Origin of the sequence: Microlunatus spumicola, assembly GCF_039536445.1 — a bacterium.
Classification (GTDB): domain Bacteria; phylum Actinomycetota; class Actinomycetes; order Propionibacteriales; family Propionibacteriaceae; genus Microlunatus; species Microlunatus spumicola.
On sequence record NZ_BAAAYR010000001.1, the window covers coordinates 1,696,984 to 1,744,008 of the forward strand.

At 71.9% G+C, this 47,025-nt stretch carries 34 protein-coding genes and 1 pseudogene; 25 read left to right on the plus strand and 10 right to left on the minus strand.

Annotation, left to right across the window (positions count from 1 at the left end):
• From ABD665_RS07815 to ABD665_RS07835, 5 genes and pseudogenes are all read left to right on the plus strand, one after another.
• Positions 1–4,342 (plus strand): fibronectin type III domain-containing protein (locus tag ABD665_RS07815; protein ID WP_344741700.1); only part of this gene is annotated, 4,342 nt, incomplete at its 5' end.
• Between the two features lie 419 nt (positions 4,343–4,761).
• Positions 4,762–5,001 (plus strand): annotated as a pseudogene (locus ABD665_RS21660) (DapH/DapD/GlmU-related protein); the annotation flags it as partial.
• A 200-nt stretch (positions 5,002–5,201) separates the two neighbouring features.
• Positions 5,202–6,632, plus strand: a complete 1,431-nt coding sequence (locus ABD665_RS07825) for an O-antigen ligase family protein (protein WP_204911480.1) — start codon at positions 5,202–5,204, stop codon at positions 6,630–6,632.
• Positions 6,633–6,635: 3 nt separating this feature from the next.
• Positions 6,636–7,217 carry a hypothetical protein gene (locus ABD665_RS07830; RefSeq protein WP_204911479.1) on the plus strand — a complete coding sequence of 194 codons (582 nt, stop codon included), beginning with the start codon at positions 6,636–6,638 and terminating at the stop codon, positions 7,215–7,217.
• Positions 7,214–8,557, plus strand: coding sequence for a polysaccharide biosynthesis protein (locus ABD665_RS07835; protein WP_204911478.1), 1,344 nt, complete (start codon positions 7,214–7,216; stop codon positions 8,555–8,557). Before ABD665_RS07830 ends, ABD665_RS07835 begins: the two co-directional genes overlap by 4 nt.
• Positions 8,558–8,718: 161 nt before the next feature.
• Here ABD665_RS07835 and ABD665_RS07840 read toward each other — a convergent pair whose 3' ends face one another.
• Both ABD665_RS07840 and ABD665_RS07845 read right to left on the minus strand, forming a co-directional pair.
• Positions 8,719–10,089 (minus strand): DUF222 domain-containing protein, encoded by a 1,371-nt coding sequence (locus ABD665_RS07840; protein WP_204911477.1) that lies wholly within the window; start codon positions 10,087–10,089, stop codon positions 8,719–8,721.
• A 229-nt stretch (positions 10,090–10,318) separates the two neighbouring features.
• Positions 10,319–11,755, minus strand: a complete 1,437-nt coding sequence (locus tag ABD665_RS07845; protein WP_344741714.1) for a sugar transferase — start codon at positions 11,753–11,755, stop codon at positions 10,319–10,321.
• 334 nt (positions 11,756–12,089) lie between these two features.
• Here ABD665_RS07845 and ABD665_RS07850 point away from each other — a divergent pair, with 334 nt between their 5' ends.
• From ABD665_RS07850 to ABD665_RS07885, 8 genes are all read left to right on the plus strand, one after another.
• Positions 12,090–12,953, plus strand: coding sequence for a GDSL-type esterase/lipase family protein (locus ABD665_RS07850; RefSeq protein ID WP_204911475.1), 864 nt, complete (start codon positions 12,090–12,092; stop codon positions 12,951–12,953).
• A gap of 178 nt (positions 12,954–13,131) precedes the next feature.
• Positions 13,132–13,446 (plus strand): hypothetical protein, encoded by a 315-nt coding sequence (locus ABD665_RS07855; RefSeq protein WP_204911474.1) that lies wholly within the window; start codon positions 13,132–13,134, stop codon positions 13,444–13,446.
• Positions 13,447–13,548: 102 nt separating this feature from the next.
• Positions 13,549–14,823 carry an ROK family transcriptional regulator gene (locus ABD665_RS07860; protein WP_344741717.1) on the plus strand — a complete coding sequence of 425 codons (1,275 nt, stop codon included), beginning with the start codon at positions 13,549–13,551 and terminating at the stop codon, positions 14,821–14,823.
• Positions 14,820–16,370, plus strand: coding sequence for an ATP-binding cassette domain-containing protein (locus ABD665_RS07865; RefSeq protein ID WP_204911473.1), 1,551 nt, complete (start codon positions 14,820–14,822; stop codon positions 16,368–16,370). The genes ABD665_RS07860 and ABD665_RS07865 overlap by 4 nt, the downstream gene beginning before the upstream one ends.
• Positions 16,367–17,431: an ABC transporter permease subunit gene (locus ABD665_RS07870; protein ID WP_204911472.1), complete on the plus strand. Its 1,065-nt coding sequence runs from the start codon at positions 16,367–16,369 to the stop codon at positions 17,429–17,431. The genes ABD665_RS07865 and ABD665_RS07870 overlap by 4 nt, the downstream gene beginning before the upstream one ends.
• Before the next feature lie 76 nt (positions 17,432–17,507).
• A complete protein-coding gene (locus tag ABD665_RS07875; RefSeq protein WP_204911471.1) occupies positions 17,508–18,581 on the plus strand; it encodes a substrate-binding domain-containing protein in 1,074 nt (357 codons plus the stop codon).
• Between the two features lie 44 nt (positions 18,582–18,625).
• Positions 18,626–19,633 (plus strand): TIM barrel protein, encoded by a 1,008-nt coding sequence (locus ABD665_RS07880; RefSeq protein WP_204911470.1) that lies wholly within the window; start codon positions 18,626–18,628, stop codon positions 19,631–19,633.
• Positions 19,634–19,749: 116 nt separating this feature from the next.
• Complete coding sequence (locus ABD665_RS07885) at positions 19,750–20,415, plus strand: acVLRF1 family peptidyl-tRNA hydrolase (RefSeq protein WP_204911469.1); 666 nt, start codon at positions 19,750–19,752, stop codon at positions 20,413–20,415.
• Between the two features lie 42 nt (positions 20,416–20,457).
• Here the strand turns inward: ABD665_RS07885 and ABD665_RS07890 are convergent, their stop codons facing one another.
• Positions 20,458–21,177 carry a DUF998 domain-containing protein gene (locus tag ABD665_RS07890; protein ID WP_204911468.1) on the minus strand — a complete coding sequence of 240 codons (720 nt, stop codon included), beginning with the start codon at positions 21,175–21,177 and terminating at the stop codon, positions 20,458–20,460.
• 57 nt (positions 21,178–21,234) lie between these two features.
• Between ABD665_RS07890 and ABD665_RS07895 the strand changes: the two genes are divergently transcribed.
• The 4 genes from ABD665_RS07895 to ABD665_RS07910 all read left to right on the plus strand — a co-directional run bounded on the left by ABD665_RS07895 (position 21,235) and on the right by ABD665_RS07910 (position 26,042).
• Complete coding sequence (locus ABD665_RS07895; RefSeq protein ID WP_204911467.1) at positions 21,235–21,870, plus strand: WHG domain-containing protein; 636 nt, start codon at positions 21,235–21,237, stop codon at positions 21,868–21,870.
• A gap of 126 nt (positions 21,871–21,996) precedes the next feature.
• A complete protein-coding gene (gene lon, locus ABD665_RS07900; RefSeq protein WP_344741722.1) occupies positions 21,997–24,342 on the plus strand; it encodes an endopeptidase La in 2,346 nt (781 codons plus the stop codon).
• Positions 24,343–24,718: 376 nt separating this feature from the next.
• On the plus strand, positions 24,719–25,120 hold the full coding sequence (locus ABD665_RS07905; RefSeq protein WP_204911466.1) for a MarR family transcriptional regulator: 402 nt from the start codon (positions 24,719–24,721) through the stop codon (positions 25,118–25,120).
• 463 nt (positions 25,121–25,583) lie between these two features.
• The gene (locus tag ABD665_RS07910) at positions 25,584–26,042 is read left to right on the plus strand and encodes a MarR family transcriptional regulator (protein ID WP_204911465.1); all 459 of its coding nucleotides are present in this window, start codon (positions 25,584–25,586) and stop codon (positions 26,040–26,042) included.
• 272 nt (positions 26,043–26,314) lie between these two features.
• Here the strand turns inward: ABD665_RS07910 and ABD665_RS07915 are convergent, their stop codons facing one another.
• The 6 genes from ABD665_RS07915 to rpsA all read right to left on the minus strand — a co-directional run bounded on the left by ABD665_RS07915 (position 26,315) and on the right by rpsA (position 34,798).
• Positions 26,315–27,325 (minus strand): TerC/Alx family metal homeostasis membrane protein, encoded by a 1,011-nt coding sequence (locus ABD665_RS07915; RefSeq protein ID WP_204911464.1) that lies wholly within the window; start codon positions 27,323–27,325, stop codon positions 26,315–26,317.
• 223 nt (positions 27,326–27,548) lie between these two features.
• Complete coding sequence (gene uvrB / locus ABD665_RS07920) at positions 27,549–29,654, minus strand: excinuclease ABC subunit UvrB (RefSeq protein ID WP_204911463.1); 2,106 nt, start codon at positions 29,652–29,654, stop codon at positions 27,549–27,551.
• A gap of 224 nt (positions 29,655–29,878) precedes the next feature.
• A complete protein-coding gene (locus tag ABD665_RS07925) occupies positions 29,879–30,853 on the minus strand; it encodes a hypothetical protein (RefSeq protein ID WP_204911462.1) in 975 nt (324 codons plus the stop codon).
• Positions 30,850–32,133 carry a zinc-ribbon domain-containing protein gene (locus ABD665_RS07930; protein WP_204911461.1) on the minus strand — a complete coding sequence of 428 codons (1,284 nt, stop codon included), beginning with the start codon at positions 32,131–32,133 and terminating at the stop codon, positions 30,850–30,852. The genes ABD665_RS07925 and ABD665_RS07930 overlap by 4 nt, the downstream gene beginning before the upstream one ends.
• A 94-nt stretch (positions 32,134–32,227) precedes the next feature.
• Positions 32,228–32,839 (minus strand): dephospho-CoA kinase, encoded by a 612-nt coding sequence (coaE, locus tag ABD665_RS07935; protein ID WP_204911460.1) that lies wholly within the window; start codon positions 32,837–32,839, stop codon positions 32,228–32,230.
• Positions 32,840–33,307: 468 nt separating this feature from the next.
• Complete coding sequence (gene rpsA, locus ABD665_RS07940) at positions 33,308–34,798, minus strand: 30S ribosomal protein S1 (protein ID WP_204911459.1); 1,491 nt, start codon at positions 34,796–34,798, stop codon at positions 33,308–33,310.
• A 266-nt stretch (positions 34,799–35,064) separates the two neighbouring features.
• Between rpsA and ABD665_RS07945 the strand changes: the two genes are divergently transcribed.
• Both ABD665_RS07945 and ABD665_RS07950 read left to right on the plus strand, forming a co-directional pair.
• Positions 35,065–36,198, plus strand: coding sequence for a glycosyl hydrolase family 8 (locus ABD665_RS07945; RefSeq protein WP_204911458.1), 1,134 nt, complete (start codon positions 35,065–35,067; stop codon positions 36,196–36,198).
• Positions 36,199–36,301: 103 nt separating this feature from the next.
• Entirely contained in the window at positions 36,302–37,942 is a 1,641-nt protein-coding gene (locus tag ABD665_RS07950; protein WP_204911457.1) for an MFS transporter, read from the plus strand.
• Positions 37,943–38,245: 303 nt separating this feature from the next.
• On the opposite strand, the gene polA is transcribed toward ABD665_RS07950, so the two are convergent.
• Positions 38,246–40,993, minus strand: a complete 2,748-nt coding sequence (gene polA / locus ABD665_RS07955) for a DNA polymerase I (RefSeq protein ID WP_204911456.1) — start codon at positions 40,991–40,993, stop codon at positions 38,246–38,248.
• A 62-nt stretch (positions 40,994–41,055) separates the two neighbouring features.
• On the opposite strand from polA, the gene ABD665_RS07960 reads away from it, so the two are divergent.
• The 6 genes from ABD665_RS07960 to ABD665_RS07985 all read left to right on the plus strand — a co-directional run.
• Positions 41,056–41,508, plus strand: a complete 453-nt coding sequence (locus ABD665_RS07960) for a PaaI family thioesterase (RefSeq protein WP_344741730.1) — start codon at positions 41,056–41,058, stop codon at positions 41,506–41,508.
• Positions 41,509–41,517: 9 nt separating this feature from the next.
• The gene (locus ABD665_RS07965) at positions 41,518–41,994 is read left to right on the plus strand and encodes an SRPBCC family protein (RefSeq protein WP_204911455.1); all 477 of its coding nucleotides are present in this window, start codon (positions 41,518–41,520) and stop codon (positions 41,992–41,994) included.
• A gap of 359 nt (positions 41,995–42,353) precedes the next feature.
• Entirely contained in the window at positions 42,354–43,634 is a 1,281-nt protein-coding gene (locus ABD665_RS07970; RefSeq protein ID WP_204911454.1) for an ABC transporter substrate-binding protein, read from the plus strand.
• A 140-nt stretch (positions 43,635–43,774) separates the two neighbouring features.
• Complete coding sequence (locus ABD665_RS07975) at positions 43,775–44,827, plus strand: ABC transporter permease subunit (protein WP_204911453.1); 1,053 nt, start codon at positions 43,775–43,777, stop codon at positions 44,825–44,827.
• Positions 44,828–44,831: 4 nt separating this feature from the next.
• On the plus strand, positions 44,832–46,202 hold the full coding sequence (locus ABD665_RS07980; protein WP_204911452.1) for an ABC transporter permease subunit: 1,371 nt from the start codon (positions 44,832–44,834) through the stop codon (positions 46,200–46,202).
• Positions 46,199–47,025 (plus strand): ABC transporter ATP-binding protein (locus ABD665_RS07985; RefSeq protein ID WP_344741734.1); only part of this gene is annotated, 827 nt, incomplete at its 3' end. The genes ABD665_RS07980 and ABD665_RS07985, both read left to right, overlap by 4 nt.

The following is a 47,025-nucleotide window of genomic DNA, read 5'->3' on the forward strand; positions in this document are numbered from 1 at the left end:
GCCGACCCCGACCGCCACGCCGACCCCCACCCCCACGAACGCGGTGGGCCAGGGCACGTACGAGAACGACGACCCGGCGGTCACGCTCAACGGCACCTGGACGAAGACGGCCTCCAACCAGGACTCGGGCGGCTCGACCAGCGCCCTCAGCACCGCCGGCTACGCCGAGCTCACCTTCAGCACCTCCGGCGTCCGCTGGATCACCCGGCTCAACAGCTACTCGGGCATCGCGGACGTCTACCTCGACGGCGTCAAGAAGGCCAGCGTCGACCTCTACTCCTCGACCACCAAGGTCCAGCAGGTCGCGTACGAGGTCACCGGCCTGCCCGAGGTCCCGCACACCATCCGGATCGTGCGCACCGGCACCAAGAACCCGGGCTCCAGCAGCCCGAACATCGCCCTCGACGCCTTCGTCGCCCCCGACGTCCACGCCCCGGCGGCCCCCCTCGGCCTCACCACCACCGGAACCGGACCCAAGGTGAACCTGGGCTGGACCGCGAGCCCGGAGCCCGACCTCGCCGGCTACAACGTCTACCGCGCCACCGGCACCGGCACCTTCACCAAGATCAGCACCGGCCTGGTCACCACCCCGACCTTCGCCGACGACGGGCTCGTCCCGGGGACCGCGTACGCCTACCAGGTCAGCGCCGTCGACACGGCCGGCCTCGAGTCCGAGCGCAGCGCCGTCGCGGGCCTGACCACGAGCATCAACGCGGTGGGCCAGGGCACGTACGAGAACGACGACGCGGCCGTGACGCTGAGCGGCACCTGGACCAAGACCGCCTCGGCCTCCGACTCGGGCGGCTCGACCAGCAGCCTGAGCGGCGCCGGCTACGCCGAGCTCTCCTTCAGGACCTCGGGCATCCGCTGGGTCACCCGGACCAACACCTACTCCGGGATGGCCGACGTCTACCTCGACGGCGTCAAGAAGACGACCGTCGACCTCTACTCCTCCGCCACCAAGACGCAGCAGGTCGTCTACGAGGTCGCGGGTCTGCCGGAGACGCCGCACACCATCCGGATCGTCCGCACCGGCACCAAGAACGCCAGCTCCACCAGCACCGCGATCATGCTCGACGCGTTCGTCGCGCCGGACATCTACCCGCCGGCCGCGCCCGCCGGGCTCGGCTCCAGCGCCGACGGCACCAAGGTCACGCTGGGCTGGACCCCGGGCACCGAGCCGGACCTCGCGGGCTACAACGTCTACCGCGCCACCGGCACGGGCACCTACACCAAGATCAACACGGGCCTCGTCACCGGCGCCACCTACCTCGACGACACCGCCGCCCCGGGCACCGCGTACGCCTACCAGGTCACCGCCGTCGACACCTCGGGCCTCGAGTCGGTCCGCAGCACCGTCACCGGCCTGACCACGACGATCACCCCGGTCGGCCAGGGCACCTACGAGAACGACGACCCGGCCGTCACCCTGAACGGCGCCTGGACCAAGACCGCCTCCAACCAGGACTCGGGCGGCTCGACCAGCAGCCTCGCGGGCACCGGCTACGCCGAGCTCTCGTTCAACACCTCCGGCATCCGCTGGATCACCCGCTACAACACCTACTCCGGCATCGCCGACGTCTACGTCGACGGCGTCAAGAAGGCCACGGTCGACCTCTACTCCTCGGCCACCAAGACCCAGCAGGTCGCGTACGAGATCACCGGCCTGCCGGAGACGCCGCACACCATCCGGATCGTCCGCACCGGCACCAAGAACGCCAGCTCCACCAGCAACGCGATCATGGTCGACGCCTTCGTCGCGCCGGACATCCACGCACCGTCCGCCCCCGCCGGCCTGCAGTCCAGCCTCTCGGGCGCCGACGTGAACCTCACCTGGAGCGCGAACCCGGAGCCGGACGTCGCGTCCTACCGCGTCTTCCGCCTGGGCGGCACCACCACCACCCGGACGCAGGTCGGCACCACCACGGCCGACGTGCAGAGCTTCACGGACAAGGCCCGCCGACCCGGCGTGACCTACACCTACGACGTCGTCGCGGTGGACACCTCCGGCAACGCCTCCGACGCCTCCGACACCACGACGCTGACCCTGCCGATCGAGGCCCAGCCCGCCGGCGTCTACGAGAACGACGCGGACGCCGTGACGCTGAACGGCCCCTGGTCGGTCGTGTCCTCGAACATGGACTCGGGCGGCGGCTACTCCACCCTGAACGCGGCCGGCTACGCCGAGATCTCGTTCACCACGAGCGGCATCCGCTGGGTCTCCCGCACCAACACCTACTCCGGCATCGCCGACGTCTACCTCGACGGGGTCAAGAAGGCGAGCGTCGACCTCTACTCGGCCACCACGAAGTACCAGCAGGTCGTCTTCGAGGCGAGCGGGCTCACCGAGACCCCGCACACCCTGCGGATCGTCCGGACGAACACCAAGAACGCCGGCTCCACCAGCACGGCGATCATGCTCGACGCCTTCGTCGCGCCGGACATCTACCCGCCGGCCGCCCCGCTGGACCCGGTGGCCGCCCCCGGCCGGGGCAACGCGCTGCTGGGCTGGGACGCGAGCCCGGAGAGCGACGTCGTCGGCTACCGCGTCTACCGCGCCCTCGCCGACGGCCCGATGACCGCCGTCACCTCGGCGCCGGTCACCGGCACCACGTACAGCGACGACGGCCTGCAGCCGGGCGCCACGTACCACTACCAGGTCACCGCGCTCGACGCGATGGGCAACGAGTCGCCGCAGTCGACGGTCGCCGACGTCACCGTCACGATGAAGGCCGTCCCGGCCGGCGTCTACGAGGACGACGACTCCGACGACATCCTCTTCAACGGGGCCTGGAGCCGGACGGCCTCGACCGGTGCGGGCACCGACAGCGGCAGCTCCTTCTCCACCCTGAACGCCGACGGCTACGCGGAGATGTCCTTCTCCACGAGCGGCATCCGCTGGCTGGCCCGGACCAACAGCTCCTCCGGCCTGGCCGACGTCTACATCGACGGGGTCAAGCAGACGACGGTCGACCTCTACTCCTCCACCACCAAGTACGCCCAGAACGTCTTCGAGGTCACCGGCCTCACCGAGACGGGCCACACCATCCGCATCGTCCGGACCGGCAACAAGAACGCCGACTCCGTGGGCCGCAACATCACGCTCGACGCCCTGGTGGCCCCGGACATCTACGCCCCCGGCGTCCCGACGGCCCTCAAGGCGACCGGGACCCGGACCGGCGCCAAGCTGACCTGGACGAAGAGCACGGCGGACGACGTCGCGAGCTACCGCATCTTCCGGCGCGGCACCGGCTCGACCACCGACGTCCTGGTCGGCACGACCACGGCGGACGCGACCTCCTTCGCCGACGTCGGCCTCGCCGACGGGGGCAGCTACACCTGGAGCGTCGTGGCCCGCGACACGTGGGGCAACGACTCCATCGCCTCGCTGCCGACCTCGTTCACCAACGGTGGCGACCCGTACGCGGCCTTCCCGCAGCGCTACGCCACCTGCCCGACCGCCACGGTCACCGTCTCCACCCGGGCCCAGCTGCTCTCGGCGGTCGCGTCGGCGACGGCCGGGACCGTGATCCGGCTCAACCCGGGGACGTACGGCGCCAACATCGACGTCGCCGCCAACGGGACGCCCGACAAGCCGGTCTGGATCTGCGGGCCGCGCACCGCGGTGATCGACAACGCCGACACCACCAAGGGCTACGGGTTCCGCGTCAACGGGGCGTCCAACCTGGTGATCGCGGGGATGACCGTCCGCAACGTGCAGAAGGGCGTGGCCGTCCTCTACAGCAAGGCGGTCACCGTCGCCGACCTCCGGGTCGAGACCATCGGCGACGAGGCCATCCACCTCAAGAACCAGACGACCGACAGCACCGTGATCGGCAACTCCATCTCGACCACGGGCCTCAACGCCGCGGGCTACGGGGAGGGCGTCTACATCGGCACCGCCGAGGGCAACTGGTGCCTCTACAACAGCTGCGCACCGGACACCAGCGACCGCAACCTCGTCGCCTTCAACGACATCAGCGGCACGACCGCCGAGCCGATGGAGGCCAAGGCCGGCACCAGCGACGGCACGATGTGGAAGAACACCCTCGACGGCGCGGCGATCACCTCGACCGACACCGACAGCCTCGTCCAGGTGATGGGCAACGGCTGGGTCGTCGCCGGCAACAAGGGGACCCACGCCCCCGAGGACGCCATCCAGGTCTGGAACACCACGGCGGGCTACGGCCAGAACAACATCGTCTACGGCAACGCCATCGCCGACGCCCTGCCGGGCTACGCGGTCCGGATGCCCTTCAACGACGGCGGGAACGTGGTCGGCTGCGACAACGCCGCCCCGGCAGCCTCGCTCGGGATGAGCAACAAGAGCTGCCAGAACTGACCCCGGACCGGCCGGGGCGTCCCGTCGGGGGAACCGCCCCAGGGCCCGGCCGGACCGGTGCGGACGCCGGCACCGGCGCAGGTCTCCTGCGCTAGTGTCGGCGTCTCGCCACGCCCCCGCCCGTCGTCCCCCGCACCCCCAGGAGCACCGTGCCCAGTCTCGTCAGACGGCTCCCCCGGTGGTGGCGGTGGCGGGCCCTCAGCCGGATCAAGGGCCCGGTCGAGGCCGCCCGCGAGCTCGGCGTCACCATCGGCGAGGGCTGCCGGATCTACTCCCTCCAGATCAGCTCGGAGTGGGAGCTGCTGACGATCGGCAACCGGGTCACGGTGTCGAGCGACGTCACCTTCATCACCCACGACGGGGTCGGCTGGCTGTTCCCGGACGAGCAGGGCCGCCGGCACTACTGGCTGGCGCGGATCGAGATCGGGGACGACGTGTTCGTCGGGGCCGGGTCGACGATCATGCCCGGCGTGCGGATCGGGAACCGCTGCGTCGTCGCCGCCGGCTCGGTCGTGACGAAGTCGGTCCCCGACGGTTCCGTGGTCGGCGGCAACCCGGCCAGGATCATCGGCACGTACGACGCCCTGGCCACGAAGGTCGCCGAGTGGCCGACCACCCGGGAGGTGGCTCCGGGCTTCAAGCCCGAGCTGCAGCGGTGATCCTGGCCACAGCCCTCCCGGCGTCGCGCAGGAGGTCGGGCCCGATACCGCGGATCAGGTTGACAGCGCAACCCCCGGGAGCGAGGCTGAGCGCGCAGCGCGGAGCCGCCGACGTCACCGACCGGGCGCCCAGCGGCCCTCGCCGGCCACGGGGCCGGCTGTCCGGCGAGCGCACCTGTCACCGATCGAAGGCCTGACCCATGTCGAACGTCCGCCCTGCGGCTGAAGCGTCCCGGGCCCTCCTGCTGGTCCCCCTCGCGCTCGTCGCGATCGTCGTCGTCGCGCTCGGCACCATCGCCGCGTCGTCGCCCACCCTCACCCTGGCCATCGTCGGCGTCGCCGTCCTCGTCGTCGCCGCGTGCCTGCCCTCCTGGCTGCTGCCCAGCGTCAGCCTCTGGCTCTTCGCGCTCCTGCCGGTCGGCTACCTGATCGGCGTGCCGAACGTCGTGGGCCGGTTCTACACCCCCGCCGTCGTCGTGCTGCTGATCTGGCTCGTCCGGCTCGCCGTCACGCGCGGGCGCCGGTCGTTCGTCCGGTCCCTGCGCTGGCTCGTCCCGGTCTTCGCCGTGCTGCTCGTGCTGTCGTACATCGGCCTGAGCCCGTCGCGCAGCGTGAACTGGCTCATCGTGGTGGCCATCGCCATCGCGCTGCCCGCCGCCCTCGCGCCCGCGATCGACGACCGGACCTCGACCACCCTGCTTCGCTCCTGGTTCGTGCTCGGCATCGGCCTGTCGCTCGTCGCGGTCATCGAGTCCCTGCTGCAGACGAACCCGCTGTCGCCGTACTACAGCTTCGACCAGCACTGGGCGCTCTACCGGGTGAGCACCACGCTCGGCCACCCGCTGATGAACGGCACGTTCTTCTCCATCACGGCCTGCCTCGCGGCGTTCACCATGACCCGCGCGAACGGACCGCGCGGCACGGCGTTCATCTGCTTCGCCGCCTGCGCGCTCGCCGCCGGCCTGACCGGCTCGCGAAGCGGCGTGTACGCCCTGGTCAGCGGCCTCGCGGTCGGCCTGCTCGTCACCCTGGTCTCGGGGCGCACCAGCATCGCCAACAAGCTGCTCGGCATCGTGCTCGGCGTGGTCGCGCTGGTCGTCCTCCCCGCGCTCCCGACCATCGCCGGCCGCGCGGGCAGCGCCGAGGGCGCCGCCTCCAGCCTCTACCGCGACTACGTCGTCCGTCTCGCCGGCCGGCTCTTCCTCGAGCGGCCGATCGTCGGCTACGGACCGGGCAACTCCGCCATCGCGACCGCCCAGTCCGGGGCCGTGCTCCCCCTCGAGAACTCGGTGCTCGGCACCCTGGTCAGCGGTGGCGTCATCGGCACGGCCGCCCTGCTCGTCATGGTCGTGATCGTCATCGTGCGGGTCGCCCGCAGCGGTCGGGCGGACGGCATCGCCGCCATCGCCGCGTACGTCGTCGCCGGCGCCGCCTTCCCGCTGTGGGAGAGCAACCCGGCGGCCCTCGTCGCGGTCGGCCTCATCGTCATCGCGACCAAGGCGAGCGCCCGCGAGCGGCAGACCGACGAGGTGACCGCCTCCGGGCTGCGCGCGCCCGGGCTGGCGGAGGCCGTACGCGCGCCGCGAGGAGCCCGGCCGTTGACCACGCCCGTCGCCGCGCGGGTGCGCTGACCGATGATCTCGACGCACGCCGACTACGAGCGCTACCTGCGCGACGACCTCACGGCCGCCGGGCTGTCCCGCTGGACGTTCGTGCAGCGGTTCCGTCGGCCGGAGGTCCACTACCTGCGGGTGCTCCGGCGGGTGGAGCTCCTCCTCGCGCAGCCCGGCATCGTCGCGCGGGTCCAGCGGTCCTGGCACCGCTGGCACCTCCTGCGCCTGTCGACCCGGCTCGGGCTGACCATCCCGCCCAACGTCTTCGGACCGGGCCTCGGCATCGCCCACTACGGCAGCATCGTCGTGCACTCGCGGGCCAAGGTCGGTGCCTGGTGCCGGATCAACTCGGCGACGAACATCGGCCTCAGCCCGAGCGGCGTGCCCACCATCGGGGACTACTGCTACATCGCCCCCGGCGCCGTGATCTACGGCGGCATCACCATCGGTGACCGGGTCGTCGTCGGCGCGAACGCCGTCGTCGGGCGCGACGTGCCCGACGGCGTGACCGTGGCCGGTGCCCCCGCCCGGGTCGTCTCCCAGGCGGACTCGGCCGTGATGATGCCCGACTTCGTCCCCGTGCCGCGCCCCACCCAGCCATGAGCGCGGCGACGCCGACGCCGAAGGTGCGGTCCCGCTCGGACGTGCTGACGACGGGCGTCGCGGCGCTGGTCCTCTTCCCCGGCTTCGCGTTCTCCTTCGTCCTGTCCTGGCTCGTCGGGACGTCCCGCAGCGACGAGCTCCTGCTGGCGGCGTCCGTGTCCCTCACGCTCACCAACGTGGTCGGCAACGCGATCGAGGCCAACAGCGTCGCGGAGATGGGCCGCCTCATCGGTCGCGGCACCCCGCCCGGCCGGCAGGTGCTGCGCTCCTACTCGCGCCGGATCTTCCTCTTCGCCCTCGCCACCTGCGTGGCCGTCGGGCTGCCGCTGACCATCGTGTACGCGTTCCGCCGGACCGACCCGTACCAGTTCGCCGCGCTCGCCGGCGTCATGCTGCTGATGGCGCTGGTCGGCGGCGTCTCGAGCGCGTTCTCCGGGCTCAACATCGCCCACGGGCGGGTCGCGCTGCCGATCAGCCTGCAGTCACTGCGCACGGTCGTGCCGATCGTCCTCGTGCTGGCCTGGCCGACCGCCCCGCTGTACGTCTACGCCGCCGGCTTCGTCCTCGGCGAGCTGGTCCGGCTCACCATCCTCTACCGCACCTCCCGGCGCCTCCCCTCCAGCGACGAGGCGTCGACCATCCCGACCCGCGGGCTGGTGTGGCAGTCGGCCTCCGCGCTGACCGCCCAGTCCGGGCCCGTGACGGACCGCATCTTCCTCGCCCGCAGCCCCGTCGGCTCGCTGTCGTCGTACGAGATGGCGGACAAGCTCTTCTTCGCCGCCTCCCAGGTCGTGAACCTCGGCCTCGTCGTCCGCCGCCTCTCCCGCTGGGCCCGGCTCCCCAGCTACGAGCCGGCGGCCGGGCGGGCGATGTTCCGCAAGGACTTCGGCATCCTCCTCGCCGTGAACGTCGCGGTCGGCCTCGTCGGCTCGGGCGTCTGCTTGCTGGCGAGCACGTTCGACTTCCTCCCCTCGCCCTGGCTCCAGGGCCTGCGGTGGGGCGCGATCCTCTTCCTCTCCATGCCGTTCAGCCTCTGCATCTCCTGCGGCGGCCGCATGCTGATCATCGCCCGTCGGCAACGGCTGCTCGTGTGGTTCGCGGCGACGTTCGCCGTGCTGAACGCCCTGGCCGACTGGCTGTTCTTCGTGCTCTTCGGCCCGATCGGCATCCCGATCGCCACCGCCCTCGTACGGCTCATCTCGGCGATCCTCTACCTGATCGTCGTCACCCGGCTCCTCCCCCAGATCATCGGCTCGGACCTCCCGCCCGCGGACAAGGAAGAGACGGAAGCCGCCACGGCCTACGTCGACGCCGAGTCCATCAGCGGCGACCGCGCCTGACGCGCCGCTGACGGCTCGCTTCCTGAGCAGCTGCGCGCCCGGCCGCGACCGGTCAGCCCGACTGCTGGCCCCACGCACGCGCGGTGGGGCGCGGTCGAGCCAAGGTCGCCCACCCGTCCGACCGCAGGTACCGGACGAACCGCACCAACCCGCCCGACCCATCACCGCCGCAGCACCTCGCCCCGCTGCCGGGCGAGGACGCGGACGTTGCGCAGTGGCCGCTGGTCCGGGTCGACCCAGCGCGGTGGCACCCACGCAGGCAGCCCGTCGACCATGAGGCACGTCCAACCCCGACCCGCGAAGTTGTGGTGGTGCCACGCACACAGCAGGGTCAGGTTGTCGAGGTCCGTCGCGCCGCCGTCGACCCACGCGGTGACGTGGTGGCGTTCGCACCACTCCGGTGGTCGGTCGCAGCCGGGGAAGCTGCAGCCGCCGTCACGGGCGACCAGGGCCATCGTCTGCCCGGGTGTGGCGAGGCGGCGGCTGCGGCCGAGCTGGAGGACCACGCCGGTCGGGCTGACCAGGGTCGGGTAGACCTCGGCCTCGTCGGTCAGGTCGACGACTGTTCCGCCGGACAGGACGGTGCCGTCGCTGGTCACGCCCCACCGCCGGCGCGCGACGAGGTCACCCTCGGGGATCGTGACGATCACCGTGCTCGGCGTCCCGCCCGCGTCGGGCAGGGTCCCCGACCGCAGCAGCCGGTCGCAGACCTCTTCCAGCGCGTCGTGGGTGCGCTGTCCGTGGTGTCGGGGATCGTCCTGCTGGACCTCACGCCCGTCGTCCAGCACCACCGTCGTGAGCCGCGGCTTCGCGAGCGGACCTAGGACGGCCCGCAGCTTCGCCCCGACCGGCCCGGTGAGTCGTCCCTCGACCGACCACATCCCGTCGCGCAGCCGCGTGAACGCCAGGTGCCGCCGGTCCTGGTTGAGGTCCTCCTGGGGTCGGGTGCCGTCCGGGTCGATCCGCTCCACGACCTGCTCGGCCAGGGTCCGGAGCTCGCGCGGCGGGAACACCGCCGCGAACTGGGCCAGCAGCCCGTCCGCCGCCTCCAGGTCCGCCGGGTCGAACCCCCGGTGCTCCACCTTCGCCAGCGCCCGCAGGCACACGTCGAGCTGCTCCGGCGACGCCATCCCCGCGCGCTGCACCCCGGCCAACGCCGGACGCAGCGGCTCAAGCGGCTCGCCGGTCATCGCCACCCGCACGCCCAGCGCCTCCGCCGCCCGGACCCGACGGGCCGCCTCACCACGCGAGAGCCGCAGGGCCCACGACAGCTCGGCGGTGACGTTCGGCTGGGTCAGCTTGGCCGGGAGGTTCCGCGCCTCGACGTCGCGGACGACACGGTGGTCGACCAGGGCCAACCCGTTCCGCACGCGCTCCAGGTCCTGCAGGAACCGCACGAACCCCTCGTCGTCCAAGACGTCACACCCGCCCGCCTCCACCGCCTCGACCAGCCCGTCCACAGCGGAGCGGAACGCATCGAGGGCGCGGTCGACCGACGTCGCCTCCCGCTCCTCGACCCCCGCGATCCCCATGAGGCGAACCTACGGACACCCTCTGACAGTTTTCGATCAGGTGTTCGACTCGCTAGGTCGTGCTGCTCCGGGTTCGGCAGGCGCGTCACGACTCGCGCGCCCTTCGACGAGCTCAGGGAACGTGACTGGACTCCTCGAGAAGGTCACAGCACAACGAGAACCGCCCGCCTCCTGAACCCTGCGTACGGGTCCGGGAGACGGGCGGTGCGGTCTCGGTGAGGCTGAGCCCCTAGTAGGCCCCGCTGGACCCGAGGACGGCGGCGACGGTGCGCCAGATGATGACCAGGTCCTGGAAGAGCGACCAGTTCTCGACGTAGTAGAGGTCGAGGCGGACCGACTCCTCCCACGACAGGTCGGAGCGTCCGCTGACCTGCCACAGGCCGGTGATGCCGGGCTTCACGAGGAGCCGGCGGTGCACCATGTCGGAGTAGGTCATGACCTCGTCGCGCAGCGGCGGGCGAGGCCCGACGATGCTCATCTGCCCGGCCAGCACGTTGAAGAGCTGGGGCAGCTCGTCGAGGCTGAAGCGCCGCAGCACCTTGCCCAGCGAGGTGACCCGCGGGTCGTCGCGCATCTTGAACAGCGGCCCGGCGCCCTGGTTGAGGTCCAGGAGGTTCATCCGGACCTTGTCGGCGTCCTGCCGCATCGAGCGGAACTTGAGCATGCCGAACGGCTGCCCGTTCAGGCCGATGCGCTCGGAGCGGTAGAAGACCGGGCCCGGGCTGGTGACCTTGACGAGGATCGCGATGACGATCATCACCGGCGAGAGCAGCGTGACGGCCAGGGCGGCACCGAAGGCGTCGACCGCGTGCTTGCCGAACTTGCCCGCCCCGCGGTACTGCGGCTTGTCCACGTGCAGCAGGGGCAGACCGGCGACCGGTCGCACCTGGAGGCGCGGGCCGGCCACGTCGACGACGCCGGGCGCCACGACCAGGTCGGTGCCGGTGGCCTCGAGCTGCCAGGCCAGGGCCCGCATGCCCTCGTTGCCGAAGAACTCGGTGTTGCTGACCGCGACCATGTCGGCCTGGGTGGCCTCGACGGCGTCGATCACGGTGGACTCGTCGCCGAGCACCGGTACGTGGTGGCCCTCGATGTCCAGGACGCGGCCGGCGTGGCCCCAGCCCGGCTCGCACACGCCGACGACCCGGAAGCCCGCGTTCGGGTCGCGCTCGAAGACCTTGGCCATCGCCACGGCCGCGCGGTGCGACCCGACGACGAGCACGCTCGACAGGTAGCGACGCTGCGCTCGCTGCTTGTGCAGCCAGCTGCGCCACAGCTTGCGCTGGACGAGCAGCAGGATCAGGCCGACCGGGAGGGCGACCAGCAGGTAGCCGCGGGCCAGGTCGAGCTTGAGCAGGTACGCGAGGATCGCGACGGTCCCGAACAGCGCGAACGACGCGTGCGCGATCCGGCGGTACTCCTCCGGGCCGGAACCGACGATGCGGCTCTCCCGGGTGTGGAAGACGCTCAGGGTCAGCGCCCAGAGCACGATGAGGACGACGGAGACCAGCGAGTAGCTGACCAACGAGGCGCGGAGCAGGACGGCGTCACCGGTCACACCGAAGCGGGCCACCTGGGCGGCGACGACGGCGAAGACGATGACGATCAGGTCGCCGACGGCGAGTCGGGCGCGGTAGGCCTCGATCCAGCGCGACGCCGGAGGCACCGTGCTGAAGCCCGTCCGGGCAAGGATGTGATGAGGGGCCAGAGGCCTCGGATCGATCTGGGTCACGTCGGTCAGCGCTTCTCCCCGAAGATGGTGCCCACGAGTCATCCCTAACTCGTGCTGGTCCTCGGACGCACGCACGCGGTGACTCTCGAGCTCCGGGGAAGGCCCGCACCGGCGACAACGAAGTCATCTCCGGCAACGCCCTCACCTTAAAGGAACCTGGGTCACCCCACAAACGTTCTGCCGGTGACGGCCGTCATACGCCTCCGGGCCGCGCCGGTGCCCCCGAGGGACTAGCCTTCGCGTCGTCCTTAGCCTCAGGAAGAACCGGATGGTCCACGTCGTCGCCCTTCTCCACCACGCCCTCGGGCAGCGGTCGGTGGGCTCGACGGCAGGGACCGGGGTGGCGGACCACGAGCGCAGCGACCACGGTGGACGTGGCCGGCGGCGTACGGGACGGGCTCCACGCAGGGTCCTCGCCGCCGTCGTCGGGGTCGCCACGCTCGCACTGGGCACCGCGTGCAGCCCCACGCCGAAGCCGGCCCCCGAGCCGACCTGCGCAATGCCGGACCCCATGCCCGCGCTGGCTCCCGGCAGCCTGACGCTCCCCGCGCAGCCCCGGGTGCTGGTCCTGGGCGACTCGTACACCGAGGGCTACGGCGCCGAGCCGGAGACGAAGGGCTGGGCCTACCTGGTCGGCAAGCCGCTCGGGTGGAAGGTCACGGTCGACGGGATCGGCGGCACCGGCTACCTGAACCCGGGCCCGCACAACGAGGGCAACTACCTCCAGCGGTTGCCCAAGCTGCAGGGTCGTACGTTCGACCTGGTCGTGCTCCAGGGCGGCTCGAACGACCGGGACGCCACCTACCCGGTCCTCCAAGACGCCGTGACGCGGACCATCGACACCGTCCGCGCGGAGTTCCCCGGCACGAAGATCCTCCTGCTCGGTCCCGCGACCCCGTACGGGAAGCCTGACGAGCCGCGCATCACCGCGCAGTGCGTGCTCGCCGGCCACGCGGTCGCCCAGGACCTGCCGTTCGTGGACCCGCTCGGGGAGGCCTGGTTCGTCGACGGCGACGGCGACCGCTACGCCAACCCCGTGAACGGGCACCCGAGCAACGCCGGCTACAAGCGGATCGCCGCTCGCTTCGAGACCGACGTCCGCGTCCTCCTGGGCGAGACCAAGCCCTCCTGAACCCTGGGGCGGCGACCCACGCTAGACCCCGCTCCCCCTCGGCGCCAGACCCGCGAACCGACCGTTGCGGCCCGGCGCCGTGCCCCGCGACCCTGGGGGCTCCGACGGGCACCGACCGGCCAGCCCGGGTGACCGGTCAGCACCGCACCGGCGCCGTCGCCGGCAGGAGGGGGTCCCCGTGACGTACGGGATCATCACCCAGGTCGCCGCGCCCGCCGAGCTGTACGACGGCATGCACCGGCAGCTGCTGGACCACGTGGGCACGGCGGTCGAGGGGCTGCTGCTGCACGTGGCGCGGGCGACGCCGACGGGGTTCCAGATCATCGAGGTCTGGTCGTCGAAGGAGCTGCTCGACCGCTACAACCGCGAGCTCGTCTGGCCCCTGCTCGCCGCGTCCGCCGGCGTGGGCTCCGCGCAGGAGGTCCCGCGGCCGGTCGAGGAGGAGTTCGAGGTGCGGGGCCTGGTCCTGCCCTCGGCCGGGTTGGGGTTCTGACCCGTACGGCTCCGGCGACGCCAAGAAGCAACCCGCCCGAGGTCCTTGACGCGCCCACAGCCGGCTCTTAGTTTGTTGGCCCAACAGACAAAGGAGCCTGTTGTGCTGAACCCTGCCAGACCGACGCTGGCCGATGCGGGTGCATCGGCCGGTCTCCTCGCGGTCCGGCGGCACAACCTGGCCCTGGTCATGGCGCACCTGCGGGCCAGCGGCGCCCGCAGCCGGGCGACCATCGCGGCCGAGACCGGCCTGAACAAGGCCACCGTCTCCAGCCTGGTCGCCGAGCTCGTCGAGCGCGGGCTGGTCGCCGAGGGCGAGACCGAGCGCGGGGCGGTCGGCCGGCCCTCGCAGCAGGTCGACCTGCACGGCGGGGCCTTCTTCACCGTCGGCGCCGAGGTCAACCTCGGCTACCTCGCCGTCGTCGCCCTGAACGTCCGGAGCGAGGTCCTCGCCGAGCGCTGGGTGCCGGTGGCGGCCGACGAGGTCGGCACGCGGGTCGTGCTCCCCCGGCTCGCGGCCCTGGTCCTCGAGGTCGCGGCGGAGCTGACGGCGGCCGGGTCGGAGCTCGTCGGCGTCACGCTGGCCGTCCCCGGGCTGGTCGAACGTTCGACCGGGCGCGTGCTCGGCGCCCCCAACCTCGGCTGGTCGCAGACGCCCGTCGTCGAGACGATGCGCACCCTGCTGGGCGACCCCGCCTGGCCCCTGCTGCTCGACAACGAGGCCAACCTCGCCGCGCGGGCGGAGGTCGGGTCCGCCGGCCGGGCCGGGGTCAGCGACCTCGTCGTGCTCACCGGCGTGGTCGGGGTCGGCGCCGGCGTCGTGGCCGCCGGTCAGCTCCTGCGGGGTCGGCGCGGCTTCGCCGGGGAGGTCGGCCACCTCCAGCTCGACCCGGGCGGGCGCCGGTGCGGCTGCGGCCGGCGCGGCTGCTGGGAGACCGTCGTCGGCCTGGACGCGCTGCTCGCGGCCGCCGCCGACGGGGACGACCCGGTACGCGGACCGGGCCTCGACGTCGTGCAGCGCATCGGCACGGTCACGGCGCGGGCCGCCGCGGGCGACGCCCGGACGCTGGGCGCGCTGCGCGGCACGGCCGAGTGGCTCGGCCTGGGAGCCGGCATCCTCGTCAACCTCTACGACCCCGAGGTGCTCGTGCTGGGCGGCTACTTCGCCCTCCTCGGGCCCTGGCTCGCCGAACCGCTGACCCGCAGCCTGCCCGACCGCGTCTTCGCCCCCGCGCGCGGCGGCTGCCGCGTCGAACCCTCCGCGCTCGGGTTCACCGCGGCCGCCCGCGGTGGGGCCCTCGAGGCGATGAGCCGCATCTTCGACGACCCCACGGTCGTGGCCACGACCGCACCCGTCCCGGCAGGAGCACCGGCATGACCGTCGCACCGAACGACCCGGCACCTCCCGCGGACGCGGGGCCACCGCCGCTGCTGGAGATGCGCGGCATCCTCAAGCGGTTCCCCGGCGTCCTCGCGCTCGGCGGGGTCGACCTGACGGTTCGCGCGGCCGAGGTGCACTGCCTGCTGGGCCAGAACGGGGCCGGCAAGTCCACCTTGATCAAGGTGCTGTCGGGCTCGTACCAGCCCGACGGCGGCGAGATCCGCTGGGAGGGGCGCCCGGTGACCTTCCCGACGCCGATCGGCGCGATCAAGGTCGGCATCTCGACGATCTACCAGGAGCTCGACCTGGTGGCCGACCTGTCGGTCACCGAGAACATCTTCCTCGGCCACGAGCTGTCCACCGGCGGCTTCACCCGTCGGCACCAGGCCGCCACCCGGGCGCGGGAGCTGCTCGCGCGGATGGGGCACAGCGGCATCGGGGTCAACCGGTCGGTCGGCAGCCTCTCCCCCGCCTCGCAGCAGATCGTCAGCATGGCGCGGGCGCTCTCCCACGACACCCGGCTGCTGATCCTCGACGAGCCGTCCGCCGTGCTCGACGCGGGCGAGGTCGAGAACCTCTTCCGCGTCGTCCGCGGCCTCGTCGCGCAGGGCGTCGCCGTCGTCTACATCTCCCACCGGCTCGAGGAGATCCGGCAGATCGGCGACCGGATCACGGTCCTCAAGGACGGGTCCAGCGTCGCCACCGACCTGCCCGTGAGCGAGACCCCGACGCGCGAGCTCATCCGGCTGATGACCGGCCGCTCGATCGAGTACGTCTTCCCGCCCCGGACGAACGAGCCCCGGGGCGACGCCGCGCCCGTCCTCGAGGTCGACGCGCTCGAGCGTCGCGGGCTCTTCTCCCCCGTCACCTTCTCGGTCCACGCGGGCGAGATCCTGGGCCTCGCCGGGCTCGTCGGCGCCGGGCGGTCGGAGGTCGTCGAGACCCTGTACGGCGCCCGTCGCGCCACGGCCGGGACGGTCCGCGTGAACGGCCGGACGATGCCCAACGGCTCGGTCGCGGCCCGCGTGGCCGCCGGCGTCGGGCTGTGCCCCGAGGAGCGCAAGAGCCAGGGCCTGCTGCTCGACGAGTCGGTGGCCTCCAACATCACCATCTCCACGCTGCAGCGGTTCTCGAGGGCCGGCTTCCTCGACCACGCCGCCGAGCGGGTGGCGGCGCGGGAGATGACGGAGTCCCTCGACGTCCGACCGGCCGGGGTCGACCGGGCCGTCCGCACGCTGTCCGGCGGCAACCAGCAGAAGGTCGTGCTGGCCCGCTGGCTGCTGCGCGAGTGCAAGGTCCTGCTGCTCGACGAGCCGACGCGCGGCGTCGACATCGGCGCGCGGACGGAGATCTACACGCTCGTCCGGGCGCTCGCGGACTCGGGGGTGGCCGTCGTGGTCGTCTCCAGCGAGGTGGAAGAGGTCCTCGGCCTGGCCGACCGGGTCCTGGTCATGCGGGAGGGCGCGGTGGTCCACGAGGCCCCCGCGTCGACCCTCGACGAAGCACAGGTCCTGGACCTGGTCATGGAAGGAGCACCCGCATGAGCGAGCCCGAGACCGCGGTGGTCGGTCGCGCCACCCCCTCCCCCGGCGCCCAGCCGCCGTCAGCGAGGCCGACGAGGACCTCGGACCGGGACGGCGGCGGGATCGCCCACCTGCTGCGCACCGCGGCCGGCCGGAACCTCGGCCTGGTCGTCGCGCTGCTGGTGCTCTGCGTCGCCGGGGTGGTGACGGGCGGCGACCGCTTCGCCGACCTCAACAACGTCCTGACGATCCTCCGGCTCGCCGCGGTCATCGGCGTCGTGAGCGTGGGCCTGACCTTCGTCATCACCGGCGGCGGCATCGACCTGTCGGTCGGCGCGATCGTGGCCCTCAGCTCCGTGTGGTGCACGACCCTGGCCACCCAGACCATCGCGAACGACAGCACCTGGCTCGTGATGGTCTTCGCGGCCCTCGCCGTCGGCGCCGGCTGCGGGCTGGTCAACGGGGTGCTCGTCGCGTACGGGCGGATCGTCCCGTTCATCGCCACCCTGGCGATGCTCGCCGGCGCCCGCGGGCTGGCCGAGATCATCTCCAACCGGCGCACCCAGATCGTGAACGTCCCCGCCTTCGTCTCCGTCCTCGACGCCGACGTGCTGGGGATCCCGGTGCTGGTCATCCTCTTCGCCGTCGTCGCGGCGATCGGGTGGGTCGTGCTCAACCGGACGACGTTCGGGCGCCGCACCGTCGCCGTCGGCGGCAACCCGGAGGCCGCGCGCCTGGCCGGCATCCGCGTCCAGCGGCACACGATGTACCTCTACGTGCTGCTCGGCCTGTGCTGCGGCGTCGCCGCGCTGATGCTGGTCGCCCGCACGACGACCGGCAGCTCGACGCACGGCACCCTCTACGAGCTCGACGCCATCGCGGCGGTCGTCATCGGCGGGACCCTGCTGTCCGGCGGGCGCGGCACCATCGTCGGCACCGTGCTCGGCGTGCTGATCTTCACGACCCTGTCGAACGTCTTCACGCTCAACAACCTGTCCGTCTCGGCCCAGTCCGTCGTGAAGGGCCTGATCATCGTCGCCGCCGTCCTGCTCCAGCAGCGGCTCGCGGCCCGCAAGACCTAGCCGCACGACCCGTACGACCGCACGGCCCGCAGCACCCAGCGACACCAGACCCGTTCACCGTCGAAAGGAAGTCTCCATGTCCGCACGTCCGTCCGGAGGGCTGCGCCGCAGCCTGCTCGGCACCGCCACCGTCCTCTCCTGCACGGCCCTGCTCGCGGTCGCCGGCTGCACGAGCAACACCCCGGCACCCGCCGAGAACGCACCCGCGCAGAGCGCCCCCGCCGCGGGCGGTGGTTCCGGGAACGACGCGCCCGGCGACAAGGTCACCATCGGCTTCTCGGCCCCGTCCGCCGACCACGGCTGGATCGCCGCGATCACCGACAACGCCAAGAAGGTGGCGGCCGAGAACCCCGACGTCGAGCTCAAGGTCGCCGCCGGCACGAACGACGTGAACCTGCAGATCAGCCAGGTGGAGACCTTCATCAACGACAAGGTCGACGCGATCGTCATCCTCCCCTTCGACGGCGCGGCCCTGACGACCGTGGCGAAGAAGGCGATGGACGCCGGCATCCCGGTGATCAACGTCGACCGCGAGTTCAGCGACCCGAACGCCGCCCGCGTCACCGTCCTCGGCGACAACTACGGCATGGGCGTCTCGGCCGGGCAGTACATCTGCACCCAGCTGCAGGGCAAGACCGACGCCGTCGTCGCCGAGATCGCCGGCATCGACTCGCTGCCCCTGACGCAGGACCGCAGCAAGGGCTTCAAGGACGCGCTGTCGAAGTGCGGGCTGTCGGTCAACAACCGCGTGGCCGCCGACTTTACCGTGGAGGGCGGCGAGAAGGCCACCTCGAACCTGCTCCAGGCCGCGCCCAAGATCGACGCGATCTGGAACCACGACGACGACCAGGGCGTGGGCGTGCTCGCGGCCATCAAGAACGCCAACCGGAGCGAGTTCATGATGGTGGGCGGCGCCGGCTCTGCCAACGCCATGCGCGACATCCAGAGCGGCACCGGCGTGCTGAAGGCCACGGTCATCTACCCGTCGACCCAGGGCGCCGACGGCATCAAGCTGGCCCGCCTGCTCGTCCAGAAGAAGGGCCTGGGCGACCTGCCCGAGGTGGAGGTCCCCCGCAAGGTCCAGCTCTACGCACCGGTCGTCACCAAGGACAACGTCGACCAGTACCTCGGCACCGCCTTCGAGTCCTGAGCCGACCGGCCCCGACCCCGCACCCGCGAAGGAGCACGCAACCGATGACCCGACCGATCACCCTCTTCACCGGCCAGTGGGCCGACCTCCCCTTCGAGGAGGTCTGCCGCCTGGCGTCGTCCTGGGGCTACGACGGCCTCGAGATCGCCTGCTGGGGCGACCACTTCGACCCCTGGGCCGCGGTGGAGGACGCCGCGTACGTCCCCGCCAAGCTCGAGACGCTGAAGCGGCACGGCCTGCAGGTGTTCGCGATCAGCAACCACCTCAAGGGCCAGGCCGTCTGCGACGACCCGATCGACGCCCGGCACCGCGACATCCTGCCGGACCGGATCTGGGGCGACGGCGACGCCGAGGGCGTGCGGCAGCGCGCGGCCGAGGAGATGAAGATGACCGCGCGCGCCGCCCGCAAGCTGGGCGTCGACGTGGTCGTCGGGTTCACCGGGTCGTCGATCTGGAAGTACGTGGCGATGTTCCCGCCGGCGTCGCAGTCGCTCGTCGACGCCGGTTACGAGGACTTCGCGAACCGCTGGAACCCGATCCTCGACGTCTTCGACGCCGAGGGCGTGAAGTTCGGGCACGAGGTGCACCCCAGCGAGATCGCGTACGACTACTGGACGACGACGCGGGCGCTCGAGGCGGTCGGGCACCGCGAGGCCTTCGGCCTCAACTGGGACCCGAGCCACTTCGTGTGGCAGGACCTCGACCCGGTCGGGTTCCTCTGGGACTTCCAGGACCGCATCGTCCACGTCGACTGCAAGGACGCCAAGCTCCAGGTGGGCAACGGCCGCAACGGCCGGATGGGCTCCCACCTGGCGTGGGCCGACCCGCGCCGCGGCTGGGACTTCGTCTCCACCGGGCACGGCGACGTCCCGTGGGAGCGGTGCTTCCGGATGCTCAACACGATCGGCTACACCGGGCCGATCTCCGTCGAGTGGGAGGACGCCGGCATGGACCGCCTGGTCGGCGCCCCCGAGGCGCTGGAGTTCGTGCGGCGCCTCGCCTTCGACGCCCCCGAGGCCGCGTTCGACGCGGCGTTCAGCAACAAGGGCTGACGGCGGGGCCGGGGCCGGGGTGCGCACTTCCGCACCCCGGCCCCGGCGTGTCGGGTGCGCGAGCGCGCAGCCACGCACGAGCATCGCGCGGACCACCCCGGACGGAGGCGTGACCCGTGACGACCGAAGCACCTCGCACCACCGGTGACGGTGACCCCGGACGCGTCGTGCTGGTGGCCGCTGAGCGGCTGTCCGGCTGGGTCGCCCGCTTCGAGACCCGGCACGGCGTCGTCTCGACCGAGGAGAGCGACCGGGCGCTCGTCCTGGTCGCCGGCGACGGCGCCCGCGCGGTCGTCGAGGTCCCCTTCCCGCCGCTGCCCGAGGCTGCCGGGGTGCCCGGGCTCGTCGAGCACGCGCTCGCCGACCGGACCGTCGGGGCCGTCCTGGTGCGCCGCGGCGGCTACGCGGTCGGCTGGTTCGAGGGCCGCCGCCTGGTGGGCTCCAAGGTCGGCAGCTCGTACGTCCAGGGCACGACCAAGGCCGGCGGCTGGTCGCAGCAGCGCTACGCCCGGCGCCGGGCCAACCAGACCCGGGACGCGTACGCCGAGGCCGCCGGCGTGGCCGCGACCCTGCTCCTCCCCCACGTCGGCGAGCTGACCGCCGTCGTGGGGGGCGGGGACGCGGCCGGCGTGCACGCCGTGCTGGCCGACCCTCGGCTGTCCCCGCTCCGCGCGCTGCTGCTGCCCCGCGTCCTGCCGACCGTGGACCCCCGGCTCCGGGTGCTGCAGGCGTTCGGCGACCAGCTGCGCGAGGTCCGGATCACGCTCAGCGCCGACGCGTGACGCCGTCGGCCCTCTGACGGGGCACGCCCCGGCGGGAGCGGTTCAGGCGTCTCCGGTCGAGGAACGACCCGTCGTCGTCCTCGCCGCCAGGTGGAGGCCGGTGCGGATCTCGAAGAGCAGGAGGGTGTAGACGGACACGCGTTCGACGAGCCCGTTCGGGGCCGAGGTGCTGGTGGCGGTGACGAGCAGGGTGGCGGCCGCCACGAGCCCGAGCACCCCCAGGAGAGCGGCCGTACGTCCGAGCGCACGGGTCCCGGGCCGGCGCCGCCAGTGGACGCCGAGGACCAGGGCGAGGGTGTTGCCGCCGAGGATGGCCAGGGACGCGCCGGCGAAGTGCAGCACGATCGTGCCGTCGGCGGCTGCGGCGGTGGAGGTGTGGGTGAGCCCCACCAGCACGTACCCGATCCCCGCGGCGACGCCCAGGCCGAGGGCGGCGACCCGTGTCCTGCGCGGTGCCACGGCCCGGGTGACGGCGACGACCCCGAGCAGGAGCGCGAGGCCGCCGAGCACGAAGCCGGTGTTCATGAGCCAGGCGAGCGGGGAGTCGATGACCCGCCCCTGGAACGTGCCGGGGTCGGGCACCCCGAGGTCGCTGATCCAGTTCCTGGCGTAGCTGTAGGCGGGGTAGTCCCAGGCCCAGGCCGAGACGGCCTCGAGCGTGAGGAACACGAGCGGGCCGGCGACGAGCGCCGCGGCACCGGTGCGAGCGAGGGCGGTGCCGGGAGCGGGGGCGCTGGTGGCGGAGGGAGCCGGGGTGGTCACGAGCGCTACTTAACAGCGTTTATTTACGGCAGTCAAGACAGGGGTTACGGTGGCCCCATGACGCCGGCACCCGCTCCCACCCGGCGGGCCCGCAACCCTCGTGGCGCCGGAGCCGCCCTCGGTCTGCAGATCGTCGCGGCCGCTCTCGACACCGTCGACGACGCGGGCGTCCCGGCCCTCACGCTCCGCGGGCTGGCGCGGAGCATCGGCGTCAGCGCCCCGGCGATCTACGCGCACTTCGCCGACATCGACGCGATCCTGCTCGCCGTGGCGGAACGCGCCTTCGCCGACCTCGCGAACAACCTCACCGACGCCGCCGCCGCGGCTCCGCAAACCTCGGCGCGGCTGCGCGCGACCTGCCGGGCCTACCTCGACTACGCCGAGCGGCACCCGGGTCGCTACCAGGCCATGTTCGGCGGCCAGTGGGACGCGACGTCCGCCGTCGCCCGCAGCGCCGTCGAGCGGCACGCCGTCGAGGACCTCGGCTCGGACGTGATCGCGGTGTTCGCCGACGCCGTCCGGGCCGGCCGGAGCGACCCGGACCGAGATGACGCCTCCGTGACGACCGCCGTCACGACCTGGGTGCTGCTCCACGGCTACGCCCACCAGCGGCTCGTGGCCCGCGCCTTCCCCTGGCCGCCGGGGATGACCGAGCACGTGCTGGACACCGTGGTCACGGCCGCCTCGGGCTGACGCGTCCAGCACCCTGTTCGCCCCCAGAGGACGCCGGGAGGTGCGGGAAGAAATCGCCCGGCCACAGCCTTGAGTCGATGTCGCTCAACCACCACCTGGGCGACCTCGAACGGAGGCTTGACCCCAGTGACGACAACCGAACTCCCCATCCTCTTCCTGAACGACCTGGTCGTGCTCCCCGGCATGGTCGTGCCGGTCGAGCTCGACGACGCGACGAAGGCCACGATCGACGCGGCCCGCGCGCACAGCGACGACACGCTGCTCGTCGCCCCCCGTCTGAACGACCGCTACGCCTCGTACGGCGTGGTCGCCAAGATCGTCCAGCTCGGCCGCCTGCAGAACGGCGACCCGGCCGCGGTGCTCAAGGCCGACCGCCGCGTGAAGATCGGTTCCGGCGTCTCCGGCCCCGGCACCGCGCTCTGGATCGAGGCCGAGGAGCTCGACCCGGTCTTCGAGACCGACGAGATCCGCGCCCTGGCCGAGGAGTACAAGCACCTCCTCGTCGCGACCCTGCAGCGCCGTGACGCCTGGCAGGTCATCGACACCGTGAACAAGGTGACCGACGCGAGCGCCCTGGCCGACCTGGCCGGCTACGCGTCCTGGCTGAGCGACGAGCAGAAGCGCGAGCTGCTCGAGACCCCGTACGTGGTCGACCGTCTCCGCGTGCTCGTCGAGTGGGTCAAGAACCACATCGCCGAGACCGAGGTCAACGACAAGATCGCCGACGACGTCCGCGAGGGCATGGAGAAGAGCCAGCGCGAGTTCCTGCTGCGCCAGCAGCTCAGCGCCATCCGCAAGGAGCTGGGCGAGGACGAGCCCGAGGGGGCCGACGACTACCGCGGCCGCGTCGAGGCCGCCGACCTGCCCGAGGACGTCCGCAAGGCCGCGCTCCGCGAGGTCGGCAAGCTCGAGCGCGCCAGCGACCAGAGCCCGGAGTCGGGCTGGATCCGCACCTGGCTCGACACCGTCCTGGACCTCCCCTGGTCCGTCACGACCGAGGACTCCACCGACATCCGCGCCGCGCGCGAGGTGCTCGACGCCGACCACCACGGGCTGGAGGACGTCAAGGACCGCATCGTCGAGTACCTGGCCGTGCGGGCGCGTCGCGCCGAGCGCGGGCTCGAGCTCGTCGGCGGCCGCGGCTCCGGCGCCGTGATGGTGCTCGCCGGACCTCCCGGGGTCGGCAAGACCTCCCTCGGTGAGTCCGTCGCGCGCTCGCTCGGACGCAAGTTCGTCCGCGTCGCCCTCGGTGGCGTCCGCGACGAGGCCGAGATCCGCGGGCACCGGCGCACGTACGTCGGCGCGCTGCCCGGCCGGATCGTCCGCGCGATCAGCGAGGCGGGTTCGATGAACCCGGTCGTGCTGCTCGACGAGATCGACAAGGTCGGCTCCGACTACCGCGGCGACCCGTCCGCGGCCCTGCTCGAGGTGCTCGACCCGGCGCAGAACCACACGTTCCGCGACCACTACGTCGAGGTGGACCTCGACCTGTCCGACGTGCTGTTCCTGGCCACCGCCAACGTGGTCGAGAACATCCCGCAGCCCCTGCTCGACCGGATGGAGCTCGTCACCCTCGACGGCTACACCGAGGAGGACAAGGTGGCCATCGCCCGCGACTTCCTGCTTCCGCGGCAGCTGGAGCGGGCGGCGCTGACCGCCGACGAGGTGCAGGTCGACGACGAGGCGCTGCGCGAGGTCGCGGCCGACTACACGCACGAGCCCGGCGTACGCCAGCTCGAGCGGCTGCTGGCCAAGGCGCTCCGCAAGGCGACCACGCGGCTCGCGTCGTCCGGCGACCAGGACGGTCCGCTGGTGATCACCAGGGCGAACCTGCGCGAGTTCCTCGGGCGTCCGCGCTTCACCCCGGAGGCGCACGAGCGGACCTCGGTCCCCGGCGTGGCCACCGGCCTCGCGGTGACCGGCATGGGCGGCGACACCCTGTTCATCGAGGCCAGCGTGCTGCCGGCGTCGGAGGGCAAGGGCGGCGGCCTGACGCTGACCGGCCAGCTCGGTGACGTCATGAAGGAGTCGGCCCACATCGCCCTCTCCTACGTCCGGGCGCACGCCGAGCAGCTCGGGATCACCGACCCGAGCGTGCTCGACCGGCCGATCCACGTGCACGTGCCGGCGGGTGCCGTCCCCAAGGACGGTCCCTCCGCGGGCGTCACGATGGTGACCGCCCTGACCTCGATGGCGACCGGGCGACCGGTGCGCGGCGAGGTGGGCATGACCGGCGAGGTCACGCTGAACGGCCGCGTCCTGCCGATCGGCGGGCTCAAGCAGAAGCTGCTCGCCGCGCAGCGGGCGGGGCTGACGACGGTGTTCGTGCCGCAGCGCAACGCCCCGGACCTCGACGAGGTCCCGTCGGAGGTCACCGACGCGGTCGAGGTGGTCCTGACCACCGACGTCGCGACGCTGGTCACCGCCGCGCTCGAGCCGGCCGCGGCACCGGCCGTCACGGTCGCCGCCTGACCGTCACCCGGCGGTCGTGATCGGTCTCGAGACCGCAGCAGCGGGCCCGGCGTCCTCCTGGAGGGCGTCGGGCCCGTTCGTTCACGCACGAACGATTGATGCTTTGTCTATTGAGATGCTCGCTCATCTAGCAACTTCTTGGTATCGTCTTACTCGCAAGCAGGTAGTACGTCGGAGGAACTACCGGCTTCGGCCTTGAACGTGTCCTGCGGACTCCCGTTGGGGGAGAGTCCCAGGCCGTTCGGTCCAAGACCGCACCCGACAGACGTCCACGGACGTCCCTGCCTCAGGAGAGCGCATCCCCGACGACGACCTCACCGACGCCGTCCGGAACCTCCGCCGACTGATCCTCGCCGCCGAGCACTACCGCCAGTCCGTGTCGGTCTCGGTCGGGCTGGGGACGACCGAGAGCCAGGCGCTGTCCTGCCTGGCGCTGCACGGGGAGCGCGGCCAGTCCGACCTCGCCAAGGACCTGCAGCTGACGAGCAGCGCCTCCACGGCCCTCGTGGACCGGCTCGAGCGCCAGGGCGTCGCGGAGCGCACCCGGCACCCGCGGGACCGGCGGCGCACGATCGTCCGGCTCACGGAACGGGGCCGGCAGATCACCGACGAGAGCCGGCGCTGCCTGGCGCACGCGCTCCAGCTCCTCGGCCCCGACCAGCTCGTCGGGTTCTCCAGCGGTCTCGCGGCGGTCGCCGACGACCTGGACGAGGTCGCCCGGGGCCTGACCGCGGGCGACATCGACCCCGTCCCGACGCACGCCCTGCCGGCGACCTGACCGCTCGCTCGTCCGCGCGACGACGTCCTGTAGCGGCTATGTCCAGAAGTGGACATCAGAACGCCCCCGGGCCGTCGCCCGGCTCGTCTAACGTCATGGGTGTCGGACGAGGGCGATGAACCCCCGAGCATCGTCCTCGTCCGACCCCATGGGAAGTCCGTCTCTACCTGAACCCCCGAGCAGGTAGGTACGGACTTCCTTTGCGTCTGCCCCCGTGCGGATTCCGTCGCCGAGAAAGAACCGGCCGTGGGAATGCTCATCGGTCGAGAAACTTCGGCGCTAGAATCACCCGTGAAGCACGTGGTAGGTCGGAGGAACTGCGCTGCTTCGGTTGCCGGTCGTCCGAGGTCACGTCGCTGACGTCGCCCAGGGTCTCGGCAGTCGGAGATGTGGTGCACCTCGACGAGTCCCGTCGTGGTCGACCTCGCGACAGGAGACGCACATCAACATCGGAACTTCTGCGATGGATCAGGCCGTCCTGAACCTGCGCAGCCTCATTCTCGCCGGCGAGCGCTACCGGCAGGTGGTGGCCGGAGCGATCGGCCTGGGGACCACCGAGAGCCAGGCGCTCTCCTACCTCGCGGTCAACGGCAGCAGCGGCCAGTCCGAGCTCGCCCGCGACCTCGGGCTCACGAGCAGCGCGTTGACCGCGCTGGTCGACCGCCTCGAGCGGCAGGGCGTGGCCGAGCGGGTCCGGCACCCCCGCGACCGCCGCCGGACGATCGTCAGCCTCACCGAGCGCGGGCGTTCCGTGGTTGAGGAGAGCCACCGGTGGCTCGCCGCCACCCTCGAACGGGTCGACCCCCACGACCTGGAGCTGGTCTCCGCGTCCCTCTCCGTCATCGCCGCGGACCTGGCCACCCGGACGTCGGCCGACCGCGTCGACGACTGGGCCGACGCCACCCACGCGCTGCCGGCCTGAGCCGTTCCGCGGAAGCGTGTCAACAACAGGGCATGTCCGGTTGCTGACACCAGATCCTGAACTTCTCGTTCAGGCCGTGGCCTAAAGTAATTGCTGTCGGACGAGGGTGATGAACCCCCGAGCATCATCCTCGTCCGTCACACGGGAAGTCCGTCTCTACCTGAACCCCCGAGCAGGTAGGTACGGACTTCCTCTGTTTCCGGGCCAGGTCGCGCACCGCGCCGCCCGATCGGGCAGCACCGCGGCGAGCGGCCCGCCCGAGGGACGGCCGCTCAGGCGGCGGTGCTGGAGCCCGTCCCCGTCGGCTGCGCGTGGTCGTCGTCCCAGCGGGACTTCACCAGGCTGGCCACGGCCGTGATCGTGAGCGTGCCGATGATGACCAGCAGCGAGAGCCAGATCGGGATCTCGAGGCTGAACGGGATGCCCAGGCGCTCGTCGAGGTGGTACTCGTGCAGCGCGTGGAAGACGAGCTTCACGCCGATGAAGGCGAGGATGAAGGACAGCCCGATCGACAGGTAGACGAGCTTGCGCAGCAGGCCGCCCAGCAGGAAGTACAGCTGGCGCAGGCCCATCAGGGCGAAGACGTTGGCCGTGAAGACGAGGTACAGCTCCTGCGTGAGCCCGTAGATGGCCGGGATCGAGTCCAGGGCGAACAGCAGGTCCGTGCTGCCGAGCGCGACGATGACGATGAGCATCGGCGTGATGAGCCGCTTGCCGTCCCGCTTGACCGTCAGGTGCGGGCCGTCGAAGTCCTCGGTCGAGGGGAAGCGCCGACGGACGAAGCGGATGAGCGCGTTGTCCGGCGCCTCCTCGTCGTCGTCGTGGTTGCGGTAGTCGATGACGAGCCGCACGGCGGTGTAGAGCAGGAAGGCGCCGAAGAGGAAGAACACCCAGCTGAAGCGGTCGATCGCCGCCGCCCCGACCGCGATGAAGATCCCGCGGAACACGAGGGCGAGCACGATCCCCACCAGCAGCGCGAACTGCTGCAGCTCCCGGGGCACCTTCAGCTTCGTCATGATGATGATGAAGATGAAGAGGTTGTCGATCGACAGGCTGTACTCGGTGAGCCAGCCGGCGAAGAACTCGCCCGCGTAGCGGGGGCCGGAGACCCCCCACACGCCGAGGCCGAAGACGACGGCGAGGGCGACGAAGACGCCGATCGCCGTGCCGGCCTCCTTCATGGACGGCTCGTGCGGCCGCCGTCCGATGACGAAGATGTCGAAGCCGAGGATCGCCACCATGATCGCGATGGTGGCGGCCCAGGCGTAACCGTGGACGTCCATGCAGGAAGACCTTCCGAGACGGGGGTTCGAGGAACGCAAGAGTCTCGGAGGTCTCTTCCGTCAGCCACGCTGACCGAGGGCACCGGGTGCGGCAGACCCTACGGTCCGGCGCTCCGTGCTGACGATGCCCACGCAGGGGAGTACTCCCCTCCAGCGGCCCAGTATGGCAGCCGGTGGAGGGGCCCGTCGAACGCTGCACGGCCCGGGCGCGGGCCGGCCGGGATCAGCGGTTGGCCTCGACCATCTGCCGCAGCTCCTTCTTGAGCTCGGACACCTCGTCGCGGATCCGGGCGGCGGCCTCGAACTGCAGGTCGGCCGCGGCCACGTGCATCTGCTCGGTGAGCTGCTGCACGAGGTCCGCCAGCTCCCCCGCGGGCAGCCCGGCGAGCTTGCGCGCCTGCGCCGCGGACTCCATGCCGAGGCTCGGCACGGGCGACTTGCCCTTGCCCCGCTGCCGGCCGGCGCCGGACCCCGACAGCAGCGAGTCGGTGTCCGCGTCCTCCCGGGCGAGCATCTCGGTGATGTCGGCGATCTTCTTCTGCAGCGGCTGCGGGTCGATCCCGTGCTCGAGGTTGTACGCCACCTGGATCTCGCGGCGGCGGTTGGTCTCGTCGATGGCGGCCGCCATCGAGTCGGTGATCGAGTCGGCGTACATGTGCACCTCGCCCGACACGTTGCGGGCGGCGCGGCCGATGGTCTGGATCAGGCTCTTCGCGCTGCGGAGGAAGCCCTCCTTGTCGGCGTCGAGGATCGACACCAGCGACACCTCGGGCAGGTCGAGGCCCTCGCGCAGCAGGTTGATGCCGACCAGGACGTCGTACTCCCCCATCCGCAGCTCGCGCAGCAGGGCGATGCGCTGCAGCGTGTCGACCTCGGAGTGCAGGTAGCGGGTGCGGACCTTGTTCTCGAGCAGGTAGTCGGTCAGGTCCTCCGACATCTTCTTGGTCAGCGTCGTCACGAGCACGCGCTCGCCGCGCTCGGCCCGGATCCGGATCTCGGCGATCAGGTCGTCGATCTGGCCCGAGGTCGGCTTGACCACGACCTGCGGGTCGACCAGTCCGGTCGGGCGGATGATCTGCTCGACGAAGCCGTCGCCCTTGGCCAGCTCGTAGTCGCCGGGCGTGGCCGACAGGTAGACCGTCTGGCCGATGCGCTCGGCGAACTCCTCGAAGCGCAGCGGCCGGTTGTCCATCGCGCTCGGCAGCCGGAAGCCGTGGTCGACGAGCGTTCGCTTGCGCGACATGTCGCCCTCGTACATCCCGCCGATCTGCGGAATGGTCACGTGCGACTCGTCGACGACGAGCAGGAAGTCCTCGGGGAAGTAGTCGAGCAGCGTGTTCGGGGGCGTCCCCGGGCCGCGGCCGTCCATGTGGCGCGAGTAGTTCTCGATGCCGGAGCAGCTGCCGATCTGGCGCATCATCTCGATGTCGTAGCTGGTGCGCATCCGCAGCCGCTGCGACTCGAGCAGCTTGTGCTGGGCGTCGAGCTGGCCCAGCCGCTCCCCCAGCTCGGCCTCGATGTCGCGGATCGACCGCTCCATGCGCTCCGGGCCGGCGATGTAGTGGCTGGCCGGGAAGATGTAGACCTCCTGGTCCTCCGTCACCACCTCGCCCGTGACCGGGTGCAGCGTCGAGAGCCGCTCGATCTCGTCGCCGAAGAACTCGACGCGCACGGCCAGCTCCTCGTACATGGGGAACACCTCGAGGGTGTCGCCGCGCACGCGGAAGGTGCCCCGGGTCCCGGCCAGGTCGTTCCGGGCGTACTGGATGCTCACGAGCCGCCGCAGCATGGCGTCCCGGTCGACCTCCTGGCCGACCTTGAGACGGACCATCCGGTCGACGTACTCCTGCGGGGTCCCCAGGCCGTAGATCGCCGACACGGTCGCGACGACGATCACGTCGCGCCGGGTCAGCAGCGAGTTGGTCGCCGAGTGCCGGAGCCGTTCGACCTCCTCGTTCAGCGACGAGTCCTTCTCGATGTAGGTGTCGCTCTGCGGGATGTACGCCTCGGGCTGGTAGTAGTCGTAGTACGAGACGAAGTACTCGACGGCGTTGTGCGGGAAGAACTGCCGCAGCTCGTTCGCGAACTGCGCGGCCAGCGTCTTGTTGGGCTGCATCACCAGCACCGGACGCTGCACGCGCTCGGTCAGCCAGCCGACCGTCGCCGTCTTGCCGGTCCCGGTCGCGCCGAGCAGCACGACGTCCTGCTCGCCGGCCTTGATGCGGCGCTCGAGGTCGGCGATGGCGGTCGGCTGGTCCCCTCCGGGCTCGAAGCCCGCCTCCATCTTGAACGGGGCGACCGTGCGCTGCAGGTCGGTGATCGGACGCATACGACGAGCGTACGCAGCCCCACCGACAGTTCTCTCCTCCGAGCGAGCGCTTGCGCGAGCGAGCCCCTCCGAGCGTCGGCAAGGGCGGAGCCGGGGTCCTGCCTGGACGACTGAGCGAGCAAGGCCCCGTCAGCCAGAACTCGACGAACGCCGGGGACCAGGGCCTTGCGAGCGCGGGAGGAAGGCGGGAGCTGGAGGCGCAGCCCGGGCGCGAGGAGGACCAGTCAACCCGCCGCCTGCGTCTTCAGCATGCTGTTCGTCATCGACGTGAAGTCCTTCTGCAGCTGGTCCTGGTCGGCCGACCTGGTGAAGGCGACCGTGCCGACGACGGTGACGCCGTCGGAGGTGCGGACGGACACCACGCTGACGAGCAGCAGGTCGGTCGAGCCCTGGCCGCCGCTGGCCGTGACCTGGGCGGCGCAGGTCGCCGCCCGGAGGTTCTCGCTGCCCACGTCCGCGGTCTTGGGCTCCGCGAACTTGCCGCCGCCCTCGCCGTCCGCGAGCTGCTTGTGCCACGCGGTGCACACCTGGCCCGGGTTGGAACCGGCGTCGAGCTCGGTCGTCTGGCCGACGTAGACGTTCTTGCCGTCGCTCAGCTGGGCGAGGGAACCCGTCTCCTTCTTCACGTCCCAGCCGTCGGCCGGGACGATGCTGACGTCGTGGCCGATGTCGACGGCCGAGCCGCTGCCGCCGCCGCCCGGGGTGGCGCCGCCCGACGGTTCCGCGGACGGGGAGGAGCTCGGGTCGGACGACGGCTCGTCGGTGGGCGGAGCCTGCGGGGTCGGCGTGATCGTCGTGGCCGGGACGTCCTTGGTGCCGCCGCTCAGGCCGATGACGATGCCGCCGATGGCGACGAGGGCCACCACGGCGGCCACGACGATGCCGACGATCAGCAGGCCGCTCCGCTTCTTCGGCGGACCGCCCGCCGGCCCGGAGGGCTGGTAGCCCTGCGGCGGGTAGCCCGGCTGCTGCGGGTAGCCCTGGGGCGCGTAGCCGGGCTGCTGTCCGTACGACTGCTGCGGGTACCCCTGCGGGGCGCCCTGCTGCGGGTACCCCTGCGGGCCCTGCTGCGGGTAGCCCTGCTGACCCGGCTGCTGCGGGTAGCCCTGCGGGCTCCCCTGCTGCGGGTAGCCCTGGCGGCCCTGCTGCGGGTAGGACGGCTGGCCCTGGCCGGGACGCGGCCCCTGCGGCTCGCTCATGCCTGCTCCTCCCCGTCGTGGCCGGTTCGGCCCGGGTCGTCCGTCGCGGTGGCGCCACCCGCCGGCCTCGGCAGGGCGACGGTCTCCTCGCCGGCCCGCGGTGCGGCGGCGGCACCCGCGCCGCTCGGGACCTTCGGGCGGTGGACGTTCGTCGTCGCGGCCACGGCGGTCCCGCAGGCGGCGCAGAAGGCGGCGCCCGGCTGCAGCGGCATCTCGCACCGGGTGCAGAAGGCGAGCTCGCCCTCCGGACCCACCCCGGCCGTACGGGCGGCGTGCTCGAGAGCGGCCTCCATCAGGCCGGTGTGCAGCACCACCCGGAGGCGGAGGACGAGGATCGCGAGGACCAGCAGGCCCCACAGGATGCTGAGCAGCACCCCGAGCGTCGCGCTGCCGAGGAACGAGAAGAGGTAGGTGCCGGCCTGGTAGGCCACGTTGGCCGCGACCGCCAGCACGACCGCGCGGAGGTAGCGCGGGGTGAAGCCGTCGTAGCCGCGCCCCAGCCCGGAGAACTCCGCGCACGCCAGGCCCGTCGCCGTACCCATGAGCAGCGGCTTGACGAAGCCCTCGAGGAAGATCAGCGACACCCAGAGGCCGGGGTCGGCGTCCTGCAGCCCGCCGGTCAGCAGCGCCCAGTGGCGGACGAGGGTGTCGAAGGTGGCGTACGCGACGCCGCTGATGACGCCGAAGGTCAGGCCGTCCATCAGGTCGTCGAACTGCGGCCGCCGGGCGAGCAGGACCGGCCCGAGCTGGCGGATCGCCTCCCCCACCACGGGCACGAGGACGGCGACCAGGAGGAACGTGCCCAGCGCGGGCGCCGCGGAGCCGGAACCGTCGAAGGACGGCGTCGCGAAGGAGACCGGGCCGCGCAGGAGCGTCCAGACGACCGTCCAGACGAGCGCGAGCACCCCCGTCAGGGCGAACGCCAGCCCGGTGACCGGGAGCGGCTCGTCCTCCCAGAGGTTCACGTCGTACATGTAGACGACGTAGACGATCGGGACGGCGAAGGCGGCGACGAGCACCGCGATCGGCATCGCGCCGAAGATGGCGGCGACCAGGGCTACGACCAGCGCGATCGTGAGCGCGATCCGGTAGGTCTGGGGCCGCTGCCCCGCACCCAGCGGCATGATCGAGGAGACGAGGGCGAAGGAGGCGACGGGTTCGTCGGGCTTCGCCGCGAAGGAGCGTCGCCGGGCCCAGTCGCCGGTGCGTCGGTCGGCACCGCACTCCGGGCAGAAGTGCGCGGTCCCAGGGATCTGCGCGTGGCAGCGCGGACATTCCATCAAGGTCCTCCTCGGCCTGGCCCGCCCCGGGGCCTCGGCGTGCCGCCGGTCACCGTCGGGACCGGCTCGGCAGGGAGTATGGCAGCCCGCGGAGTCAGGACGGGCTGATTCGCGCCCAGAGCTCGTCGACGTGTCGTACGAGGTCGTCGCGGTCGCCGTCGTTGTCCACGACCAGGTCGGCCGCGGCCAGCCGCTCGGCGCGCGACGCCTGGGCCGCGATCCGCGCGTCGGCCTCCCGCTCGTCCAGCCCGCCGCGGGCCAGCAGCCGGGCGCGCTGCACCGCCTCGTCCACGTCGACCACGACGACGAGGTCGAACGTGCCGGCCTGCCCCGTCTCGACGAGCAGCGGGATGACGTGCACGACCACCTGCCCGGGGTCGGCGGCCGCCTCGAGCTCGGCCGCACGCGCCCGGACGGAGGGGTGCACGACGGCCTCGAGGTCCCGCCGGGCCGCGCCCGAGGCGTCGTCGGAGAACACGAGCCGACCCAGCGCCGCACGGTCCAGCCGCCCGTCGGGCGTGAGCACGCCAGGACCGAAGCGGTCGACGACGGCCGCGAGGCCGGGCGTGCCGGGCTCGACCACCTCGCGGGCGAGGACGTCGGCGTCGACGACGAGCGCCCCCCGCTCCGCCAGGAGGGTGGCGACCGTGCTCTTGCCCGAGGCGATGCCGCCGGTGAGGCCGACCCGTCGTCCGCGTCCCGTCACGGCGTCAGCCTAGGAGGCGGCGGATCGGTGCCGGCCCGCCTCCGCACCGGGGAACGGAGCGGGCCCTCCCACCGAGGAGGTGGGAGGGCCCGTGCCCGCCGCGTCGACGGTGGCCGGGGGTAGCCCGCCGGCGCGGCTCGCAGGGGTCGCTCAGGTGGTCAGGACCTGGGACCTCGACGGCATGACCGGCCCGGACGTCAGGGCCACGGCAGCGGAGGGTGCGGCGGGAGAGGTGGTGCGAGAGAGCATCGTTGCTCCTTCAGGGGGCTGCGGGCAGCCGGACGGGTACGCCGCGATCTCCCCCGAGAGCGCTCAGCACGCACGATCGACCGGGGTTCGGAGCCCCTCGGCCGACGGATTGGTCGCTCGTCCGCAGCGCTGTGCGCGGGCCCACGACGTCCCGGAACAGCAGCAGGCCCCGCTCCGAACGAGTCGGAGCGGGGCCTGCTGGCGGGTCTACCCGGTGGGTCAGGCGCCCCCGGTCAGCTTCTCGCGCAGGGCCTGCAGCGCCTCGTCAGAGGCGAGCGAACCCTCCGGCGCCGCCGGCGCCGACGGCGTGGAGCTGCTGCCGTCGCCCGCGGCCGGAGCCGTGGTCGACGACGAGGAGTAGGTGGACGGGGCCGCAGCGGCGCTGGCGCCCTGCTCTGCCTCCTCGACCTGCTTCTTGTGAGCCTCGAAGCGCGCCTGCGCCTCGGCGTACTGGGCCTCCCAGGCCGCACGCTGCTCGTCGTAGCCCTCGAGCCACTCGCCCGTCTCCGGGTCGAAGCCCTCCGGGTACAGGTAGTTGCCCTGCTCGTCGTACGAGGCCGTCATGCCGTAGAGCGTCGGGTCGAACTCGTCCGACGTGATGTCGACACCCTCGTTGGCCTGCTTGAGCGACAGCGAGATCCGGCGACGCTCGAGGTCGATGTCGATGATCTTGACGAGCACGCTGTCGTTGACCTGCACGACCTGCTCGGGGATCTCGACGTGACGCTCGGCGAGCTCGGACACGTGTACCAGGCCCTCGATGCCCTCCTCGACGCGGACGAACGCACCGAAGGGCACCAGCTTGGTGACCTTGCCCGGCACGATCTGCCCGATCTGGTGGGTGCGGGCGAAGGCCTGCCACGGGTCTTCCTTGGTCGCCTTCAGCGACAGGGAGACACGCTCGCGGTCCATGTCGACGTCGAGGACCTCGACGGTGACCTCCTGGCCCACCTCGACGACCTCGGACGGGTGGTCGATGTGCTTCCAGGACAGCTCCGAGACGTGCACGAGGCCGTCGACGCCACCCAGGTCCACGAAGGCACCGAAGTTGACGATCGAGGACACGACACCCTTGCGGATCTGGCCCTTCTGCAGCTGCGTGAGGAAGTTCTGGCGAACCTCGGACTGCGTCTGCTCGAGCCACGCACGGCGGGACAGGACCACGTTGTTGCGGTTCTTGTCCAGCTCGATGATCTTGGCCTCGAGCTCCATGCCGACGTACGGCTGCAGGTCGCGGACGCGGCGCATCTCGACCAGCGACGCGGGCAGGAAGCCGCGGAGGCCGATGTCGATGATGAGGCCACCCTTGACGACCTCGATGACGGAGCCGGTGACGACGCCGTCCTCTTCCTTGATCTTCTCGATCGTGCCCCAGGCGCGCTCGTACTGAGCCCGCTTCTTGGACAGGATCAGACGACCCTCCTTGTCCTCCTTCTGCTGGACGAGGGCCTCGATCTCGTCGCCGACGCTGACCACGTCGAACGGGTCCACGTCGTGCTTGATGGAGAGCTCTTTGGAGGGGATGACCCCTTCGGTCTTGTAACCGATGTCGAGGAGGACCTCGTCACGGTCGACCTTGACGACGATGCCGCTGACGATGTCACCGTCGTTGAAGTACTTGATGGTCGCGTCGATGGCGGCGAGGAAGGCCTCGTCCGACTCGAAGTCGTTGATCGCGACCTGGGGAGGAGCCTCGAGAGAGGACGTCATGTAGTAGGTGCTCCGGATGGTGGAAGAGGGATGTTCTGGTGCGCTGGGGCCCGCTCCGTACTGCAGAACGAAGCCTGATCAGCGCTGTGGGAACAACGCCGGACGACCACCATCTGATTCCGTACGAGCGCGACCTGCTCCGTCCGAGGTAACGCAGGCCACAGCGACACACCAAACTACCTGGGCGCGCCGAGGCGGGTCAATCCCGCCCGGTCGTGAGACGCGCGGGGTGTAACGCCGGCGGGCCCGCGACCGATGGTGACGGTGTGGGCACCCGGCGCAGGAACGCGTCCCGGCGCGCCCGGCGCCTGCGCGCGCCGGTCGGGCTGGTCGCCCTCCTGCTGGCCGCGTCCTCCCTCGCCGGCTGCGGGACGGGCGGGTCGTCCGCCACGTCGCTCCCCTCCGACCTGGCCGGGCCCGCGACCGCGTTCCTGAGCGCGTACGTCGACCCCGACGGCCGGGTCGTCCGGCGGGACCAGGCCGGCGACACGGTCAGCGAGGGGCAGGCGTACGCGATGCTCGTGGCCGTCGGTTCCGGGGACCGCGCCACCTTCGGCCGCGTCTGGGGCTGGACGAAGCAGCACCTGCAGCGCCCCGACGGAACGCTCAGCTGGCGCTGGGCCGACGGGGCGGTGGTCGACCCGGCCTCGGCCGCCGACGCCGACCTGGACGCCGCACGGGCCCTCGTGCTCGCCGGGAAGACGTTCGGCGATCTGGACCTGCTCGCCGACGGCCTCCGCGTCGGCCAGGGGGTCCTGGACGTGGAGACCGTCGAGACGTCGGCCGGCCGCGTGCTCACCGCCGGCAGCTGGGCCGGCACCGAGCCCTGGGCCGTCAACCCCAGCTACGTGTCGCCGGTGGCGTACGCCCTCCTCGGCGAGGCCTCGGGCGACCCGCGCTGGAACGACCTCGCGGTCGGCGACCGGGCCGCCAGCACCCGGCTGCTCACCTCGGTCGCCCTGCCGCCGGACTGGGCCCAGGTGCACGCCGACGGCCGGGTCGAGCCGGTTCCGGGAGCCGCGGGGCGCGGCGGGCAGGGCGTCCGCTACGGCTACGACGCCACCCGTCTGCCGCTGCGGTTCGCCGAGTCCTGCGCGCCGGAGGACCGGGCGCTCGCCGCCCGGCTCGTGACGCCCCTCGAGCAGAGCCCCGGCTCCGCCGCCGAGCGCGACCTGGGCGGGCGGCCGCTCACGGCCGACCGCTCGGTCGTGGGCCTGGCCGGCGAGGCCGCCGCGCTCGCCGCGTCGGGCGACGCCGCCCAGGCGCGGGACCGGCTGGCCCAGGCGGCGACGCTGCAGCAGGAGCACCCGACCTACTTCGGCGGCGCGTGGGCCGCCCTCGGGCCGGCCTTCCTCACCAGCACCGTGCTCGGCGGGTGCGCCCCGCTCTCCCCCGCCTGACGTCCGCCGGCCGCACGAGGTGTGGACCTGGCTCCATCCCGCCGACGGGTCCCGGGGTGCGACCATCCAGACCGACGGGACCCGCCCGTCGGGCGAGGAGGACGTGACCGTCGTCCCTGCCGCGCCGGCCGCCACGGGGTCGTCGGCCCGGCTGGTCTGGGCCGACCGCGACCTGCGCCGGCTGAACCTGTCGCTCCTCGGTTCCACCGTCGGCGACGGCGCCTACGCCACCGCCCTCGCCGTGTACGCGTTCGCGTGGGGCGGGGCCGGCGCCCTGGGCGCGTACGTGGCGGCGAAGCTGGCCCTCAAGGCCCTGGCCCTGCCGTTCCTCGTGGCGGCGGTCGACCGCTTCCCCCGGACGACGGTGCTGGTGGCCCTCGACCTGGCCCGTGCGGCCCTGGTCGCCGTCGTGGCGCTGCTCGTCCTGGTCGACGCCCCGCCGCTGCCGGTCCTGGTGACCGCGGGGGTCGTCGGGCTGGTGGGTGCCCCGTACCGGGCCGTCTCGGCGGCGCTGACCCCCTCCCTCGTCTCCTCGCCCCGGGCGTTGACCGCGGCGAACGGGGTCGGCTCCACGGTGGAGAGCGTGGCCGTGCTCGCGGGCCCGGCGCTCGGCGGGCTGCTCCTCGCGGTGACGAGCGTGCCCGTCGTGGTCGCGCTCGACGTCCTCACCTTCGTCTGGTCGGCCGTGCTGGTCCTCGGCGTCCGCCGCACCGGCCGGCTCCCGGCCGCGAGCTCCCCGCCCCCACGTCGCCCCGGCGGGGCGTGGAGCGGCTTCGGCACCCTCTGGTCCGACCCACGGCTGCGGCTGGTCGCGGGCCTGGCCTGCCTGCAGACGGTCGTCGCCGGCGCCTGCGCGGTGTTCACGGTGGTGGTGGCGCTGCAGCTGGTCGACCTCGGCCCACCCGGCGTCGGCTACCTCACCGCCCTCGTCGGGGCGGGTGCCGTCGCCGGGGGTCTGGTGGCGCTCGGCCGGGCCGGCCGCGGCTCGCTCGCCACGGACTTCGGCGCGGGGGTGCTCCTGTCGACGGTCCCGCCCCTCGTCGTCGGCCTGGTCCCCGACCCCGTGGTCGCCGTCCTCGCCTTCTTCGTCCTCGGCCTGGGCAACCCGCTCGTCGACGTGAACCTGCTGACGATGGTCCAGCGGACGGTCCCCGCGCAGGCGCTCGGGCTCGTGTTCGGCGCCCTGCAGAGCGCGACGCGCGGCGCGATCGCCGTGGGCGCGCTGCTCGTGCCGCTGCTCGTCGGCGCGCTCGGCCCGGGCTGGGGGCTCGTCGCCCTGGTGCTGCCCGTCGCTGCGGCGACGCTGGCCTGCTGGCCGGCGCTCCGCCGGCTGGACCGCACCCTCGCGCCGCCGGCGCTCCTCGGCCTGGTCCGGGACCAGGCGCTGCTCGCCGGCCTGCCGCCCGCGGCGCAGGAGCTCGTCGCCACCCGGCTGCACCGGCTCGACGTCCCGGCGGGAACCCACGTGATCGAGGCCGGCCAGGAGGGCGACACCTTCTACCTGATCGCCTCCGGCCGCCTCGACGCCGTGCGCGACAGCGTCCGCCTGAGCACGATGCGGGCCGGCGACTGCTTCGGCGAGATCGCGCTGCTCCGCGACGTCCCGCGCACCGCGACCGTGGTCGCCGTCGACGACGCGGTCCTCTACGCCCTCGACCGCCCCGACTTCCTCCAGGCCGTCGGCGCCGACCCCGAGACCACCGCCCGCGCCGACCTGCTCGTCCGCACCCGCATCGACCGCTGACTCACGGAGCTATGGCGATCAGCGTTCGCCGTCGTGACCTGGGACCGCGGTCGTGAAGCACGCCGGACTCAACCGCCCTCGGGGCCGCGCTTCACGGGCGCGGTCCCAGGTCACGACGTCAGGCGAACGCCGCCAGAGCGACAGAGGAACCAGCCGGCGGAGCTATGGCGATCAGCGTTCGCCGTCGTGACCTGGGACCGCGGTCGTGAAGCACGCCGGACTCAACCACCCGCCGAGGCCGCGCTTCACGGGCGCGGTCCCAGGTCACGACGTCAGGCGAACGCCGCCAGAGCGACAGAAGGTTCAGTGCGCGGCGTCGTGCCAGCTCCGGCCGACGCCGACGGAGACGTCGAGCGGGACGCTCAGCTCCACCGCGTGGCCCATCTTGGTCCGGACCAGCTTCTCGAGCGCCTCGCGCTCCCCCGTCCCGACCTCGAACACGAGCTCGTCGTGGACCTGGAGGAGCATCCGGCTCTGCATGCCCGCGGCGTCGAGGGCCTGCTCGACGTCCAGCATCGCGACCTTGATGATGTCCGCGGCGGAGCCCTGGATCGGGGCGTTGAGCGCCATCCGCTCGGCCATCTCGCGCCGCTGCCGGTTGTCGCTCATGAGGTCGGGCAGGTAGCGGCGCCGGCCGAGGATCGTCTCGGTGTACTCGGTGCGGCGGGCGTCGGCGACGAGCCCGTGCAGGTAGGTCCGCACGTCACCGAACCGCTCGAAGTACTCGTCCATCAGCGCCTTGGCCTCGGACGTCTCGATGTGCAGCTGCTGGCTGAGGCCGAAGGCGCTCAGCCCGTACGCGAGGCCGTAGTTCATCGCCTTGATCCGCGCACGCTCGGCGCCCGTCACCGCGTCCGGCTCGACGCCGAAGACCCGCGAGGCCGTCACGGTGTGGAAGTCCATGCCGGAGTTGAAGGCCTCGATGAGGGCCTGGTCGTCGCTGACGTGCGCCATGATCCGCATCTCGATCTGGCTGTAGTCGGCCGACATCAGCGACGCGTAGCCGGGCCCGACGACGAACGCCTCGCGGATCCGGCGGCCCTCCTCGGTGCGGATCGGGATGTTCTGCAGGTTGGGGTCGGTGCTCGACAGCCGCCCGGTCGCCGCGATCGTCTGCACGTACGTGGTGTGGATCCGCCCGTCGTCGGCGACGGACTTGAGCAGGCCGTCGACGGTCTGGCGCAGCCGGATGGCGTCGCGGTGGACGAGCAGGTGGGCCAGGAACGGGTGCTCGGTCTTGTCGTAGAGGGCCTGCAGCGCCTCCGCGTCGGTGGTGTAGCCGGACTTCGTCCGCCGGGTCTTGGGCATCCCCAGCTCGTCGAACAGCACGACCTGCAGCTGCTTGGGCGAGCCGAGGTTGATCTGCTTGCCGAGCACCTCGTACGCCTGCGCGGCGGCCGTGCTGACCGTGGTGTCGAACTGCGACTCGAGCGTCTGGAGGTGGTCGACGTCGACCGCGATGCCGGTGCGCTCCATCCGCGCCAGGGTGCGCAGCAGCGGCAGCTCGACGCCGTAGAGCAGGCTCGTGCCGTTGCGCTCCTCGATCTGGGTGTCGAGCGCGTCGGCCAGGTCGATGACGGCCCGCGCCCGGACCATCGACGCGTCGGCGGCGACCTTGGCGCCCGAGTCGTCGTCGCCGAAGTCGAGGGCCAGCTGGTCGGGGTCGGTGACCTCCTCCTCGCCCTCGACCCGCAGCTCGCGCTTGAGGTAGCGGACGGTCAGGTCGGCCAGGTCGAACGTGCGCTGGTCGGGGCGCACGAGGTAGGCGGCCAGCTGGGTGTCCGAGGTCAGCCCGGCCAGCTCCCAGCCCCGGGCCCACAGCGCGAGCAGCGGGCCCTTGGCGTCGTGCATCGCCTTCGGCCGCTCGGCGTCGGCGAGCCAGCGGGCGAGCACCTGCTCGTCCTCGGGCAGCAGCTCGGTGACGTCGACGTAGGCCGCCGCACCGTCGGCCGCGGCCAGCGCCAGGGCACGCACGTCCCCGCTGCCCGAGGCCCAGTGCCCGATCACGTCGAGCCCGGTGCGCCCGTCGCCGGTGTGCTCGGCCAGCCACGGCCCGAGCTGCGACCCCTCGAGCCGCTCGCCCACCATGTCGAACCCGCCCTCGGCGACCATCTCGTCGGAGTTGGGCAGCGCCTCGAGCAGCCGGTCGCGCAGCACCCGGAACTCGAGCCCGTCGAAGAGCGTGTGGGTGGCCTCGCGGTTCCACGGCTGCCGCTCGAGCTGGTCGATGCCGACCGAGAGGTCGAGGTCGCGCACGAGCGCGTTGACCTGGCGGTTGCGCAGGACCATCTCGGTGCGCTCCTGGAAGGCGAGCGCCGCCTTGCCCTTGAGCTCGCCGGCGTGCTCGACGAGGGTCTCGAGGTCGCCGTACTGCTCCAGCCACTTGGCCGCGGTCTTGGGGCCGACGCCGGGGATGCCGGGCAGGTTGTCGCTCGTCTCCCCCACCAGCGCGGCCAGGTCGGGGTAGCGCTCCGGGGTCATGAGGTAGCGCTCCTCCACCGCCTCGGGCGTCATCCGGGCCAGGTCCGAGACGCCCTTGCGGGGGTAGAGGACGGTGACCGCCTCGCTGACCAGCTGGAACGCGTCCCGGTCGCCGGTGCAGATCAGCACGTCCCAGCCCGCGTCGCGCGCCTGGGTGGTCAGCGTCCCGATGACGTCGTCGGCCTCGAAGCCCGGCGCCTCGACGTAGACGATGTTGAGGGCCTTGAGGACCTCCTTGACGAGGTCGACCTGCCCCTTGAACTCGCTCGGGCTCTCCGACCGCGTCGCCTTGTACTCGCTGTAGATCTCGTTGCGGAAGGTCTTGCGGCTGACGTCGAAGGCCACGCCCACGTGCGTGGGGGCCTCGTCGCGCAGGACGTTGATCAGCATCGAGGTGAAGCCGAAGACGCCGTTGGTGTGCTGCCCGGTCGCGGTCGAGAAGTTCTCCACGGGCAGGGCGAAGAAGGCCCGGTAGGCCACCGAGTGCCCGTCGATCAGCAGGAGCTTGGGCCGCGCCGGGGCTGCTGCCGCCCCCTTGGCGCCGGGCTTCGTCTTGGTCGCGGTCGGCACGTCGTGACTCTATCCGTGGCCACGGACAGGACCGGGCGCCCGAGGATGGGAGGCTGGCGCGCGTGATCGACCAGGGACCCCCGACCAACCTGCCCGAGTGGTGGGCCACGACGTCCAGCGCGCTCGACACCAAGATGGGCCTCGAGGTGACGGAGCTGACCGCCCAGCGCACCGTCGGCTCCATGCCGGTCGAGGGCAACACGCAGCCGTACGGGCTGTGGCACGGCGGGGCGTCCGGCGTCCTGGCCGAGACGCTGGCCTCGATCGCGTCGTACGCGCACGCCCAGCCGGACGGCATGGCCGTCGGCGTCGACCTGAACGTCACCCACCACCGCCCCGCCCGCGCGGGTCGCGTGACGGGGGTGGCGACCGCCCTCCACCTCGGGCGGCGCGTGACGTCGTACGAGGTCGTCATCTCGCACGAGTCCGGCGTGCGCGTGGCCACCGCCCGCGTCACCTGCCACGTGCTGCGCCCGGGCCACGACGAGGCCCAGCACGACACCGACGCGTCCTAGCCTCACCCCGTGCCCCAGGTCGTCGCGCAGGTCTGGGTCCCCGTCCCGCCCGAGGCGGCCTTCGCGGTCAGCCAGACCACGGGTGCGGCGCGCCTGGCCTGGGACCCCTTCATCCGCGAGCAGCACCTGATCGGGGCCGAACGGCCGGGCAAGGACGTCCGCACCTTCACCCGGTCGCGGGTCGGCCCGGTCGGCGGCTTCGCCATGGTGAGCCGCTACGTCTCCTACCGACCCCCCACGTCGGTCGGCATGACCATGGAGCGCGGCCCGTGGTTCTTCGCCCGCTTCGGCGGCGGCTGGCGCTTCGACCCGGAGACCCGCGACGGCGTCGCGGGCACCACCGCGACCTGGAAGTACACGTTCACCGTCCGCCCCCGGCCGCTGCGCCCGGTCGCCGAGCCCATCGGCCGGTGGCTGCTCGGCCGGGAGATCCGCGCCCGCATCGAGGCGTTCCGCCGGGCCTGCACGGTGTCGACCGCTCCCTGAGGGCCGGTCCGACGGCTCTGGACAGTTCGGGCCCCGCGCGCAAGGATGTTGCGCCACTGCCCGCACCTCACGCAGGAAATATTGTCTGACGTCCCATAACAATCAGCCACGTCGGTCCCAAGGTCATAACGACCGGTAACGGCGTGGTCATTTTCGGTAACACGTCGGATATAACCCTGCGTAAGGCTGCGGCAGCGCACCACGTCTCCCACCGACCTCGTCGGGAGGACGACGCGTCCGGTTTCCCCCTGGTCGGCCCTCCGTACGGGCCGGCTCCACCACCGGACGGGTGGCCGTACGACGAGCACGACCCGGTCAGCGCACGGTGCGCCGGCCGACATGTACGAGGAGGAAATCTCTTGCCAGGACGTTCACTGACGCGCATCGTCGCGCTGGGCGCGATCGCCGCGCTCTCCCTGACGGCGTGCGCCAACGGTTCAGACAGCGGCACCGGCACCACCGGCGGGGACGCCCCCACCGATCTGGTCATCTCCACCGACCTGCCTCTCCAGGGCGCCAGCGCGTCCACCTCGGAGTCGACCAACAACCTGATCCAGCTCTACCTGGACCAGGTCGGCGGCAAGGCCGGCAACTACAACATCACGCTGAAGACGTACGACGACTCGACCGCCGCCAAGGGCGCGTGGGACGACGCGGCGTGCGCCAAGAACGCGACCGACCACGTGGCCAACACCAACGAGGTCGCGGTCATGGGCACGTACAACTCCGGCTGCGCCAAGATCGAGCTGCCGACGCTGAACCAGGACAGCACCGGTCCGATGCTCATGGTCAGCCACGCGAACACCAACCCGGGCCTCACCAAGACCTGGGACACCGGGGAGCCGGAGAAGTACTACCCGTCGGGCACCCGGAACTTCGCCCGCACGATCACGACGGACGACTACCAGGGCGTGGGTGCGGCGGCGTTCGCGGCCAACGACCTGAAGGTCAAGAAGGCGTACGTCCTCGACGACAACCAGACGTACGGCATCGGCGTGGCCCGTGCCTTCTCCGACAACGCCAAGAAGAACGGCATCGAGGTCGTCGGGACCGCGCACTGGGACGCCAAGCAGCCGAACTACACCGCGCTCTACCAGGCGGTCAAGGCCTCGGGTGCCGACATGGTCTACCTCGGCGGCATCTACGACAACAACGGCGGCCAGCTCGTCAAGGACAAGGTCGCGGTGCTCGGCCCGAACGACGGCCCGGTCAAGCTCCTCGGCCCGGACGGCTTCACCGGCTACCCGGACCTGCTCAAGCTCGACGAGTCGAAGGGCATGTACCTGACCTTCGCCGGTCTGACGCAGGACCAGCTGGCCAAGGCCGGCGGCACGGGCGCCAAGCTGCTCGAGGCCTACCAGGCCAAGTACAACAAGGCGCCGGACGGCTCCTACCCGCTGTACGGCGTGGCGGCGGTGCAGGTCATCCTCGACGCCATCGCGAAGTCGGACGGCACCCGCAAGAGCGTGACCGAGCAGGTGCTGGGCGGTTCCGGGATCACGATCCCGGCCGACCAGTCGGTGCTGGGCAAGGAGATCAAGATCGACCCGACCACCGGTGACACCAGTGCGAAGGACCTGACGATCGAGATCATCAAGGACGGCAAGGAGACCTTCGAGAAGTCTCAGTCCATCTCCTGATCTACCACCGCCGGGCCCGGGGACGTCTCCCGGGCCCGGCGGTTCTTCTCGTCAGCCCCCTTCTCCACCGTCATCCGCAGGGTCTTCCGACCCGGCTCACCACCGGCGCACCGCAGCGCCGCTCTCCGAAAGGTTGACCTGTGGCCACAGCGTCGCTCGTCGTCGGGGGCACCCAGAGGAAGGCCAAGGTCCGGCTCGGACCCCTGGTCGAACGCGTCCTCGGGTACGCCATCGTCGCCCTGATCCTCGTCTGGTTCGTCGCGAACATCGTCGCCGACCCCGACCGCTTCCTCGGCTCCCTGCTCGTGGGCCTGCAGAACGGCCTGCTCTACGCCCTCGTCGCCCTCGGGTACACGATGGTCTACGGCATCGTGGAGCTAATCAACTTCGCCCACGGCGACCTGTTCATGCTGACCACGATCATCGCCGCGGGCCTCATGGTGAGCCTTCTCGGCGTCACCCAGATCGGCGCCGTCAGCATCCTGGCCCTGCTCCTGGCCCTCGTCGTCTGCATGGCGGCTGGCGGCTTCATCAACATGTCGGCCGAGTTCCTGGCCTACCGCCGGCTCCGGTCCGCGCCCAAGCTGGCCCCGCTGATGACCGCGGTCGGCATCAGCTTCATCTTCCGCGGCATCGCCCAGCAGGAGTACGTCAACGGCTCGGCCCAGAAGAACTGGCCGATCCAGTGGGGCGGGCCCCAGGTCGAGGGCGTCTACGTCTACAAGCTGGTCATGGTGTTCGCCGTGACCGTGCCGCTGCTGCTCCTCATGACCTGGATCGTGTCGCGCACCAAGATGGGCAAGGCCATGCGGGCCGTCGCGCAGGACCAGGACGGCGCGCGCCTGATGGGGATCAACGTCAACGGGACGATCTCGTTCGTCTTCGGGCTCGGCGGCGCCCTGGCCGGTGCGGCCGGCGTCCTCTACTTCCTGTGCCAGACGCAGACCTACTACGACACCGGCACCCAGCTGGGCCTGATCGCGTTCACCGCGGCGGTGCTCGGCGGGATCGGGAACCTCACCGGGGCGGTCGTCGGCGGCCTCGCCATCGGGATCATCCAGGCCCTCAACGAGGGCGCGGCGTACGGGCTCGGCTCCGACTGGTCGCAGAGCGTCGTCTTCGTGATCCTGATCATCCTGATGGTCTTCAAGCCCGAGGGCATCTTCGGGCGTCCCACCACGGAGAAGGTGTAGAGCCATGGCTGCAGCAACGCACGCTCTGCGTCCCGAGGGGCCCAGCACCCTCCGCCGGTTCGCGTGGCCGATCGGCTACGTGGTCGTCATCCTCTTCCTCTTCTTCCTCTACCAGTCGATCCTGCCGAGCCTGGTGAAGCCGGTCTCGGCACCCGTCCTCGCGTGGCTGCCGGTCGCGACGATCAACGAGTGCCTCATGTGGGCGATCATGGCCCTCGGGCTGAACGTGGTGGTCGGCTACGCCGGTCTGCTCGACCTCGGCTACGTCGCCTTCTGGGCGCTCGGCGGCTACACCGCCGGGTGGCTGATGGCCTTCCCGTTCAACTGGACGTGGGACTTCCACCTGCTCTCGCCGGTGAAGTCGACCCTGCCGGGCACGCACATCAACTTCTGGCTGGTGTGCATCGCGGCGGGCGTCCTGTGCTCGATCCTCGGCCTGATCATCGGCGCCCCGACGCTGCGGCTCCGCGGCGACTACCTCGCGCTGGTGACGCTCGGCTTCGGTGAGGTGATCACCCAGTTCTTCCGGAACTCGGGCGACATCGCGGGCTTCAACCTCGCCAACGGGGACCCCGGCATCTCCCCGATCGACCCGATCGGCACCGGCCCGCTGGGGGCACTGGGCGTCGCGCCCAAGCTGCTGACCAACTCGGCGGCCGGCAACGTCTGGAAGATCCTCGTGCTCGGCCTGCTGGTCGGCATCTGCATCTTCGTCTCCCTGCGCATCCGCGAGGGGCGCCTCGGCCGGGCCTGGCTCGCGCTGCGCGAGGACGAGCTGGCCGCCAGCATGATGGGCGTCCCGCTGGTCCGGGTGAAGCTGCTCGCGTACGCGGTCGGCGCCTTCTTCGGCGGCATCGGCGGCGTGGCGAACGCCTCCGGGATCACCACCGCGGTCTCGCCGTCCGGCTTCGACTTCGGGAAGTCGGTCCTGGTGCTCCTGATGGTCGTGCTCGGCGGCATGGGCAACGTCTGGGGCGTCACCATCGGGGCGTTCCTGCTGTCCTGGCTGAACAGCAACGGGCTCAAGCAGATCGGCGTGCAGTTCGACGCGCTCGCCGGCACCAACCTCGAGGCGAGCCTGCCGCGCTACAACTACGTCATCCTCGGCCTGCTGCTCGTGCTGATGATGCTCTTCCGCCGGGAGGGCCTCATCCCCGAGAGCCGGACGAAGGCGCTCATGAAGATGCCGTCGAGGACGGAGGCCGAGTCCCTCGGCGCCGACAGCCTCGAGGCGGAGGCCGAGACCGACGCGGTCGAGCACGCCGACGCGGGCGGGGACGCCAAGATCGCCGCCTCGGCCGCGGCCATGGCCGGGTCCGGAGCAGGCGCAGGACATGCGGCGGGCAGCAGCCCGCGGCGGGAGGAGGACTCGTGAGCGAGCAGACGCCCGGGGTCCGCGAGACCCTGGCCGACGTCACCCAGCTGGGTGGCACGCCGAACAGCCCCGGCGACCCGTCCGGCGCCGCCGGCTACGGCCGTCCCGACAGCGCCGAGAGCGGCGTCGACGGCGCGGTCCGCCAGCAGCTCCCCGACACCGGGGGCGACCCGGTCGCGGAGAACGTCCTCTTCGCCGACCGCATCACGATCCGCTTCGGCGGCCTCACCGCGGTCGACAACGTGTCGTTCTCGATCCCGCCGCGGTCGGTGGTCAGCCTCATCGGCCCCAACGGCGCGGGGAAGACGACGTTCTTCAACGTGCTCACCGGCCTCTACGAGGCCACCGAGGGCGCGGTCTACCTGGACGGGAAGGACATCACCGCGGTCAAGCCGCACAAGCGCGCGGCGATGGGCCTGGCCCGGACCTTCCAGAACATCCGGCTCTTCGGCCTCATGACGGCCGAGGAGAACGTGATGGTCGCCATGCACTCCCACCTCAAGGCGGGCGTGCTGTCGACGATCATCCGGACCCCCGGGCAGCGTCGCGAGGAGCGCGAGGCCCGCGAGACCGCGCGCGAGCTGCTCGACTACGTCGGCATCGGCAAGACCGTCGGCGAGCTCGCCCGTAACCTCTCCTACGGCGACCAGCGCCGCCTGGAGATCGCGCGGGCCATGGCGCTGCAGCCCAAGGTCCTGCTGCTCGACGAGCCCACGGCCGGCATGAACCCGCAGGAGTCGGCGAACTTCAACGACTTCGTCTACCGGGTCCGTGACGAGAAGGGCATCTCGGTGCTGCTGATCGAGCACGACATGAGCGTGAT

Coding starts and splice junctions, on each gene's coding strand:
- ABD665_RS07825 (WP_204911480.1), top strand. CDS start 5,202: ATGTCGAACGTCCGCCCTGCGGCTGAAGCGTCCCGGGCCCTCCTGCTG.
- ABD665_RS07830 (WP_204911479.1), top strand. CDS start 6,636: ATGATCTCGACGCACGCCGACTACGAGCGCTACCTGCGCGACGACCTC.
- ABD665_RS07835 (WP_204911478.1), top strand. CDS start 7,214: ATGAGCGCGGCGACGCCGACGCCGAAGGTGCGGTCCCGCTCGGACGTG.
- ABD665_RS07840 (WP_204911477.1), bottom strand. CDS start 10,089: ATGGGGATCGCGGGGGTCGAGGAGCGGGAGGCGACGTCGGTCGACCGC.
- ABD665_RS07850 (WP_204911475.1), top strand. CDS start 12,090: ATGGTCCACGTCGTCGCCCTTCTCCACCACGCCCTCGGGCAGCGGTCG.
- ABD665_RS07865 (WP_204911473.1), top strand. CDS start 14,820: ATGACCGTCGCACCGAACGACCCGGCACCTCCCGCGGACGCGGGGCCA.
- ABD665_RS07870 (WP_204911472.1), top strand. CDS start 16,367: ATGAGCGAGCCCGAGACCGCGGTGGTCGGTCGCGCCACCCCCTCCCCC.
- ABD665_RS07875 (WP_204911471.1), top strand. CDS start 17,508: ATGTCCGCACGTCCGTCCGGAGGGCTGCGCCGCAGCCTGCTCGGCACC.
- ABD665_RS07880 (WP_204911470.1), top strand. CDS start 18,626: ATGACCCGACCGATCACCCTCTTCACCGGCCAGTGGGCCGACCTCCCC.
- ABD665_RS07895 (WP_204911467.1), top strand. CDS start 21,235: ATGACGCCGGCACCCGCTCCCACCCGGCGGGCCCGCAACCCTCGTGGC.
- ABD665_RS07910 (WP_204911465.1), top strand. CDS start 25,584: ATGGATCAGGCCGTCCTGAACCTGCGCAGCCTCATTCTCGCCGGCGAG.
- ABD665_RS07915 (WP_204911464.1), bottom strand. CDS start 27,325: ATGGACGTCCACGGTTACGCCTGGGCCGCCACCATCGCGATCATGGTG.
- uvrB (WP_204911463.1), bottom strand. CDS start 29,654: ATGCGTCCGATCACCGACCTGCAGCGCACGGTCGCCCCGTTCAAGATG.
- ABD665_RS07925 (WP_204911462.1), bottom strand. CDS start 30,853: ATGAGCGAGCCGCAGGGGCCGCGTCCCGGCCAGGGCCAGCCGTCCTAC.
- ABD665_RS07930 (WP_204911461.1), bottom strand. CDS start 32,133: ATGGAATGTCCGCGCTGCCACGCGCAGATCCCTGGGACCGCGCACTTC.
- rpsA (WP_204911459.1), bottom strand. CDS start 34,798: ATGACGTCCTCTCTCGAGGCTCCTCCCCAGGTCGCGATCAACGACTTC.
- ABD665_RS07980 (WP_204911452.1), top strand. CDS start 44,832: ATGGCTGCAGCAACGCACGCTCTGCGTCCCGAGGGGCCCAGCACCCTC.